Below are 56,235 nucleotides of genomic sequence, written 5' to 3' on the forward strand. Positions count from 1 at the left end.
GTCGCGAAGTTGAACTACTACCACCAGCAAGCCCAGCAGGCGCAAATGGCGGTGGCTCAGATGGCTCAAGTCGCTGCGGCTCAGGTGCAAACACCTCAACAGCAGACAGCGCAACCGCAGGCGCAACAAGCGCTTCCGCCTTCGGCTAGAAACTGAAAGCAAAGACTACAAAAATAAAAAAGGCTCCTTCTCAGGAGCCTTTTTTATTTATTTGCTACGCGGTAGATCAGGATACGCTCTTCTTTCCAACACGCCTTTAGCGACGTCGCCTGTGACTCGGAAGTAAGGAATATTGGTTTTCACATCTCCCAAACCCAGTTTTTTGAACGGGTTCGCATTATCCAACCAGCTATAATAGCCGGTGTAAAAATCAAACCTTCCGCGCCCTACGATACCACGGCCCTTGTCGCGAATAACAAAGTAGCCGTTGTGTTTCGTTCCATCCGGCAATTGCAAGCCAACAACAGCGGGAACATAGATCACTTCGCCCGGCTTGTAGATAGTTAAATCCGCCGCCAATGTATAAAAGGGATCTAAGCAAGAGCTGTTCACGCCATAACCATAGCGACAACCGTCTTCTTCAATTTCAAAAAAGCGTTCTTGTCCTTCAAAGCGTCCAATGATGTTAAAGGTGTGAGTTTTACCTTTTTGAATTACCGCACAAGAACCTTGCAAAGAACACGCGGCCCAAGTTTTTGCACAGACTTTCAATAAGACTTTTCCGCCGGCTCCGTGCAGATCTCTTTTCGCATCGTCAGCGCATTTATTTTTATCCTCGTTAAGAACAGCAAAGTAATAAACGGTTGGTTTTAAAACACCAGGACCACTAAGAACTGGCTTCGGATCTTCTTTAGGATCCTCTGCGGCTACATCGGGTTTTACCTCGGGTTTGATTTCCGGCTTCGGCGTTTCCTTGCCGCCCGACTCTTTTGGCTTAGCCGGTGTCTCGGGAGAACTGACTGTGGCCGGCCCCACCGGAAGAGTTGTTTTCGGAGCCTGCGATGGAACCTCTTCGGTCATGACCTCTTCCGATTCTTCATTGGCGTAAAGCTCCTGAAGTGGCTTTTCAAATTGTCTTGAGTTCTCGTCCCAAGAACCTACGGGATGCTCGATATTGGCTTCCATATTGCCACAGGCAACCATCCCTAATACCGCGCTAAGAAAAATTAAATGTCTTAAAATTTTCTTTTGCATACTCATAAAGCGACCCCTTACGACCGGTCGCCAGAATACCAAGACTTTCTGCTAACCGAGCAAGAATGTGATCCCGCTGAAAAGATGAAAATTGCGGTGACAAAGATGGGCCCTCTTCTAAAGGTGGGCCAGCCATTGTATAACCTGTTGATGTTTGATAGCTTTCTTGAATGAGTTCAGACAGTTTCCTCTCTATTGATTTTGGTACGAGTAATTCTTTGGTCGGCGCCTTTCACAAAGGGCAAAGATATGAAGCCCTCCAATTAGATCCTAAATCCCAAGATCCCACGATGATGAGAACTCTTCTCTATTTCCCTCATCCAGATCTTTGTTATTACGGCACGGAAGCTATTGAGCAATATATTGAACAGGACATGGAAGGTCGCTTGTTCCGCTCATTCAAGTCTCATCTTCCGAATCAGAGCTATTTAGGGACTGTGCTTAACAATCGCATTCTTACCCTTGAAACTTTGATTGGTGTCTTTCTGCTGGAATTGAAAAAAAGAGCTGAAAAAATATTAGACACTCCGATTGAAAGAGCCGTTATCGGTCGTCCCGCGCGTTATTCTATGGATCCGGTGGCTGATGGCTTTGCCCTGCATCGCATGGAAAAAGCAGCCACCTTCGCTGGTTTTAAAGAAGTGCAATTCGTTCCAGAACCTTTAGCTGCCGCCTTTGATTATCGCCGTCAGTTAAAAAGTGAAAAGATTGTTCTTATCGGAGACTTCGGTGGCGGAACTTCTGACTTTACCTTGATCAAACTTCGTCCCGAAGGTTTTGCTAAAGAAGACGTCTTAGCTATCGATGGCTGCCCCTTAGCAGGGGATGCTTTAGACAGTGTTTTTATGAGCCACCGCTTGAATGAATACTTCGGAGCAAAATCCCGTTACCGCCTTCCAATGGGTAGCAACGTTCTAACTATGCCGCCCGCAGTTTCGCAGCGCTTGAATCATCCCGCGCATATTGTGCATCTCAAAGAGAAGGATACTTACGAGTTCATCCGCGAAGTGAAAAAGTGTTCGCTGACTCAGAAAGATGCAGACGCCGTCGAAAGACTTTTCGTTCTTATCGAAGATCAACAGATATTCCCTTTCTTTGAAAATATCGAAAAGACCAAACGAGCTCTTTCAGGCAACGAGTCCACAGAGTTCTCTTATGACTATCCAGGCTTGGAAATGAAAGAGTCTTTCAGCGTAAAACAATTCATCGATTGGGCTACGGGAACAAAAGAAAAAATCTTTGCCGCTTTAGATGAGTGTTTGAAAAATGCAGGTGTCACATCAGATCAGGTGGATCTCGTATGTCTGACAGGGGGTACGGCGAAAGTCCCATTCATTCAGCAAGAATTAGAAAATCGATTTGGTAAAGAACGTCTGCAAACTCAAGCGCACTTTCACTCGGTGCTATCGGGTTTGACAGAGTCCGCAGGCTTTTGGGCCCACGGACAGAAGGTCACATAGACTATACGTAGTGCACGTACATCTTAAGATAAAAACCCTCAGGGAACTGCATCAGCGTCGGATGATCCGCGGCATGTCCCCCACGCAAAACGCTGCGCACTTCGAACGAATTACGAAGTGAGGCTTTACGAATGGCATCACGGAACTCTTCTTCCTCTAACAACCCAGAACAAGAGCACGAAGCGACAAACCCATTGCGCTTCACCATGCGGAAGGCATGCGTGTTCATCTTCAGATACGCGTGTTTACCAATAGGAATATCTTTTTTAGATTTGATGAAGGCCGGAGGATCTGCGATCACGATGTCATAGTGAGCGCTTGGTAAACTAGTCAGGCCTTCAGATACGTCCATTTCATGAACAACAACTTCAGCGCCTTCGCGTTCCGCATTTTTCTTGGCGAAAGCCAACGCCGTTTTAGAAACATCCACCAAAGAGACTTCCACTTCAAAACCCAAGGATTTTAAACCACGAGTGATTTGCGTCGACCAGTGGCCTACATAACAGCACAAATCTAAAACACGAAGTTTGCGTTTAGGTTCTGTCTTTGCCCAATTCTTAAAAAGGTTCACTGCCAAGTGAATATTGTGTGTCTGATCTAAAAAGAAGCCTGTTTTCTGTCCTTCTTTCAAATCACAGCTCATGGCCACAACACCGTCATCGGCAGCAGCATTCAAAAGAATCTCTACGTCGGTCAAATCAAAGTCAGGAAGATCTTTAATAACGTTAGGCTCTTCAACGTTTAAGCCTTCTAATTTACGAATGCCGACGTCGTTACGAATAACAACCGCCGTTTCATTCCATGAAAAATTAGAAAGACCTTGTTCGTGCGCTTTTTGCACTAAACCTTTGAAGAAATCTTCGGCATTCTTCAAAGCTTCATTCATTCCCGCCGTTACCAACTGAGCCGCAAAGACCTGCGCCTTTTTGCCTTTTTGTTCGATAACGTAATAGTCCAAAACTAACCCTGGAATGTAATCAGATTCACCGAAAGCCAAACGGAAACTTCCACGAAAGCCCGCGGCCTTACGTACTTTCCAAGAATTTAAGATCTTCCCCTGCAGGAATTCGAAACTCGTAGGTTCTTTTTCCTGGCTATTAAAGCTGAGAGCACGAAAAGCGATCAAGGAATGAGGATTGCCGTAACCGCGAGCTAAAAACTGCCCCTTAGAGTCTTGCAACTCGACCGGAGTTCCCGGCAACAAACCTTTTGGACTTGCTGAAAGTTCATTAGAAAACACCCACGGGTGTCCACTGCGAATACGTTTATCTGCTCCAGGGCGGAGTCTCCATACAGTCGTCATCACTCACCTTCAACGGCAAAGACCAAAAGCTCGGTCACTTCTTTCTTAGAAAAATTATCGTCTACCATTACCAGAAGAGAGCGCCGTCCGTCTGCTAATTTCGGTCCCCAAGCCATGGCCTCGAAATTTTCTACACTCTTTCCAGGTCGAGATTTTGTGAGATCCGTTTCAAAATCAATTAATGAGGTTTTAGAGGCCCCCTTGAACTTGCCCGCCTCTAACTGAGGCAGCTTGGAAACATCCGTGGCGGCGGAGAGATCTGCCAAATAAAGCTTCGTGGTCTTTCCAAGAAGGCTCTTGGGAGAAACTCGGACCCCTCTTTCCATAACAATCAGTTTATTTTCGGACAATGCCAGAATTTCAGAAACTCCACGAAAGACCTCGTGGCCATTATCGGTGCTCGCAGGCGCATCCAAGTTATACGCGTACTCGGCTAACACCTTATAGCCCCCAGATTCTTTATCTTCGTACTTAAGAACGCGGATCCAAGCGCCCGTCGAGGCTTTATCAACAAAAGAGCTGTCTTGAAGAAGAGGTGATTCTGTGGCTGCGAAAATAAATTTTCCATCGCCAAAAGAAGTAAGCCCTTCAAAGGCCACATTGTTCTGGGTGCCTTTCTTTTGTTGGCCCGTCAGTTCTGGCAAAAACTTCTCTGGCAGTGGCAGATCACTTTTCCATTGACCGTCTCTGGATACACGGAAAAGTCTTGGCATTTGACGAGGCTTTGCGTTGTTATTGCCTTCAGAAGAAATAACAAGATCGCCGTTCGGTAAAAGCACCAAGCCCTCGGCATCAAGGGCATCTTCCTTGCCTTCGTGTTTCGGCAGATTTTTAATAAACAGCACATCTTTTGGTTTGAGCGTTACAGACTTCTTTTCAATGGAAAGTTCAAACTCGTAAAATCGCGGCTCTCCGAAACGGCCTCGATCATCCGAAACCGCGTAAAGAGAATGTCCTGACCAGGCAATGCCAGAAAGACCACCGATCGTGGTCTTTTTAAATTTTTGCGCATTTTTTATGGAAGTTTCACCGACGTATTCCAAATGCAAAGCCTGCGCTTGGAATCCCAGAAATAAACTGAAGAAAATCCCGCAGGCTTTAAGCATTAACTTCTCCAGCGAAGTTCTGTTTCTTTCACCGGATGATTGAAGTCGCGCTTTTGTTCTAAGTGATCGTGGTATTCCGTTTTCAAAGAATAATACCACTTCGCTTGGGTGTCGGCGTCTTTGATTAACATCAGGCTAGGATCGTATTTCAATCCTTCTTGCTGTTTTGTCACCGCATCCATATCTTGACCCAAGAAAGTTTTTGAGAACTGATTGATCGCCGGTTTCAAAAGCGTCAACCAAGGAATGTCCCAGTAAGCCAGCTGAGTCACGCGCGTATTCTTTTCATCAACCGGAGTTAGCGCTGTGTAAGAATAAAAATTGCGAGGTCCGACTTCGATATGCTCGACGCGAACACAAGGAAGAGTGAAAGTGATCTCTGTCGTCGGAGTTCCACCCAAAATTTTATAGGCCTTCGAGTTTTTAGAAGGCTGATGGCGCACCATTTGGAAACCATAATTCACCGGCGCAAATTTTTTGCGTTTTTCCAACATGGTTTTTTCTGAGCGCCAGAACCAGCTCTTATGCACGTAAGGTCCATGCGCTGGATCCATCAAACCGATCACCGCGTGATCTACGTGACACGGAAAATTAACAACGTAAGTCAGCCTTGGCTTCACATCGTTGCCAAAGGCCTTCATCACGGGAATTTGCGGCGCTTTAGTCATGTCATAATCTTTATCGCCAATGAAAATCCAGATCAGGCCCTGCGCTTCGTGCACAGGATAAGAACGTACTTTGATTTTATTCGGATTCAAATCCTGACCAGGGCACAAAGAAGGAATCTCTGTGCACATACCTGAGCCGTCAAATTTCCAACCGTGATAAGGACACTCGATAGTGTCTTCGACCACGCGACCATAGCTCAAAGGAATGCCACGATGAGGACAGATATCACGAACGGCAGAAACTTTTCCTTTAGAATCGCGGAAAAAGACAATAGGTTCATTCATGATCTTACGAGCTTGAGACTTTCCCACAGCCAATTCACTGCTAGGTAAACCCACGTACCAAACATTCTTTAAAAAACCGGTATACATTTCTTTCCTTTTTTACTTACAGACCTGCGCGCTTTTCCGCCAGAAGACAGGTGTTCTGAAGAAGAGTTGCGATCGTCATTGGACCCACTCCCCCAGGTACAGGAGTCACCGCTTTCACCCATCCATCAAGCTCTTCCGTGCGCACGTCGCCACAAAGCTTTCCGTTCGGGCCATCATGGTGCATTCCCACGTCGATGACAATAGCATCTTTCTTAAAATCTTCACGTCCCAAAAGGCGCGCTTTACCTGCGGCCACGACGACCAGATCAGCTTCTCGGACTACGGTGGATAAATCTTTTGTTTTCGAATGACAAACAGTCACAGTGGCATTGGCCTCTGTCAGAAGCTGAGCCATGGGTTTTCCCACAATATTACTGCGCCCTACAACCACGGCACGCAGTCCTTCCGCAGAAATTCCATAGTGCTTAAGAATCGTCATGACCCCTTCTGGAGTGCAGGGTTTCACGATCGGTTTTCCCGCGAAAAAAAATCCCAAAGACGCATATGTTAAACCGTCTGAATCTTTCTCCGGTGATACCAGTCGAAGTACCTCATCCGAACTCAAATGACCTGGCAGAGGAAATTGCACTAAGATGCCATCAACGGAAGCATCGTTATTAAGGGCCTTGATCTGAGCATTAAGTTCTTTTTGCGTGGTGTGCGCCGGCATCGCAATGATTTGCGAGGTCATGCCAACCGATTCACAAGCTTTCTTCTTATTTCTTACGTAGATATGGCTGGCATCATCATCACCGACAATGACAACCGACAGATGAGGAGCCCGTCCCACTTTTTGTGAAAAACTCGCGACTCGAGGAGACAGCTTTGAACGCACTTCTTTGGCGACTTCTTTACCATTAAGAATGAGCATTCACACCTCCCAATTGCCCCTCCAATGTCCGCTATTTATTAAAGAAATTCAATGGTTTAATAAAATCCTGACAAAGACACCGCGCTCCCAACAACGCCCCCTTGGGGAGGCATTTCCAGGGCCTTCGATAGCTCGTTGTAGGCTCTTTTTCCTTGCTTCGAAGCTGCAAAATAAGGTACAAACCCTTTAAAACATTAGGGGATTTAGAATGGCTGATAAAGTTAAGCTTTCAAAAGATGGTAGCTCCATTGATTTCGTTCAATCTGATAGCTTACCCACGTCGCTAAAGAAATTCCGTCAAAGCCCTGAGATCGAGGGTTTCTACCGTTTCATTTTCGAAAATGATCTGCAAAAAGAAGCTTACGATATTTTAGATCGTATCATCATCCAACGTAAGGCGAAAAAAGCCGACGCGAAAAAAGAAGCCCAAGCCGAAAAAGCAGCGGCAAAAAAAGAAGCTTCTGCTGTTAAAGGCAAAAAGAAGTAAAAAAAAAGTCCGGACCTCCGGACTTTTTTTATTTCCGCCACTCTCTTCTCAAATTTCACGCAATCCCCGTCTGCACCCCGTTTGCTAAATCGCCTCCTTGAGGAGGCATTCATGAATGCAAACAAAGTTTTAAAAAATAAAAAAGGCCAAGGTCTTATAGAGTATCTTATTATCGTTGCCATCGTTGCTGTTGGTAGCATGGCCGTGATCAAAGTCGTTGGCGCCAATGTCGGCGTTCGTTTCGCCAACATCGCCAATGTCTTGGGCGGCAAAGCCGCTGGTACAAACGTGCAAGTTCAAGAAGTCACTGAATCCATGACGAAGAAAAAGGATTTCAGCAACTTCTTTGACGGTGCCACGAACCAATCCAAATCTAAGAACTAAAATGAGAACCGGAAACAGACAGGGGCAAGGTGTTGTTGAAGCCCTTTTATCTTTACCGTTTCTTTTTCTGGCCGGCTCTGCGATCACAGCTCTTCTGTATCGTGGAGTCGTTTTTTATTACATCGATTATCAATTGCATGAAGCCCTGATTTGCACTCAACACGAATCTGAACGCTTCTGTAAAAATGAATTGCATCAGCGGCTGGGAAAAGTTCTTTTTTTAAATTCTCACTACGAAACCGAAATCACTCGCAACCGCAGAACGGTTAAAGGCAAAGTCTTAGTAAATTTATCGCCGGAACTGTCCATCGAGAAAGAGCTAAAGAAATCCTTATGAAAAATGAAAAGGGCTTTGCCGTCATTCTGCTATTGGCTTGCTTGCCTGTTTTGATCAGTGGATTACTTCTTCTGAGCAGCGTCTTCGGTTTTATGCAGAATGATCTAGCGATGAAATACCAATGCCGCGTGCACGGTCAACAGGGACAGAAGCTTGTGGCTCCCAACCTTGAAAAATTGCTGTCGCTGAACAACACAGCTCGCAGACTCAAAGTAGAAGAAGTTGCCGCCTACGCAAAAATAGCGGCCTCGGCTGGAAATCCTCCAGCGTTAGCGGCAGCAAAGGCTCGCTTGGTTAAAATACAGAATCAAAAACGACAGCTCGATCTAAAACAAAAACAACTTATCAACCAAGCCAATATGTCGCTGGCTTCGTCCTTCGCAAAAACGCGGCGAGAACTTGCGAACACCCAAGAAGGCCTCAGCAATATCCTTTTTGTCGCAAATGGTTTTCATCTGTCGGGCCGCCGCCCCACCTTAGCCGTCCGTCCGGACTCCTCGGACATAGCTCCGACCTACAGTCCGGTCGCGGCTTTTGAAGAAAAACAAGCACTGGCGCATGAATGGCAATACACCTTGGCCGTCCGCAAGCCGTTTTCACAGTTCCTAGAAGGACGCTTTCATTTTAAAAAGGCCTGCGCGGTTTCGCTTATTAAGGAGAACTCTGCATGGATACCCAAAATAATAAAGGGCAAATTCTCGTTGAAGTCGGTGTGGTGACGGTCTTTATTTTATTAGTCATCTTTGCCGCGATCACCCAGCTTTCCGAACTTAAATCTTCTTATAGAAAAAATCAGCTCACTCAAGAAAGGGGTTCATATGAGACAAAAGCTTCAACTTCTCGCAAAAAATAATCTGATGATCTTGGCTTTCGTAGTTTTAGGCTTGGTGTCTTACGTCGCCACAAGACCTGCTTCGGAACCTAAAGATACGTTTTTACCCGAACCCAAATCCGTGGACACGTTCATCCCTCGCGGATTTTCTTTAGTGCCGATTGAAGTCGCCAATGCCGACTCCTTAGCTTCATTGATTGGCGATGTCGGTGGCGTTGTCGATCTATATCTAGCCTCGACGGAAAAACAAAAAGGCGGCCTTAAGGTCGGTAGCAAACTCAAGCTTCTACGTGCACCTTTAAATCCTCAGCAGTATGCCGTTTTAATTCGCGACACTGAAAGCTCAAGGCTTCTTAGTTACACCGGCCCCTTTATCGCCGTTGTACAAAATCCAGAAGAAACTGGCGCACAATTAACATCAACAAGTCCCGCAAAAATCCGCGTGGAATATCAAAACTAGGGGATAAAAATGAAGACATTCATTCTTTTAACTTTCTTTATTCCCGCAGTATCTTTTGCGCAAAACATCCTGTTGCAAGCTCCTGCGGGCAGTAAGATAAACTATGAACGCTTCTTAGCAAAGCATCCCGAAGCCCAATCCATGGTGCAGTTTGAACAGAAGACAATTCAAAGCAATCCGTCACAGGAAAATCAGCTATTTGCTTTGAGTGATACATTCAGCGATCGACTGGAGTTCGTGATAAGTTCTCTTAAAGAGATTCAGAAGCAGGCTCCTCTAACACTTTCAAGTCTTCGTTTCGTGCGTGATTTAAGCGAAAAGGCTTTAACGAAAGATATTTCGTCTCAAGACAAAAAAGAACTTCTGCATGCCTACTGCAAGGCAGTGACTTTGTTAAACGAAGGCCCTTCCCATTTTGTCTGTCGCGAAGAATATGTTGCGCTGGAAAAGCTGGCTAAGAAATTTCCGTACCACGAGACTCTTTTGATTGAATCTATGAGCTTTCCGCTCAAAGAAAAGTCGATGGCCAGCCTTTCACCGCAAACTCCTTATCACTGGACGCTGGTTTCGAATTCCCAAACGACGGTTCGCTTTTACGGTACTTACGAACAGCTGTTGAACCAGCATTTTATAACTGAAAACTGGATTGACGGAGACTGCGATAACTTCAGTCACCGCATTGAAGACATGAACGTTCTTCACCGAGGCACTGTCTTTTTCGATGAAAGCTGCACTCCCCGCTTATTTAAAGACGAATCGAAGAAGTCCTGGGTCATGGAAAAGAAAACATGGCTTTATGTCGCCGGCGCCGTTGTCTTGGGTGGGATTGTCTATTCGCTCAAAGACAAAGACATCATCGTGAACACATCACTCAAGTGATAAAAGAGACCCGTTAAAATTAATCTCTTTAACGATGCCTTCTTCAATAATCGAATAACTGTTTGCAAACGTGGCGTCTGGGTGAGAGTGCGCGACAGCCAAATCCCCTGTAAACTTACGGATCTTGGCCTTCACACTTTCATCTAACGCCACTTTATTTCTCCAAAAAGACGGTGGTTCTACCGGACTGTCGCAACCAAATGAGATGGGGATTTGCGCAGCTCTTAAAGCCTCCCAAGGAAACACATATTTATACAAATCACCCAGTTTTTGTTCTAACCAAGCTTTATCGCTCAGCCAATGACAAGGCTGCATGTGACAACGAACATGCAAGGGCTTCATCATTTGAATTGTTTCAGGTCTGAGCATTTGTGCATGTTCAATATTCAGTCGTCCCACAAAACCTTGTGCCGAAATCTTTCGCGCACTTTGCACCATGTGATGAGCGGCTTCGTCACCGATCGTATGCACCGAAAATTCCAAACCGGCTTGCCATGTGCGTTTCATGATTTCTTCGACTTCTTCTAAAGGCCAAAGCGTGCGACCTTGAGGTCCTTCGGCTTTTCCGTTGTAGGGCTTAGACAGATAAGCCGTTTCAGAACCTAACGATCCGTCATAAAAAAGTTTGATCCCTTTCATGCGAAGCAAAGGCGTTTCCGTTTTTTTCGCACGAATACAGAAGTCCAACATGCCTTCAAAGTCTGACATTTCGTGCGTCGTCACATTTTCTTCGATGGCTAATGTCAGTTCATTTTTTTCAGACATTTCTACCAAAAGGTTCCACAGCGATTCAGTGCAAGACATGTCGCGAACATGAGTGAAACCGGCTTTATTGTATGTACGACAGGCCGAAAGAACATGACGACGTTGTTGTTCTTTTGTGAAGCCCGGAAGCTTGTCCCACGCTTGCAGATGATCTTTTTCTAAAAGAAGACCTGATTCAGATTTCATTCCCAAAATCTCTAAAGCGCGAGAATTCACCCACGAACGATGACCATCCATGCGAGGAAAGAACACCGGTCGATCCGGAAAATACTTATCAAGAATGTTTTTGTGGGGAGCCTCGGGCCAGCCCGCTTCGTTCCAACCGAATCCGACAATCCAGTCACTTCGATAATAGGCAGGATTTTTAAGATCAATCAGCGACAGATCCTCGGCCTTTCTCATAAAGCCTAAGTGAAGACCTGCCGAGAATTCGCCGGTCGCTAGAAAGTGAGTATGACTGTCGTAAAGACGCGGGATCTTAAAAAGCATAAGGCCCTCTGTTTTATCAGAGGGCCTCGTTTTTTTTAACTAAATTATTAGAATTAGCGAGCCGAAGGAATTGGAGCCGGGTTGTTTGTCACCCCTCCAGAAGGAATTGTTCCTGGGAAGGTCGAAACACCGCCGGTTGCTGAACCTGGTAGTGGAGTCAGAACACCATTACCGATTCCAGTTCCAATACCCGTTCCGATGCCTGTACCGATTCCGATAGAGCCACCGATGTAACTGCCGCCGCCGTAAGATACTTGCTGGATTCTATACAACAATCCGTAAAGTTCTTGTTGAAGGCTTGCCACAACTTGCTGTCTTTGCATTTGTTGAGACATATATTGTTGCTGTTGTTGGATGTACATTTGGTATTGCTGCATTTGCATTTGCATCATTTGTTGTTGCATTTGCAGACCGCCCAAACCGGTCATACCACCCATCATTGGCATTCCCATCATACCACCGGCCATAGCTCCCATCGGCATACCCATCATGCCGCCAGCCATCGCGCCCATCGGCATACCCATCATGCCGCCAGCCATCGCACCCATTGGCATGCCCATCATACCGCCAAGCATTCCGCCGGCCATGGCACCCATAGGCATTCCCATCATTCCACCCATCGGCATACCCATCATGCCGCCGGCCATAGCTCCCATTGGCATACCCATCATGCCGCCGATCATTCCACCGGCCATCGCACCCATAGGCATTCCCATCATGCCACCCATTGGGTAGCCCATCATTCCACCAGCCATCGCGCCCATCGGCATGCCCATCATAGAGCCCATAGGCATACCCATCATGCCGCCGATCATTCCACCGGCCATCGCACCCATAGGCATTCCCATCATGCCACCCATTGGCATGCCCATCATACCGCCGGCCATCGCGCCCATCGGCATTCCCATCATGGAGCCCATAGGCATACCCATCATTCCGCCGATCACGCCGCCAATCATATTACCCATTGGCATACCCATCATGCCGCCCATCATTGGGTAGCCCATCGCTCCTGGATATGGTCCACCCATACCCCAAGGACCGGCCATACCCCAAGGGCCCATGCCAGGCATATAAATTCCGCCACCAAGACCACCCATGCCCATGCCGGCCATTGCATATGGGTTACCCCACATACCATTGCCATTCATGCCACCGTAAGGTCCCATCATTCCGTAAGCGCCACCATTCATACCCGCACAACCGAAACCACCGGCACCGATACCGCCACCGATTGCTCCGTAAATACCACTACCGCCACCGATCATTTGACCGATACCTTGAGCAAGGAATGGGAAGCCGTAGCCCCATGCAGGATATGGCTGAGTTGGCCAACCGATATTCGAGTTCGCCTCTGCAGCAATTTTGTTAGTTTGATAACCCATGTAAGTCGCTGCCAAACCAAGACCGATGTTACCGATCACAGAACCCCAGTCAGTTTGAGGTTTCTGATAAGCGTAACCGTTTCCTTGCATAATACAGTCTGTACAGATACCGCCTTCAAGTTGCTCACGTTGACGCTCACGTTGTTCGTCTGCGTAGTTTTGTTTTGCATCTTGAATGTCTTCTTTAGAACGATCGATCAAGCTTTCCAAAGCTTCGATTTCGCGTTGAACTTTATTTGATTGAGAATAAGATTTTCTGTAATCCGCAAGACCTTTTGTACAGTCTTGAGCTGTCGCACGACCTTTTTCAGATTGACGTGCACGAGCCATATTACAAACCGCACCCGATACAGAACCGGCTTTATTTGGATCACACAACGCTTTCCATTCATTGATTTGGAAACCACGAATTTGCACAGAACCAGCGATATCACCGTTAGCCACTGGAGTTACCGGAACGCCACCTTGATCACCGGCTGCTTCAGATTCTTCCGGAGCTGCCCCAATGCCTTTGTAAGCTTGGCACGTTCTATTGTTTTCAATGTGCTCGAACATAAACTCAGAGAAGTCTTCAGAAACGACTTGCTCCACATCGCGACGAGAGCGCTCCATGGATTTTTCCAGCCTTTTCTTTTCAGTCTTTTTAGAGCGGAGTTGTGCTTGCGCTTCTTTGATTGCAGCTTGAGCTTCTTTGATTTCATCAAGGTAGCTTGAAGAACCTGCCGCAGCGGAGTAGTTGTAAGGACATGATTGCATGCCACCATACATCCCTGTTCCCCACATTTGAGCTTGAGCACCAACTGCAAAACTCATCACTAGCGTGAATGGAGTTGCAATGCGCATCCAAAATTTCATACACGATCTCCTGAAAAGGATAAAAACTCTTCTACCGTTTCACTCATCGTCAGGGAACAACGCAGACTTGACTCATTTCTGAGCAAAAATGTTGAAAGAGTATGAAACTAGACTCCTGTCTAGGTGAAAAAACAGCTGTGGGACAGCAGAGTTTCTCTCTCTTCCTCGTTATCATCCATGACAACAAACCGGCCTTGTGCAAATTCCTTTGCACTGCTCTTTTTCAAATCCTACACTAGCTTTTATGGTGAAGCACACAATTCTTTGTGTAGATGATGAAATAGATAACGTTGATGCCTTAGAAAGGTTGTTTCGTAAGAAATTTACCGTACTAAAGGCCACCTCAGGTAAAGAGGCTCTGGCTGTTCTCGACGAACATCCAGGACCCGTTTCTTTAATCATCACCGATCAAAGAATGCCAGAAATGACTGGCGTCGAATTTTTAGAAAGAACTTTGGAATCTCATCCTGAGACGATTCGCATTCTTCTTACTGGTTACACAGATCTTGAATCCGTGATCATGGCCGTCAATAAAGGACAGATCTTCCGTTACCTGACCAAGCCTTGGGACCCTGTGGATCTTACGAACACCGTTGAGCACGCTATTGAAAGATTCGCGCTCGGACAAGAGCTTAAACAGAAAAATGCGGAACTTGGAAAAGCTTTGGATGAACTTAAAAGCTTGGATGTTGCCAAATCTAATTTCATGATTCTGATTAATCATGAATTAAAGACACCTTTAACATCCATCCTCAGCTTTTCTTCCCTACTGGCTGAATCCAACTTAAATGATGAAGACAAGTTGATGGTCAACCGAATCACTAAAAGCGCGGAACGTCTGAAAACTTTAGTGGAAGATGTTTTGCTTGTGGTTCGTGCTGAAACAAACCAGCTCAAGATCGACATGCAAAGTATTGCGTTCACTCAGTTTGACGAAAGTCTTTCGAAGGACGTGAATGATCTTTTACAAAGGAAACAGCAGAAGCTGGTTTCTAAACTCGAACCCGTGACGGTAAAAGCAGACGCCCGTTTGATTAAACAGGTGATGCTTCGTTTGATCCATAATGCCGCCAAATTCGGTGAAGAAGGCAGCGAGATTCATATTGAATCCATCCGCAATGGTGCGAACCTAAGGTTCTTGGTTCACAACAAGGGGCCGCACCTTCCAAACTCGGTGGTCGATAAAATCACGAAACCGTTTTATATTGATGAAGATGTTATGCACCACTCGACGGGAACGGGCCTAGGGCTTACGATCTGTCAGTCTATTTTAAAATCACATCAATCCCAGTTGCAGTTTAAGAATACCAATCAAGGCGTGATGGTTTTCTTTGAACTCGCGGTCGGTTGAATCGTCCGGACGCCGTCCCTAAGCTTTTTTAAAAGCAGCTCGGCGTCCGACTTCTAGATTGCTCTGGCCTCGGAGCATGAAAACACTTTTTCTTTCCATCACATTCTTTGTCTCTTTGACTTGGGCCCAGGATAAAAACCTCACTCTTTCTTTGGGCGAATCACGAAGGCTTGCTCTCAACGGTCAATCCACCGTTTGGATTCAAGATCGAGATATCTTAAAAGCTGAAGGTCAAGGTTCAAGCCTTACCATTCGAGGCACTCGCGAAGGTCAAACGACTTTGAAGCTGGGCTCGGTTGTTTATCGCATTCAAGTCCTTCATCCAACGAAAACAGACTCATTTACTGAGCTACAAAATGAACTCAAAAACATTGTGGGACTCTCGGCTGAAATTTCTGAAGGTGATCTCTTGGTGAAAGGTCAGCTTTATCGCCTCCAGGACTGGCAAAGACTTTCTGGTTTTGCACGCGCGCGAGGTTTGACTTATCAAATGCGTGCAAGCTTCTCGGAAGAACTTCAAACAAAAGCCCACTCCCTGTTTCGTGAAATTTTAGAGACTTCAAAGCTGCCGCCACAAACTCTTATTTTTTCCGAGGGTATCGAGGCTCGCATTAGTGCTTCCGAAGACCTTTACAAAAAATACGTCAAATTATTAAATCCGTACGGCGTACGAGTGATTCGCGACGACAGTAGTTTAGAAATTGCCCCCACGGTAAAAGTACAGATCACGGTGGCCGAAATTAAAAGAAGTCATGCCATGAAGTACGGTCTGGAGTGGCCCGCTTCTTATGCCGCTAAATTGATGCCTTCCGGAAAATGGGAGGTCGAAGATGGTCTTCCATTCAATCTCCACGCCTTAGAAGAAAATGGCGACGGAAAAATTTTGGCAAGTCCCAATATTCTTTGCCGAAGTGGAAAAGAAGCAGAATTCCTCGCTGGTGGCGAATTCCCGATTCGTATTCTCAGCTATAAAGCTTCAGAAGTCGTTTGGAAGCGTTACGGTATTTTACTGCGCGTAAAACCCAAAGCGGACTCTTCCGGCCGCATCAGTCTTTCCATTGAAACCGAAGTGACGACTTTAGATAAAGCCAATGGCACCGGTGATATTCCCGGAGTGTTAACGAATCGCGTGTCTAGTCACTTTGATCTAACTCGTCCGCAAACCATTGCGCTTTCAGGACTCTTGAAAAATGAAGAAGGCGAATCTTCGACAGGACTTCCGATGTTGTCGCGACTCCCCGTCATTGGCGCTCTTTTTTCCAGCAAAGATTTTCGCGAGAATCGTTCTGAACTGGTGATCTTTGTTCGACCGACCATTCTTAAAGAGGGCGACAGTGGCGTTGGTCAAGAGCACCTTCAAGCTCGTGGAGAAGATTTATGATGATCGCAGCAAAAACCGTTTACGACAAAATTCAAGAAGATATTCAGCAAATTCCTTTGAATGAATTTTTGCTTTCCCCGGAAGAAGCCAGCTCTTTGCGTTCAAAGAAGGTGGAGCAAATCGTGGAAAAGCATCTGACTTCCCACGAACAAGATGTCTGCACGCGTGTTTTAAACGAAATCAATACTTGGGGGCCCCTTTCGGATCTTTTAGAAGACCAAAGTATCACAGAGATTATGGTGAACGGTCCTCAATCTATCTGGATTGAGCGTGAAGGAAAACTTTTTCGTCACCCGGATTCGTTCTTTTCGGATTTAAGCTTTCGCAACTGCTTGGACCGTTTGTGTCACGAAGCCAATGCACATATTACCAAGGAATTTCCTACGGCTGACGGGGCTTTTAGGGATTTTCGTTTGAGCATGATCGGAAGTGATATCACTCAGTCTTCCGTTCATCTGACTTTGCGACGCCATCCGAAAAATCCTTGGACATTTTTGAAGCTTGCCGACATCGGCTGGTGTCGCCCCGAAGACCTGCGAATCTTTCGGGAGCTGATCGATAAGAAAAAGAATTTTTTAGTCGTGGGTTCTACCGGCTCGGGTAAGACGTCCGTTTTGAATTCATTCTTAAATTTACTTCCGGAAAATGAACGCGTCGTGATTATCGAAGACACTTCTGAAATCCCTTTGCCGAATAAAGCCAGTATGAAACTTTTGACTCGTGAAGATCCGCAAAATGTTTTACCCGCGATTGATCAAACTCAACTTGTGAAGCGCGCCTTGCGACTTCGTCCGGATCGAATTGCTATGGGAGAAGTCCGTGGTGCTGAAGCCAAAGACTTTTTAATGGCGCTGGCGACCGGACACGCGGGAAGCTTTGGAACTTTGCATGCTCAAGACGCGGCTCAAGCCTTGATTCGTCTGGAGATGCTAATCCAAATGGGTGCGCCGCAATGGAATCTTTCGGCCATTCGACGCTTGATTCAAATGTCTTTGGATTACGTGATCGTTGTCGGTCGTGAAGCTTCGGGACAGCGCCGATTCAAAGGAGCTTATCGCCTTTGCTCTTTAGAGGATAACGGATTCCTTTTAGAACCGTTCGACTTGTGAGTTCGATGATTCTGGTTGCAGCTCTGGCTGCAACTCGTCGTCGCGCACAATTTCGTACGTCACTGCGGATTTAAATTCTTTTTTGCGGAACAAGTAATAAATAAATCCCGTCATCACACCAACAAGAAAACCAATCAGATGCGCACGATAGCTGACGTTGGGCTCAAAAGCTGTGGAAGGCATGAAAACACCTAAAGCGACCCCCATCGCTCGTAAACTTCTTTGCAACCATGTGCGCTGTTCATCTAACATCAGATAAAGAACGAGCCACATACCGCCCATCCAGTATACAACTCCAGAAACACCGATAAGATTGATATCAGGCGCGTAAGTCAGAATTGTCAGAGCGTTCGTCACTCCGCCTAGTAAAAAAGCTAAAATCGGAAACACCCAAAGGCCAAAGTAGCCCGAAAGAAAATATCCGAAGATAAAAAATAGAATGGAGTTCGAGGCCAAGTGTCCTAAATCAGCGTGAGCAAATAAAGTTGTCCACAGCCGCCAATATTGATGTTGTGAAAAAACAGAGAACTGCGAAGCACTCATCCAAGTGGAGGAATTGTAGAAGTTTTGCCAATAGAAAACACTGCCAATGATAAGTAAGAGAACGGACCAGGATGCTGCAAACCACGCGCGACCTGAGGGCTTACGTGTAAGCCAAGTGGAACGTATCACTGTCCAAGTACGTGCTGCCGGCTGCATAGAGCCTCCCGTTTCGTTACTTTGAGTTCGAAACGGGAGATGTCAAGATTTAGGCGATTTTATTGTCTGAGATCTCTTTTAATGGAGCTGGCGCTGGCTGTGGGCGCAATTCCTTTTCTACAAAGAAAAGACCTTCGTTGTCTGTTGTCTTCGTCAACGCTTCTTCCGATTTCGTCATATCCCCTTCACGAGCGACTGATTTCGGGTTCTGGAAGAACTTTTGATTTAGATCTTCAATAACTTTCAACTTCTTCACTTCACCAGGATTTTTATAAACGGGAGAGGCCTCGGGCTCAGGAAGTTGACCGGTCATTTTCATCTCTTCCATCTGCTTGCTCAGCGAGATGCGATCTCCAAGAGAGTTTTTACCCATGGGTCTTCCAAGTGCCAAAGCCCCGGGTCTTGCAGGCTGCGCGACAGAGACGTCGGCAACACGCGTTCGTGGACTTGCTGGAAGAATTCCACTGATTTTTTCCATACCACACCTCCGTGTGTGTTGAATTTTGAAGGCCATCCTTGGTCTTCAAGTTATGTATCGGAATAAAACGTTCAAACTTGAGACAGACGGAGGAAAACTGGAACTAAGTCCAGGGAATGAAATGCCAAGGACTTGCAGGATGACCTAAGAGCTTCTGACAGATCTCTTTCACTTGCGGATCATCACTGCCCGACCAGAAAGTACGACCGATCAGAAAGCTTTGAGAAAACTCCATCCAGGATTCGAAATGACCTTCGACTATAGGAGCGAGTTTTAAAATTTCGGCCCAAGCTTCGTTATCATCTAAATAACCCGTAACGAAACAAAGACGAACCAAGTGAACATAGCGGGCGGCATCCCATCCTAGAATACCAGCCTCTTTTAAATATTTATTTGTACGTTGGATCCAGGAAGCAAGCTTCGTGTAATCCTCTTTGCTCATTTGCACTTCCTGCCCGACTTCGAGATCAAAGCAGAAGATCTGTTTGAATTTCTCTAAAGAGACAGCATCAATACTGCCGTCTGACGGAAGAGACGATCTTAAGACATTAAATTTTGTGCGGTGACCTTGTTGTCGGATATTTTCTAAGTTTTTCAAAGCCGAGGCCTTGTCTGTCACACCCCAAAATTCTTCAAGAATGCCGATGCAGTCCCCTTTGATCTCGGGACCGTAATTCATATCCAGACGAAAAAAGTACTCGCCAATTTCATCTAAAACTTGATCGCGGATTTCTGGGGCTAATTCTTTACCATCAATGAGATCAGACCCGACAACTTGAAACACCTCATCAAGAACTTGATTTTCTTCAACAAAGACTGCGCCCAAGCACATCATTCTTTTTTCTAAGGTGGTTTCTGGAAGTATACGGCGCATGGGGTCCTCTGTTTTCGTTTAGAATAACGGTCCCATATGATAGGGTGGAAATCAAGGCTCCCTCGAAGACGACATAGGTTGCCTTTGCTCGGACAGTCCTCGCTGACGCTGTTCCTTCGGAACATGCTGCTGCGGAACTCGCGACGGCAACCTATGTCGTCTTAGAGGGGTCCTTGCTTCTACACCGTAACGCGGTAGGATTTTGGGCTTCGCCAAGGGCTCGTTGTTTCGCACTTGGGTGGGGTTTTTTTGGTCTTCGGCGGGTTGTGGGCGCGTTGATTTGGAATATTTTTGGGCGTTTTTGGGAGAGTTGGGTTTCTATGCTTAAGAAAATTTTGATGGGTTTAGCGGCGCTCTTTTTTATTTTGGTCGGTGGGCTTGTTTTGATTATGGGGTATGTGTTTAACAATCCTGAGTCGGTTTTTACGGCTTTTCAGTCGGTGACTGATAAGTTTATGCAGGGGCAGAAGTATGAGGAGCCCGGAGAGTTTTTTCTTCAGGGGATTTCTGAAGTTTCTTTGAATGCTCGTCGTGTGGATATGGTTGTGCGTACGCATTCGGGACCTACTCTGAAAGTACTTTTGCATGGGAAGGTTCCTCGTTTTGAGCCGGGGCCTTTTATTGTTCAGATGGCAGAGAAAGATATTTTGCGTGTGGATTTTCAAGAGCCTTTGGCTAGTAACTGGATTCAGATGAATGTGAATGGCGAAGAGTTCACGCAAGAGTCGGATTCAAAATTGACGGCGGATGTTTATTTGCCTCAGTCGTATAAAGGCAAAATTCTTATTAAAACCGAAGAAGGCAACGTGACTTTGCGTCTGCCTGAAGATCTTTTCTATGAAACGGATTTACAGTCGGTTTCTGGCAAAGTGACTAATAACTTAAAACAAAAACCCACTTCCGAGATTCTTCCTTCAGAAGTGGGTCATATTAAAATTCAAACTCAGTCTGGTGCTATTGTCGTTGAAAACGACAATTAGACCTTCTTCATTTCTTCTAAGTTTTTCTCTGCTAGCGGGCTTAAACGAACGCCGACTTCAGTTAACTGATCGCGGCTGACTTCGCTTGGGCAGTCCGCCATTAAGTCTGAAGCTTTCGCTGTTTTTGGGAATGCGATTACTTCACGGATAGCATCAGTTCCGCACAATAACATCACCAGACGGTCCATACCCCAGGCGATACCACCGTGTGGAGGAGCTCCGTATTTCAAAGCGTCTAACAAGAAACCAAACTTCGCCTCTTGTTGTTCTTTATTCATACCTAGAAGACGGAACATCGCCTGTTGCAATTCTGTGCGGTAAATACGGATACTTCCGCCACCCATTTCATAGCCATTACAAACAAGGTCATATGCTTTTGCTAGCATTTTACCGTACGAAGACTCATCCCCGTCGATCAAGGCTTGCATGTATTCGTCCTTCGGTGATGTGAACGGATGGTGCCTTGAAACCCAACGTTTTTCATCTGGAGAATATTCAAAAGCTGGGAAGTCGATCACCCATAGGAAATGATCCTTGGAAGTGTCGATCAAGTTCAATTCTTTACCCAAGTGCAAACGAAGCGTTGATAGAGCTGCGCAAGCTGTGTCGAAATCATCGGCTACGATCAAAGCACAGTCGCCGTGATTTGCGCCGACTGTTTTAAACATCTCGGCCAACTTCTCAGGGCTGAAGAATTTGGAAACTGGAGACGCGTAAGATCCATCCGCTTCTGTTTTAATCCATACCAAGCCTTTTGCTCCCGCGCGTTTTGCCATGTCCGTTAGCTTGTCGAACTGACCGCGAGAGTATGACGCTCCTTTTGGCACGGCAATACCGCGCACGATACCACCACGAGCGATAACTTCGTCGAAAACTTTGAAGCCGGAACCCGTTACAACTTTTTGAAGATCTTTGATCTCCATACCAAAGCGAGTGTCTGGTTTATCGATGCCATAACGGTCCATCGCCTCTTGATAAGACATGCGAGGGATATCACCGACATCCACACCTTTAACTTCTTTCCAGATTGTGCGCAGAAGTTTTTCATTCATTTGCATGATGTCTTCTTGATCGATGAAAGACATTTCCATGTCGATCTGAGAAAACTCTGGCTGACGGTCCGCGCGCAAGTCTTCGTCACGGAAGCAGCGAGCGATTTGGAAATAGCGGTCATAACCCGACACCATCAAAAGCTGTTTTAAGATTTGTGGTGACTGAGGAAGCGCATAGAAAGTTCCTTGATTCACGCGTGAAGGAACTAGATAGTCACGCGCGCCTTCCGGAGTTGATTTAAATAAAATCGGAGTTTCGATTTCAACGAAACCTTGTTCTGAAAGAAAGCGGCGTACTAATTGCGCCACTTTGTGACGAACCATCAGGTGATTCGTCAAGCGCGGTGAACGCAAATCCAGGTAACGATGTTTAAGACGCAAGGTCTCGTTCACGTTAGGATCATCGACTTGAAACGGAGGGACTGCGGATTCATTTAAGATCTCACAGCGAGTGGCCTCGATTTCGATCTCCCCTGTTTTGATTTTTTTATTTTTCATGCCTTCAGGACGCGCACGAACGACACCCTCAAGCGCCAATACGAATTCACCACGCAGGTTTTTTGCAGAAGATGTTTCTGCTTTATTTGGATCAAGAACAACCTGCACGATTCCTTCACGGTCACGAAGGTCGATGAAAACCAAACTTCCGTGATCTCGGCGGACATCCACCCAGCCCATGAGGACGACTTTTTGTCCAATTTGGGATGTACCTAGACTTCCGCAGTAATTTGTTCGCTTAAGCTCTTTTACAAACTTCATAGATGTACCTTTTTGTGAAGGAAGGATTTAGTGACGATGCACTGGGGCTTAGATTTGCACATTGTGCCAATACAGTCAAAAAGCATCTTTTTATCCTTCCTAAAAGTAAGCCTTATCTCCGGAGGCCAGTGTAAGAGCTTTGTCTTTGCCAAATGGACCCGATATACTTTCAAAATCGAAGGACCGTAACTCAAGAGAGGAACTTTTTTATGCCTAAATTTACGATCGACCACCAAAGCAGCCACTCGGTTGAGGAAGCTTACTCTAAAATCAAAGAATTCCTTTCGAACGACCAGGATATTCGACGCTTTGACCCAAAACTTCAGTGTTCTTTTGATGACGGCTCTAAGAGTGCCGCATTGAAAGGTTCGCAGTTCAAAGCTGACATGTCGCTTACATCGTCTGGCGCGGGCAGTAAAGTCTCTGTCACGGTGGATCTGCCGTTGATGCTCACTCCGTTCAAAGGTAAAGTGCAGGAAACTCTGCAAAGGAAACTGGCTAAGTACCTTGGCTAACCTCTATGGCGAAAACAAAGGCTCGAACTCCAAAAAAGGACGCGGAAAAGAAACCGAAGATTGCAAAAAAAGCATCTTCTGGAAAAGCCGCGCCTGAAAAAAAGGTCGAGACGAAAAGTGTTGTCGCCGAAATCGTTGAAGATTCTTCACAAGACGAATTTCAACCCTCAACAGAGGCTGAAAAAGCTTATACCGTTGAAACCCCCGATGAAGATTTTGATATCGAAGAGCCGCAAGAGTCCAAAGCGGTCACTGTCGGCTCTTCCAAATCCATCACTTCATCCGATCCTTTGGTAATGTATCTGAATGAAATTCGTCGATACAAAGTTTTGACCAAAGAAGAAGAACTGGCTTTAGCGAAAAAATATTTCGAAGGAAAAGATCCCGCCGCCGCTGAAGCCCTGGTGAAAGCCAATCTACGTTTCGTTGTCAAAGTGGCGGCCGAGTATTCAAAATTCGGCGCTAAGATGATCGACCTTATCCAAGAAGGTAACGTTGGCTTGATGCACGCGGTACGCGACTTCAATCCCTATAAAGGGGCACGTCTTATCACCTATGCTGTCTGGTGGATTCGTGGTTATATTCAAGAGTTTTTAATGCGTCAGTATTCCATGGTGCGTATCGGGACGACTCAAAACCAGCGCAAACTTTTCTATCAGCTGCAAAAAGAAAAAGAAGCTCTTGATGCCATGGGTATTGAGCCTAACACAGCCTTGATCAGTTCTCGCCTGGGAATTCCTGAAGACGAAGTGCGCGACATGGCCATGCGTATGTCGGGCCGGGACGTTAGCTTAGATCGTCCGGTGGATGAAGACTCAGGAACAAGCCTCGGTGATCTTCAAAAAAATATGAATGATCAACCTCTGGACGAGATGCTGGCTAAAGAAGAGCAGCTCAGTATCTTAAAGAAAAAGATCGAAGAGATTCGCCCCGAGCTTTCGGACCGCGAAAAAATTATTCTGGATGAGCGCATCTTGAATGACGATCCTTTGACGTTGCAGGAAATCGGCGAAAAGTACAAAATCACTCGCGAGGCCGTTCGCCAAATGGAAGCGCGCCTTTTGAAAAAAATTAAAGCCAAAATGGAAGAGGACATAAAAGAATGACCTACACAGGACAATGCCACTGCGGAAACGTGAAGTTCGAAGTTGAGATGACTATTGAAACTCTGGTTGCCTGCAACTGCTCCATCTGCAAACGCAAAGGTCACCTTTTGGCTTTCGCTCCTGAGTCTCACTTCAAACTTCTTTCTGGTGAAGCATCATTGAAAGACTACCAATTCGGCAAAAAATCCATTCACCACTACTTCTGCTCAAACTGCGGCGTAGGATGTTTCGGTGCCGGCACATCTCCTGACGGCACAAAATCGCGCGCGATCAATGTGCGCTGCCTCGATGGCGTCGACTTCACAAAATTCCCAGTGCACAACTACGATGGCGCCAGCCTCTAAAGGCTGCAAGATAAGTCACACTATCCCAAAATAAAAAAAGGACGCTGCGAGCGTCCTTTTTTTATTTCAATATGTGTGAATTAATTAAGCGATCTCAAGCTCGCCGGCACCGATAGTTGCTGCCAGTTTAGCACGTAGACGAGCCACGGCTTGAGCGTGAAGTTGCGATACGCGTGATTCAGTCACACGCAGAACTTGACCGATCTCTTTTAAGTTCAAGTCTTCGTAGTAATACAAAGAAAGCACAAGACGCTGTCTTTCAGGAAGCTCTTCGATAGCTTGCGCGACAACTTCTTTGATGTTTTTAACATTCAATTGATTGAAAGGACTGTTCGTGCGTGAACCTTCCAAAATATCCATGATGGATTTTTTGTCGGTATTGCTGAATGTTGTCGCCTGATCAATCGGAAGAAGACTGACCGGACGAACTTGGTTCACTAGATCGTGGAATTCATCGATAGAAACATTGAGGGCTTTAGCAACTTCTTCATCTGTTGGTGTACGGCCCAAGTCCGCTTCCAACTGAACCATTGTTTTATCAAGAAGTTTGGCTTTATCACGGATCGAACGCGGAACCCAGTCTTGGGCGCGAAGTTCATCCAGAATCGCTCCACGAATACGGAATTCAGCGTAAGTTTTAAATTTATTATCACGTGTAGAATCGTATTTTTCGATGGCGTCCATCAAACCGATAACACCAGCAGAAATCAAATCATCCAATTCGATATTAGAGGGAAGACGAACGGCGATTTTTTGCGCGATGAACTTAATTAGCGGCGCGTATTCTCTGATAAGATCATCTTTTTGATTCGCAGCGAGCTTGCGTGGCTCTTCTTTGTACTTTTTCAACAATGCCGCATTTTTCCCCATATTTTTCCCTCTTAAAAACTATGTTAGCAAACAGGTTCGTGGCCCGAAAGTCCAAATCTGTTTTTCTCTTCTATGCAAACCCTACGACCTGATCCCAGAACATTTGCATGCCCCCGGTGCTTTCTACTTGCTTTGAAGATTTCTCGATCTGACTACACACTTGACGAATTGCTTTGGATGATTCCGCACCCACATCGTGTCTCACTATGAGACGCTGTTGTTGCACGGCTTTTTTCAAAACCACATCATTCGGAACTGAACCCCAATAGTCCAGACCAATGTAGAGGAAGCGATTCACAACATCGTTGAAGCGCTGATAAAGGCCCAAGCCTTCTTGCTCATCACGCACTTGATTGCAGATGATAGAGAAGTGATTCACTTTGTATTGCTTGTTTAAAACTTTGATCAATGCATACGCATCCGCAAAGCTGGAAGGATCCGGAGTGATCACTACGGAAACCGTTTGGGCTGCGGAGTTCAGGAACAAAACGTTTTCAGCAATGCCCGGAGCCGTGTCGATAAGAAGATAATCAAAACCCAGAGGCAAACAGCTCACCGCTTCAACCATTGCGCGACGCTCGAAGTGATTCATATGATTGAACTCAACGACACCACTGCCGCCAGGAATAAGAAATACATCTTTAGACACTTCTGTCAGGATGTCTTTCATCTCTTTACGCCCCGCCAGAATGTCATGAATATTACCCGAAGGTTTCACGCCAAAAAAGATATCTACGTTGGCCATGCCCAAGTCACCATCCAGGATCAAAACCTTTTTGCCTTTTTGGGACAGGGTTAAAGCCAGATTCGCCACCATCGTTGTTTTGCCTACTCCACCTTTACCGGAAGTAATGCTGATAGTGCGTGTTTTATGCATATTGAATGAGTTCACGTTTCTCATATAGCTTCTGAATCCTGTTGTTTGAATTTCGTGATTTTAAAGATCAAATCCAAAAGACGCTCTTTAGTTGCGAATTCAAAGTCTTCCGGCACACGAGGTCCGATACCGAAGGAATGAAGTGGGATATCAAAGCGCTTCATAAAGTTGTAAATGGAGCCATGCTGAGTTGACTCATCCAAAGAAGTGAAGATCACGTCTTTGTAGTTCATACCCGCATAACGGCGTCCCAGTTCGGTCGCATCGGCGTCTTTCACATTCGTGGAAAGAACCAGGTGGATATTTGGATTTAATGCGGAAGGCGGCAGAAGAGATTTCAACATTTGAATCTCATCTGGATTCTTCAAGCTCATACCTGTGTAATCAACCAGAACACAGTCCACATTCGGAAGATAGCGCATCAAGCTTGTCCAATCATTCTGTGAACGAATCACTGAAAACGGAACATTCAGAATTTGCGCATATATCTTCATTTGATCAGCAGCGCCGACTTTAAAAGTGTCCGTCGTGAAAAGAGCAATCTTTTTGCCTTCACGAACCACCATCTGACTTGCCATCTTAATCAAAGCCGAAGTTTTACCAGCACCTGCAGGCCCCACGAAACAGTGAATTTTCCCTGCTGTCGGATTGCTAACAGTTCTGGTGTTATCAAGAACGTGACGAGCCACCCAAGCTTCCACCAAAGCTTTGTTTTTTAGTTTCAAAGCAGGAAGACTTTCTTGCGCCGAAGTTAAAATTTCTGCGGCGATTTCTCTAGCCATTCCAGCAGAGGTCAATTTTTCAAAAACAAAACTCAAATCGTAGTTGATACCGTAGTCAGCGCCAGGGTGAGTGCCGACGAAGCTTTGAGGCATTTGCTGGAACTGAGTGATAACTTGTTTAAGACTTGCGATTTCATTTTTAAGAGCCGCAATCTCTGGAGATTCAGTTTGTGCCGGAATAGCCACCCGTGCCACAGGAGCCGGAGCTGCCGGTTGTTGTGGAGCTTTCTTCGTCGCATTTCCTCTTGTCGAGAAAATTTCATCTTGCTCCTGGAAAGCATTCAAGGCGCGTTGAGCCGCGGAACGAACACGTTCTTCCGCCATCATTCTTTGGCGTTGCTCGGCTTCATCCTCGATGTCGATGTAACGACGTTGAGTGATCGGAGCGGCAGGTTGACTCTTTTGCACATGCTTTTCCACCATTTTGTGGATGAGCTCTTTCTGCTGACGAGCCGGGCTTTTTAAGAATTTTTCGCGATCTTGTTCACGCAGGCGAGACTCTGCAAATTTCTTTTTTTGCAAAGTTTCTTCAGAAACGGCCGCCGTGATTTCAACGGAACCTTCCCCGACCAAGCCAAAGCTTTTGTTGTTATCGCGGGCAGAAAGAATGATGGCATCAGGTCCCAACTGGGTCTTCACCATCTCTAAGGCTTCTTTCATCGTTCTAGCTTCAAATTTCTTAACCTGCATGGCTCATCTCCACGAGTGCAACCGATTGAACATCCGCATCTGACGTCAACTCATTGTGCGAAAGCACCACAAGCTGAGGAATGAAGCGAGATGTAAGCTTATATAAATGACGACGCGAAGTCGGGCTTGTCAGAAGAATCGGCTGACTTGCCACTTCCGGATGGTTTTCTACGGTGCGCGCGATTTCATTGATCAAGCGATGCGCCGTATTTGGATCCATCACCAACTGAACCCCTTGCTCTGTTTGCAGCAACGAGTTCGCGATCAATTCCTCAATAATAGGATGCAACGTCATGACTGGAATGTTGCCTTGATCTGTTGTGTATTTTGCCGTGATACCACGAGCAAGATTTCTACGAACTTGTTCTGTTAAAACTTCGATATCTTTATTGCGAGGAGCCTCATCCGCCAAAGTCTCAAAGATCGTTAGAAGGTCACGGATGGACACTTGCTCTTTTAACAAGTTTTGCAATACGCGAACCACAGATCCCAAAGACAACATGTCGGGGATAAGTTCTTCGACGACTTTAGGATGAGATTTTTTGAAGTTCTCAATTAAAGTAGAAGCTTCCTGACGACCTAACAATTCATGCGCATGAGCACGAACAATTTCCGTTAAGTGAGTTGCCATGACAGTTGGCAAATCCACCACTGTGTAACCAGCGATCTCTGCATCTTCCTTGCGAGCCGGTGAAATCCAAAGAGCATCTAGACCGAAGGCAGGCTCTTTTGTCGCGATACCGTCAATGCGTTCTGCCACATTTCCTGGATCCATCGCCAACAAGGATTCGGGACGAAGAAGTCCGCCACCGACTTTATTTCCTTTAATCAAGACACGGTATTCACCCGGCGCCAATTGCAAGTTGTCGCGGATGTGAATACTTGGAACCACGATCCCCAGATCCAAAGCAAATTGCTTACGGATACTGACGATACGTTCAAGCAAATCACCACTAGAATCTGATTCCACAATATTGATAAGACCATAACCCACTTCGAGTTCGACCATATCCAATGGAAGCATTGTTTCGATGTTTTCTTTTTTCGGCGCAGTCAAAGCAGCATCTGACTGTTTCTTTTCAGCTTCTGCTTTTTCCAAGCGAGCTTTCTTGATAACCCAAGAAGTACCGCAAAGAAGACCACCCATCACGAGGAATGGAACCGTTGGAAGACCTGGGATAAGACCCAATAGAATCAACACACCGCCGGCGATCATCACCGCGCGAGGTTTAACAAAAAGTTGTCCCGTGACTTCTTCACCGACGTCTTTGTCAGAATTTGAAGTACGAGTCACGATGATACCGGCTGCCGTTGAGATCACGATCGCAGGGATCTGACACAGAAGACCGTCACCGATCGTCAACATCGTGTAGTATTTAGCGGCTGTACCGATATCCAAACCTTTTTGAATAACACCGATACCCAAACCACCCAAAATATTAATGATAGTGATAATAATACCGGCAATGGCGTCACCACGTACGAACTTCGAGGCACCGTCCATCGCACCGTAAAAATCCGCTTCCCCTTCGATTTGCTTACGACGTTTACGAGCTTCCGCTTCTGTGATGTGACCTGAGTTCAACTCAGCATCGATCGACATTTGCTTACCTGGCATCGCATCTAAAGTGAAACGAGCTGCCACTTCCGCCACGCGCTCAGAACCTTTAGTGATAACCATGAAGTTGATGACCATCAAGATGATGAACATCACAAAACCGATGACATAGTTTCCGCCGACAACGAAGTTGGCAAAAGACGCGATCACGGAACCCGCGGCTTTTTCCCCTTCATGTCCGTGAGTCAGGATCAAACGCGTGGTCGCCACGTTCAAAGACAAACGGAATAAAGTCGTCATCAACAGAAGTGATGGGAAAGATGTGAAATCCAAAGCGCGGTCAGTGTAAATAGCCACCAACAGGATCAAAACACTGATCGCTAATGAGAAAGTCAAAGACATGTCCAACATGAACGGTGGAAGTGGGATGATCATCACCGCCAAAATAGCCAAAAGACCGAACGCAATGAAGAGATCGGTATTCTTGGTAATTTTATCAAACCGCTTTAAGAACTGAAACAGTTGATCCATTATCTTTTCTTCCTACGCAAACGATAAACATATGAAAGCACTTCGGCGACCGCGACAAAGAGCTCTCGAGGTATAACTTGTCCAATTTTAAGTGTTTTAAAGATCGTGCGCGCCAGTGGTTTGTTTTCCACGATCGGAATGTTGTTTTCGCGCGCGACTTCTTTGATTTTTTCCGCCACGTGGTCAGCACCCATAGCCACGATTTGCGGAGCCGGAAGATTGTCCGTGTACTTAAGAACAACCGCAATATGTGTGGGATTTGTAATAACGACGTCGGCTTTAGGAATTTCCGCCATCATACGCTTGCTCGCCATTTCACGTTGAATACGACGAATGCGTGATTTGATCATGGGATCACCCTCACGCTGCTTGTGCTCTTCTTTGACTTCCTGTTTCGTCATCATCATTTTCTTTTCAAGGTCCCAGCGTTGATAGAAATAATCTGCCAGTGCAATCACCAGCATCACTCCACCAACCCCGCCCAAAAGTTTTACGACGATGCTACCTAGGTACATCAAGATCTGCTCAACAGAGAATGTCAGCATGTAAGGGATTTGACGAACTTCACCACGAAGAAGGAAATAAAGAACCAAGCCGACCGCGCCCATTTTTAGAATGGACTTAACAGCTTCTACGACCGCGCGAAGACTGAAAACGCGCTTGAAGCCCTCTACAGGATTCACTTTTTCAAAGTTTGGAGAAAGAGCATCTTCGACACGCAAGAAACCAACTTGTGCCAAAGAAGAAACCGCACCGATTAAGCCCGCAATACCGGCAACAGGCGCGATCAAGATCAAAGCTTTTTCACCGTTAAAGCGGAAAGCTTCCGTGAACTTGCCTTCACGCACTAGCACAACCATGTCTTGACCGAATGAGTATTGGAAAAGTTCGTAGAAGTTCTTGAAGAAAAAGCGACCCAAAACATACACGCCACCAGCCGCAGCAAGCAATAATGCCGCTGACGCCAGCTCTTTTGTATGGGCGACGTTCCCTTTTTTGCGAAACTCTTCCCGTCTCGCCTGCGTCGCCTTTTCGGTCTTTTCGCCGTTTTCCGCAGCCATCTCGTTCCTTCCTAGAACTTAAAAGCTTGTTACTATAAGTGTTTCATCACCGCGAACAATTTGCTAGCAGTGATATCAACTACACTTTGCATTTCCATCGTCATCAAAGGCAGGCACAAAAACACCACTGCCATACCGATCATGATTGTTACGGGCATGCTTGTTACCAAGACGTTGATCTGGGGGACTGCTCTTCCTAAGATCCCCATCGCTACGTTTACTAACAAGATGGTCACCATCACCGGTGCACACATCTTGATTGCCATAAGCATGACGTCTTGGCCGTAAGCAGCCATTTCGGCGAAAGGCCCCACATTCAGAGAAAGCGAGCTGACCGGAATCAGATCGTAGCTTTGCGCGATCGCGCTAATAAGCATGTGGTGACCGTTAATAGCTAAAAATACCAATGTTCCTAAAGTTGAATAGAATTGATCAATAACGTTCCCGTTACTGCCCAACATAGGGTTGTACATCTGAGATGCACTTAAACCCACGGACATGGAAACCAAGTCCCCTGTCATTGTGACTACGAAGAAGAACAGGCGGGTTAAAAATCCGATGCTTAATCCGACGATCAGTTCGCGGATAGCTAAGCCGATGATTTCATTGGAAACTAATGCGTAATCGACGTTTCCAACCTTCACCAAAGGGAATAAAAGAACGCTGAGAACGATAGAAAGAAGAACTTTAATCGGAACCGTGATTGTCGGAGAGCCAAAGACCGCTGAAGAAATAACAAAGGCGATCATGCGCAGGAAAACCAACGCAAAAAGCAGAATCTGTGCCTCTGTCATCGTGCTCCAGTTGATCATCTATTCCCTTACCATCACAGCGATGTTTTCAAAAAGATTGACGGTGTATGTGCTCATCACATCCATCATCCACGGACCGGCTAAGACAAAGACCAAAGCCACCACGATCATTTTGGGAATGAAGGTCAAAGTCGCTTCGTTGATCTGAGTCAAGGCTTGGAAAATACTCACGGCCAAACCTACCACCAGCGTGCTGATCAAAAGCGGAGCGGCCAGCATCGCCGTTGTTCTTAAAGCATCTTGTCCAAGTCTAATTACTAATTCGTCTGTCATCTTTCACCTCTATCCGAAACTCTTAACCATCGAACCGATGAGAAGACCCCATCCATCCACAAGGACAAAGAGCATGATTTTAAAGGGTAATGAAATTACTACCGGAGGAAGCATCATCATACCCATCGCCATCAAAACGCTGGACGCCACGATGTCGATAACAAGGAATGGAAGGAAGATGATAAAGCCGATTTGAAAGGCTGTTTTAAGTTCAGAGACGACAAACGCTGGCACCAAAACCATCGTCGGAACATCCGCACGTGTCTTAGGCGCATCGATTTTAGAGAGCTTGATAAACAAAGCTAAATCCGAATCGCGCGTTTGATGGAACATAAACTTACGCAGAGGAGCAAGCGTATTTTCAATCGCCGCATCCTGAGAGATTTTTCCTGCTAAGTAAGGTTGAATTCCGTTTTGATTCATTTCATTAAAAGCAGGTTGCATCACAAAGAATGTTAGGAACAAAGCCAAACCCACCAACAATTGGTTTGGCGGCATTTGTTGCACACCCATTGCCTGTCTTAAGAAAGAAAGAACGATGATGATACGAGTAAAACCCGTCATCATAATTAAGATCGCCGGCGCTAAAGTCAGCACCGTCATGATCAAGATCAATTTAACCGCGTTCACGACCTCATTCGGGTTGTCAGTTGTTTTGAAACCCAAATTCACTGTCGGAAGTGTGACTTGTGCAAATGCGGAGGAAGTGAATAAAAGAACAAGGGGCAAAAGTACAAGACTGCAAAGAGTCCAATTCATTTTTCTCACTGAAGAGACCTCATTCCTTTAAGGCGTTTAGAAACGATATCTTTGATGCCGCTGATCGCAAACTCATCGTCCGTTTCAATAGAAGCTGCTGCTTTTTTACGAGGAGCTGAAGCTTCTTCCTGAGAATCTTCATCGAAAGAAGCTTTTGAACCCAGAACCTTACCGAAACTTTGCGGAGTTTCTTCAGGCACTTCTTCGTCAAGCAAGGACAAAGATTTGATCATAGAGATGTTATGATCTGTCACACCGATCAAGATCGACTCACCGGCTACACGCACAATCGCCAGGCTTTTCTTAGGACCTAGGAAATGCTGTTGCAAAACTTTGATCTGAGTTTGGTGTTTCTTAGCTTTAGGAACAGAGTATTTACGAAGGAAAATAAAAGCGCCTGTTCCGACCAAGCCCAAGATAGAAAGAGTGAAAAGGATGCGGAAGAAACCGCCGCCTTCCGATGCTGCTTTCTTATTTTTATCCAAGTTCAATGGAATCTCGGATTCTTTACGATTGTCGATTTTTCCATCTTCATGCGCCACGACACCAGCTTCCGCCGGAGCAGAAATTTCTGTTTGTTCAGAAGACGTGGCTGCTGAATCTGCCGCTTGAGCAGAAACTGAAAATACAAAAAGTAAAGAAAGCAACAAACGCATCTAAAACCTCTACCTTATTTAAGTTGTTCCACGCGCTCAGCTGGAGAAATGATATCCGTCAAACGCACACCGAACTTTTCGTTGACGACCACGGCTTCACCGCGTGCGATCAACTTGTCGTTCACGTAAACTTCCATCGGCTCACCCGCCAATTTATTCAATTCGATAACGCTACCTTGAGTCAGATTCAAAAGCTCACTCACCGGCATCTTTGTACGACCCAATTCCACAGAAACTTTCAATGGAATGTCTAAGATCAAGTTCAAGTTGCGATCGCTTTGGCCTGTTGGAGCTGCAGAAGTTTTTTTCGCTCCGCCATCTGCCATACCGGCTGCTTCCGCCACCAACTGATCTGCTAAGTTGTCCAATGTATCGTCACTCATTTTATCCCCCTACTACTTTGTCACCGGTCGAGTCACTTGGACTGCCACAGTTCCGTGATGGATTCCGTAATAACCTTTAAACTTTTTTACACCTTCGACCGTCACGTCGAACTCTCCCGAAGCGTCCTGATCCAATGGAATCACGTCGCCGACTTTCAAGTTCATCATGTCGCGAAGTTTGATTTCTGTTTCACCCAGGTTCACTTTGATTTCCATATCCGTTTCAAGAAGCTGTTCTTGAATGATCGAAGTCCAAAGCTTTTTATCTGTTTGATCTGATTCAACCTGGAAGCCTGTTGAGAGCTTTTGTTTGATCGGTTCGATGGTCGCGTAAGGAATTACGATAGAGATCGTCCCTGTCGCATTTTCAAGTTCGACGTCGAATGTCGAAGCGATAACCACGTCTGTCGGAGGCACGATACCTACGAACTGTGGATTCACTTCCGTACGAACAAAAGAACAACCGATTTTTTCAATAGATGCCCACGCGGCTTCAAGATCGTTGATTGCAAGACCTACGACTTTTTGCACGATCGAAAGTTCAATCGGCGTAAAATCTTTACCGTCAATTTTCGTGTACGGACGATCCGCACCACCGAAGAAACTGTCGACCAAAGCGTAAGCCAATTTACTTTCAATCACGAACAAAGCCGAACCGCGCAAGTTACCAAAACGTAGAACGCTCATGCATGTCGGCATTGGAAGCGTATTAATAAACTCACCGAATTTTAAAAACTCAGTGGAAGTTAAAGTGATGGAGGCGATTTTACGAAGTGCTGAAGACAAAGAAACGCGGAAAGCACGCATGAATTTTTCGTAAATAACTTCCAACTGAGGAAGACGACCACGAATAATACGGTCTTGGCTGGTAAGATCGTAAGAAACAATCTTACGCTCATCCACTTTACCGACATTCTGCGCTTCCGGCTTGGACGTATCCGACGACGCGACATCTCCGTCAGAGACCGCGGCTAACAGAGCATCCACTTCACTTTGTGAAAGAACCTGATTCATAGTCCTGCCTTAGTTGTAGATAAATTCAGTGAAGAACACGTTTGAAATCTTTCCTTGCACTAGGAAAGAGTTGATCGTGTCTTTAATTTCGTTTCTTAATCCGTCTTTACCTTCACGACTTGCAACGTCTTCATAAGTCTTTGAAGAAAGAATGATAATAATGATGTCGCGGATCTGCGCCTTGCGCTTTTCGATTTCATCAAGAACGTGGTCACCTTTGACCTCAAGTTCCATGTTTACTTTCGCGACCTTACGGCCTTTTGATCCTGCTAAATTGACGATGAATGTTTCTAAAGGCACAACCTTCCCCACGATTTCTTTTTCTTCCGTGGCTTCTTTATGTTGTGCTTCGGCTTCACCTTTAATGACTTGTTCAATCTTAGGTTCTGCTGCTTCTTTTTTCTTACCTTGATAAAGCATAAAACCCACGCCAGCGACCACCAACATATTGATAACCGCTAGGGCAATAAGTAGAATAGGCTTTTGTCCAGATCCCCCGCTCGGAGCTGACATTTCCGCTGCTGCCGCTTTTTCTTCAGCCATTCATCCTCCATGATGAAAGACCACAGAGTGGTCCTGACAGAAAACAAAGCAACTCGGATGCCAACGCAACCATGGTCGAGGTCTAGGAGATCGCAACCAACATATTTGATCTAAGGCAAATTTTGCCGCCCAGGAAAATGTTACCGAGAAGAAATTCTCTGACAGTAGTCAAAGTTTTGGCGCGAAGATTTGACTGTTTGGCTGAGCCACGGTCTCCTGTTTAAAGAAAACTCAACCAGGAGGTCGTTATGAATAAGGACATTTTCCAAGGAAAAATCAAAGAGATTTCTGGCGAAATTCGCAAAAAATGGGGCGAGCTCACAGACGACGAGATCCAAAGAACTAAAGGCAACTCTGAAGCGCTGAGTGGTCTAGTTCAACAAAAAATGGGTTTAACGAAAGAAGAAGCCTCTAAACAAGTGAACGACCTTATGTCGTCCATGGAAGAGAGATACCGCGAAGGCGCGGATAAGGTAAATCAAGGCATTGATAAAATGAAAAACAAGCTCTCGCACTAGAGGGAGCCACCCGTAGGAGGCGGCTTCAAAAAGCGCCTCCTTCATCTAACAAATGCATCAAACTCCATTCAAATTACCGGTATTTCTGGCTCCCAAAAGACTATGTCTTAGACGTCCGTAAAAACCTTTCAAAGCCCTCCGAACTTCCCTTTATTTTGACTAGAGGTTTTGCTATCACTACCTCCTCACAAGGAGCTTTCGTGAAAACACTTTTCATTACTCTTGCCGCTTTATTGGGAACTCAACTGGCTTCTGCCGAAACGGCGCAAATTTACAAAACATTTGATGGTTCTATCGTACGCTGCCAAGGCAATCAGAAAACCAACGGCTCTTTAGGTAGCAAGGCTATTCAGGTTGAGTTGATCAATGCTACAAACTCACAAAAAGACCTCGATGCATCTTTAAAAGTTTCAGTTGTTCGCTGTGAAGACTCTCGCTGGGTGATGGACGCGAATCCTTCTCGTGAAAACTATATTGCGGATAACAATGTCGCGGTTGAGTTGACGTATTCAAATTACGAAGCCTTGGTCGTTGATAAAAACTATCAGGTGGTTTCAGTTCTTAATTTAGCTGACGTTGAAAATTTGAGTGCGCAAACACAATCTTTAAGCGTGAATAAAACAGCTGAAAACCCTCAAGACTTCGAAGTGATTGTACGTGCCACTGTCGAAGTTCGCGCTTCAAATGGTTACTACCAAAAAGAAATCAGAAGCTTTGGCTCTTACCGCCTTCGCCTTCAAAAGTAATATGATATTTCAGGCGACAGCGATCCGTTGTCGCCTTTCTTGAGAGTCAACACTTCCTCGTTAATTCAACTGTTCCCCTTCTTCGCATATTTTAAAATCTCAATATGGCCGCAAGTAAGATCTATGACGTCATCATTGTCGGTGCCGGCGCCGCAGGTTTGACCTGTGCTCGTCACCTTTCAGGCGCTGGCAAAAAAGTCTGTGTTCTAGAGGCCCGTGATCGTGTGGGCGGTCGCATTTATTCTTTACCTCACGACATAGAACCCATTGAACTGGGTGCTGAGTTTCTGCATGGGGTACATCCTATTCTCAACGACCTTATCCAAGAGCAGAATGGCTCATTCGTCACGGCACCAGAAAAGCATTTATTCTTAAAAGGCCGCTCGATGATCCCATTAAAAAATTTCGACAAAGAGTTCGGAAAGATCATCAACAAACTGAATGCCAATCCAAAGAATGATCGCAGCGTTGCGGATTTTTTAAAGACGCTTAAGAATGTTCCCGATGAATATCGCCAATCTTTCATCGCCTATGTTGAAGGATTCCAAGGAGCCGATATTGAGCTCATTGGAGAAAAGTCTTTAGCCCTTGCAGAGCAAGAGGACGAAGGCGAAATCGGTGGTGACGGTGCCTTTCGGCCTTTGCAAAGATACGCGAGCTATTTTGAAAACATGCTTGGTCAAAAAATAAATGCCCTAGTTCATCTTCAGCATATCGTCAAAAAAATAGAATGGTCGCAAAAGCACGTCATCGTCACCACGAATACAAAAGAAAAACAGGGCGTTCGATTCCAAGCGAGACATGTGGTGGTCACGGTTCCTTTAGCGGTTTTGCAAAACAATCAGCCCCTATCGCGCATCGAGTTTGCGCCGGCCCTGACGGAAATTACAGAGGCCTTGCAGGGTTACCACATGGGTCATGTACAAAGAATTATTTTTGAATTCAAAGAGCGGTTTTGGGAGAAACTGTCAAAGGAACCGGTCGTCTTTATGCGAGCAGGTCCCGATCACTACTTTCCAACCTGGTGGACAAAGAAGCCTATTCACAACAATATCCTCATTGCCTGGCAAGGCGGCCCAAAAGCTTGGGAGATGGCAACTTGGACATCGCAAGAGCGAGCCTTTAAAGCTCTTTCTACTCTTTCAAAGATGACACGGAAATCTCAAAACTATTTGATTGAAAATCTAGAAACCTATTACACCTACAATTGGAGCCGCGACCCGTTCAGCTTAGGAGCCTACAGCTACACCGGTGTTGAAAGAAAAAAATCTCGTCACCGTATTACAGAACCCATTCAAGGAAAAATTTGGCTTGCCGGTGAGGCCTTTGCGAAAAAATCCTCTCAAGGAACTGTTCATGGAGCCATGGAGACGGGAAGACAAGTCGCCGCCTCCATTTTAAAAAAAATCTGAAAATTTATTCTTCGCCTGTCATGTAGATTCTTAGAACCTGACATGTTGAATTTGTTTCTGCCGTCACGACTTCATAAGTCAGACTTCCACAGGCATCTAAATCGCCCGGCGTGCAGTGCAAAAGATCGGCTTCGTAAACGGAAATCAATCTGTTCCCTTGAAACTCCGAAGAAAGTAAATGCAATTCAGGGGGTTGAATCTCAGACTCTTCACGATCCAGTTGGGCTTGCTGAACGGCTGCTTTAGCCACTTTACGTTTGCAAGCGTCCGCAGCAAAAACTTGAGAGCTTGTCAGCGCAATGAGAATGAAAGTTACAAAAGTTTTCATACTATGTCCTCGCTTTGATGGCCCTTTATAATTGAGAATCTTCAAAACTTAAATGGGCATAGTAAGCTTTTTATTATGCGCAAAATGAATTGCGCTACCTAGTTGATCAATGTGTATGTGATTGCAGGTGCTTTTGGCAGATGTTTTGAATTTCTTTTACGATCGCGGGGTTGCCTGCAACGATCGAGTTCTTATAAGGATTGTATTCATCCCCTTTATACGTCTGAATAATGCCGCCAGCTTCTTCCACTAACAAGATGCCCGCAGCCGCATCCCAAGGCTGGATATTTCGCTCCCAATAGCCGTCAAAAACTCCCCGAGCCACTTGAGTGAGATCGTAAGCCGCAGCACCGGGGCGACGAACGCCACGGCATTTGCGAACAATCTCATCAAAGATTTTCAACTGCTCTGCGATGACATGTTCGTGTTCAGCAACAAAGCCAGTCGCAAGCAAAGCTTTCTTAAATTCCTGATTCTTAGAAATGCGAAGTCTTCGGCCATTAACAAAAGCACCCTGGCCGCGAATCGCCGTGTAGGTTTCATTCAGCATGGGAACATCAATCACCGCGAGTTGAATTTTTCCATCCATCTCCAAGGCAAGACTGATGCAAAAAATCGGAAAGCGATGAATGTAGTTTGTTGTGCCATCCAACGGATCGACAATCCAACGGCCTTCCGGTCCGGCAGGCTTCACCTCGACCTTCGCCCCGGGCGCGCTTTTCGCGGCGAAGCTTTCTTCGCCCAAGAACTCAATTGTCGGAAAATTTTTCTTAAGATGCTCTGCGATGACTCTTTCTGATTCTTTGTCGGCTTCACTGACTAGACCGGCTTGGAACTTCTCTTCGATATGTTCTAAGTTACCGAAATAATTGAGAAGCACTTCGCGCCCCAAGCTGACAGCCTTGATTGCTGTACTTAAGACCTGCTTCCAATCCATTGATTTTGCGCCATTTTCCACGGTTTTCCCTTTGAACATTTCTTCTGATTATTGACCAGTTCCGAGACTTAAAGCTAACATGATTGAAGGGCCAAAGGAAGGGCCTTAAACTTTAGAGATGCTTTGTAAAAATCAGAGCATATTAACTCAAGTGAGTTTAAACATGAGGATTGAAAAAATGAGTTCTAAAACAGACGCGGTTGTGAAGCTTTCGATAGTATTTTTTGTTTCATTGTTGTTCTTCTCTGTAGGAACATTCGTTGGCAAAAAGTACAGTGACAACCAACATCAATTGGCGGCTCTTGAACCGCAAAAAAACAATGCTCACGGCGAACGTGAAGTAGCGTCTGTTAACAACGGTCATGGCGAAACTAAATCTGGGCAGATGACGGATGAAGAGATCGCAAAGCTTGCAGAAGAATTCGTGGCTGACGAAGTGGCTCCAGTTCCAGCGGCTCCTCATGGTGAAGAAGGCCACGGCGCTTCTCACGATGAAAAAACTGTCGGTCACGATGCTCACGGCGAAGTTGCTGAAACAAAAACTCAGACAGAACCAAAAGCTGAAACAGCGAAGCCTGCAAATCCTAAAGGTGACAAGCATTCTCCAGTAACTAAAACGGAAGAGCCTTCTTCAGCGGCTAAAAACATCGCTTCTGGAAAAGCTCCAACAACTCACGACGCGACGGAAAAAGCCGCAACAGTGACTAAAGAAGAGCGTCTTCCTTCTTCACTTCCAAAAGATGTAGCGCAATACACTGTTGGAAAATTCACGGTGCAAGTAGCTTCTTACACAGACGAAGCCGAAGCTCAAAAATTGGCTTCAGATCTTAAAGGCAAAGGTTACAGCGCGTTCTACGTACCTGCTAATATCAAAGGCAAACAATACTACCGCGTCAGCGTGGGTCAGTTTGCGACTCAAAAAGAAGCTCAGTCTTACCGCACTGAACTTCTTACGAAAAGCAGAGTAGGTTCGGCGATCGTTCAACGAATCACTGAATAACAGATACACGAATCGTTTTTTTCAAATCCTGATGAACCCCGTGAGAAATCACGGGGTTTTTCTTTATCCCGTACACCCTCAAGGCAAAGTCCCACGCTGTTTCGCCTTTCATATCTTTCACCGACGCTGTCTGGTCCCGTTGCAAAAAGGTGTGAGTGACGACATCCGCAACCCATGTTTTTACATTGGCAAAGGGAGCGGCAATCACGGCGATTCCCGAGGGCCCTAACACCAAGGTGCGATGAGCTTCAGGCGTGATGTTGCCAAACACCATCGACATCACCATATCCTTTGTCGACTGCATAATACCAATATTCCAATCAGACAATTTTGCGAATACAGGTCCCATCAACGGAGCTATAAACCCATCGTCGACGGATGCCATCAGTCCAATTTTCGCAAATTGCGCAAGATAGTCTTGAGTCAGTAAAGGAGTAAACTTCTTCCAAAAGTTTTTTCCGAAATGCAATCCCGGGCTGTCAGCAATAATTGTTTTACGTGTACCGACCCCTAGGTAAGGTCGCATCGTTTCCGTGTGCAGAAGAGCCCCAATCGCTCCGGCGGACCATCCCCACACTGTCAATTCGGAAAGGTTTTTAAAGTCGATGATCCGCTGTTGATCTAAATAAGCGAAAGCCGCTGCGACATTCGTGGCACCCGTGTGATAGAGAGTCGCTCCGGTCTTATAGTGAGCCTCGTGAGTTCCGGCAAAAACGTCGCCCGTGCAATAAGGAAAGAAGAGGGCCGAATGCTCTTGCCACGGATTGCTGGGCTTTTCTTGCGCCATCACAGTGGTTTGGGGATCTCCCGGCAAGGGAGCAAGACGAGTTAATGGGCTTGAGCCGTAGCAAGTACCTTCCGACCAACAGGCTCCCCCACCCATGAATTCGATCAGCAGCCTGTCATCGTCTTTGCGATCAAGATAGACGCTATAGACTTCCCCATTTCCACAATGGGTGCCCGGAATGTCTATCTTCTGCCATGTTCTTGCTTCGGTAATAACACTGAATAATGTAATTAAGGCGAATAAAGAATATGTTTTCATGTCCTCATTTTTCGCGAGAACACGGAACGTGGAAACAACTTTGTTAACATTAGACTATGGTTAGAGAGCGAAGCGCACACCCAAGCGGATCACGACACTCCACACAGGATTTGGGTCGAAGTCCGATGCGATAAGGGCGCGACCCTCAACACCGGCAACAAAACCAAAGTTCTGAAGTCGATAAGCTCCTTCGCCACCGACAGAGAGTCCCGACATCATCTTGATGTTTTCTTTATCAGTGCGGCTGTCACCCATCAAAGTTGTCTTCACTTCTTCTTGATAGCCACCTAAACCAACGCCACCATACAAGGCGCCAGACAATTCGTTTTGCACTTTATTAACTAGATGGTAGCGACCCCACACCAAAAGTTCTTGATGAGTGCGCTCGATACTTGAAGTCGCGTTTCCAGAATCTTCAGAGTAACGCGCATATTCAGCCAGAAAACTGAGACGTTTTTTTTGATAACCAAAAGAGAAATTTAAAGGCTTCACATCTTCGATCTCTTGCGAGTTTGCCCGCTCATAGCGCATCTCGGGATTGATCAGATTGACGGTCAGATAAGAGGGAGCTTCCGGAGTCACCTTCGGCATTCTTGCACGTGATTCCTGCGCCCAGCTCACAGAAGAAGAAATTACCAACGCGAGGAAAACAAGAGCTCTCATTGCAAGCTGCTTTCTGTGACTGAAGGCGTTTCAACCGGAGCAACTTCCACTTTAGGCACCAATTTGAATTCAGACTCGGCCATCTTTTCGCAAGTCAGCGCTTCTTCCGTCGTTGCGACTGAGGAAGAAATGACTTCAGCTAAGAACTGACACTCTTCTTCACGGTAACTCTCATTCAGGGCAAACATCGACTTCAAAAATTTGTCAGCCGTATAATAATTCAAATCCAGCTTATCGAAGTCGTCTTTCATTTTCGGCAGAACTTTCACAATCAACTTTGCGATGTCTTTACGTGCTTGAAGATCTTCGATCCCACGCGCTTTAGAGTAAATGTCCGTATAACGTTTAAGAACGCGAGAGAACTGCGTTCCCAATGAATACGCATAACCCGTAACGTAGTCAGAGAAACGCGCCTTATCAGCAGCCCCGGAATAAAAGATATTTAAAGACCTTTTGATATTTTCCACTGACGGCAATGAGTTCACGGATTTCTCGTCGCGTACCTTTAAAGAACGTGTCGCTTTTTCAGAAGGCAAAGACTGCGCGATAAAATCAGGGTCGCCGGTGTACATCCAGCCCCAGTAATCAGCAAGACCTTCATTCAAACCGCGAATGATCGCCAGGTGATAGTACATGTGCATTTGGGCTTCGCTCATTTCTTCGCCCGTACTGATAGGCAGAAGACGACGGTGACGAACAGAAAGATCTTCTACGATCGCACGCTCTAAGAAGTTTTCACGATCATGAATTTGCGCGCGTTCGTCACCCATCACAAGTTTATAAAACAAAGAATGAAAGTGTTCGTGAGCCAAGATCCCACCGTTGATAGGAATTGGAAGACCTTCTGAAGAATAAGGAACTAAAAGCATGGAGTCCGTATTGCCATCATAGAAAGCGTTGTTCGTCAGACCGCCACGAACCTTCACAGCGACACCGACATCGCGAGGCCACTTGTTCACTCCACCAGCTCCTAACTCTTCATCCAAAAGCGCCAGTCTTTGCGTGTGCGCATAGATTGTAACTAATTGCTGAGTCATTTCATTGGCAGGAATGAAAGCTCCATCCGAATTTTTAATGAAACGACCTTGAGGAGCGGAACCTTGTAATTGTTTATTGGCGATGCGAGGGCTTAAGAAGAAACGCACAAACTTACCGGCCACGGTTTGCAGATCCGTGATGCCCTTCAATTCGAATATATCCAGAGAGTAGGAGCCTTTCGAGTTGCTCATAGGAGCTAAAACTCGGACGCTGCCCGTTTCCGTAGCAGAATCTGTTTGCGGCGCACAGGCTGCCAACACAGATACTGAAATTGCTGCTATGATCCGACTGAAAACGTTCTTCACAAAGTCCTCTCTAAGCACTATAAACGGAAGGTCCCTAAAGCCCATTGACCAAACGCGTTATAGTTATAGTTAAAATGGGCAAAAAACTCAATGAAAACTTAGGGATAGACAAACTTTGTCAGTCCCACTAAAGGTTCGACAGTGAAAGGGCTCTGGAAGGGGCCCCTCTTGTGACGAGGAAAAGCCATGGATGTACTTGATTTTGTTACGAAAGATTTAAACCCTCCGCAAAAAGACGCTGTCGAAACCCTTGAGGGGCCTTTATTGATTTTAGCGGGTGCCGGCTCGGGAAAGACCCGCGTTCTTACCCATCGCATGGCCAATATCATCGGCCAAGGGGTTGCCGCCCCCGATGAGATCCTTTGTGTGACCTTCACCAATAAGGCCGCCAAAGAGATGGAGCATCGTATTTACAAGATCCTTTCTGAGATGGGTGCACATGTTCGCGCTCAACTTTGGATCAACACCTTCCACAGTTTCTGCGTGCGCGTGCTTCGTCAACATATCACTTTGCTCGACTACAAACCTTTCTTCGGCATCTATGATTCATCCGATACGTTAAGCCAAATCAAAAAGGTTATGACGGTGCTGAATATCAACGACAAGATGTATCCGGCGAAAAACTTCCAAAGCCGTATCAGCAGCGCGAAGATGATGGGACTTTCGCCAGAAGCTTTCGAAAAAAATGCGAAGCGCTTGATGGATGCAAAAACGGTTGAGGTCTATAAGGCCTACGAAGTCGAAATGAAAAAAGCGAACAGCTTAGATTTCGATGACTTGTTAATGAAGACCTACGAGCTTTTCCGCATGTACCCTGATGTTTTAAAAATGTATCAGGAAAAATTCCGTTACATTATGGTGGATGAGTATCAAGACACCAATCACATTCAATATCTTTTGGTGCAGATGTTGGCGAAGGCTCATCGTAATCTTTGCGTTGTGGGTGATGAGGATCAGTCGATCTATAGCTGGCGTGGTGCTGATATTAAAAATATTCTGGATTTTGAAAAAGACTTCCCGGAAGCCAAAGTCGTCAAGCTTGAAGAAAACTATCGCTCTTCGGCTAACATTGTGAATGCCGCGACTTCGGTGATTAAAAACAATTCGCAAAGAAAAGATAAAACTCTTTTCACTTCGAACAATGCCGGTGACTTGATTCATGTTCGTGAAGAAAAAAATGAATACGATGAAGCGAAGTTTGTCGCAAAAACCATTCAGACGATGATGAATGAGGGCGAAGGCTCTTACAATGACTACGCTGTCTTCTATCGTACGAATGCGCAGTCTCGTGTTCTTGAAGAACAAATGCGCACTTTGGCCATCCCTTACCGCCTGGTGGGCGGCGTGCGCTTCTATGAGCGCATGGAGATCAAAGACATTCTTTCGTACATGAAGCTTGCGATCAATCCCGCCGACGATATTGCTCTAAAACGTATCATCAATGTTCCCGCACGTGGAATAGGTAAGACGACGATTGAAAAACTGGAAGAGTACGCTGCTCAACACGGAACCAGCATGTATCTTGCCGCGGGCAAAGCCTGCGATGATCGCATCTTCAATGCGGGAACAACAGGAAAGATCCGTCGCTTCTTGGAATTGATGGATGAATTGCAAGCCAATGCTTTGAATTTCAAGATTGTCGATTTCTATCACATCGTTTTGGATCGCACAGAGTATTTGCTGAACTTGAAAAAAGACGAATCTCCAGAAGCGCAAGCTCGTATCGAAAACTTAGAAGAACTCGACAATGCCATCGCCCAGTTCGCGAAAGAGCGTGGTGACGAAGGAACTTTGACAAGCTTCTTAGAAGAGATGGCTCTAGTCAGCGATGTGGACTCTTTAGATCAAGAGCAAAACTCGGTCACTTTGATGACTTTGCATATTTCCAAAGGTTTGGAATATCCTTACGTCTTTGTTGTGGGGATGGAAGAAAATCTTTTCCCAAGTGGCCGAAGCCTGGATAGCGATGGTGAAGAAGACGTTGAAGAAGAACGCCGCTTGGCTTACGTGGGCATGACTCGCGCTCGCCAGAAATTATGGCTGACTTACGCCAAAATGCGTCGCGTGTGGGGACAGGAGCAAATGAATCCTCCATCTCGCTTCATTAAAGAAATTCCGAAAGAGTACGTGGACTTCAAAGCGGCTATTGCCGAAGGACCTCGCTTTGTTTCACGCTATGGCTCTAGCTCTTACGATGCGGATGGAGCCTTCGACAGCCCTCGCTGGGGATCGTTGGCATCGGATCGCAACAAAGCACGCCCACAAAGTTTTGATGATAGCCAAGCCTTTCCGGACTATGAAAATGAAGGCTCGCAAGGCGGTCAGTTCACCAAAGGCATGCGTGTTCGTCATCCTACCTTCGGCGCCGGCACTGTCTATGCGACCGAAGGAACGGGCGAAAACTTTAAAGTCAGCGTGATGTTCACAGATAATACGGTGAAGAAATTCGTCGTGAAATATGCCCGTTTAGAGCGCATCTAGAATATTGATATTGAGCATAATTTGTATTTTTGTGTTGCCAAAATCATGGTTCCTGACAAATCTAGTTTGGCTACCTGAGGAGGTACTACTGTGAAAAAGTTTTTTGTTGTAGCATGTTTATTTGTTTCATCTGTTTCTTTTGCTCAAAGACCAGCTCCAGCTCGTTCTGTAGCGTCTAACGGCGAAAACACTGCAAGCATCAGCTTGGGTATGAGCAGCTCTGCGCTTAACATTGGCGGCAGATTAGAATTCAGCCAAGAACAAGGTGCCTTCGGTGGTTACGCATTCTTGCAAACTGAAAAGAAAGATGCGGGAATTCCGCAAATCCTTTCTTTCGGTGGTCACTCTTTGATCAAGCTAGTTGATGCATCTAATGTAAATGCATACATGGCTCCAGGTGTTGGTATCTCTATGATCAAAATGGATGGCGCTGATGACAAAACTGTTTTCGGTCCTTCTTTCCGTTTCGGTGGTCAAATCAAATTGCCTCGCGGCGCGGGCGCTCTAGGTATCGAGCGCATGGAAATCTGGAACTGGTTTGATGATGAAGCTGCAGGTTCTGCTGCTATCACTTCAGCAGTTTACTCTTTCAACTTCTAATTTTGAATTTTAGAATTGAATAAAAAAAGCCCGGCTTTCGCTGGGCTTTTTTTTATTCACAAGGTCCTTCGTATTTATCATTCTGAATCAAATGACCGCGGGTTTCTCGGAACGAGGATTGAACCTGTACCGCCTCCCCTTCTAAAAGATCTCCATCTCCGGAGCCACCGCCTTGATCGATGACTTGCACGTAGTGCGTGAGTTCATGAACTAAAGAATCTACCGGCGTTCGAGGATGTTTATAGGACGCGCGTTTATTCATAAGATAAATCGTGTTGGTATTGCCATCGTAAACGTTTAAGAAAAAATCAGGGCGAATTCCCCACCATTTTTCCATGGCGTCTTGAAAGACAACGAGGTCCGTCTGGCTTTCAATTTTAAGATTTACAGTGCCTGTTTTAGTGCTCTTCATTCGATTGCGAACAACTTTAAGCAAGCACTCTTTGTTGTCCTGAAGTTTGTCGGCATCCCAGTATTCAGTATTTTGAGCGAAGCTTGTGCTTCCGATAAGAAGAATCATTAACAGCGAAATTACAGATTTCAACATAGGCACCTCATTGAATACCAAAGACTCTTGGTAGCAGGTTGCAAAGGGTTGGCCATGAAACTGGCGCTTGTTTGTCGTTTTAATGGGTGTTCAGCACAAGAATCAATAGCCAAGTCCGCTTAGCGCGGGTCTATGTCAAAAATATCGACAGACTTTATTTGGAGCCCGAGCAAAGTCTTGGTGAAAATCAACGGGCGTTGCCCCTGCTCGTTCGGAACTGTAATCTTGAAGTATGAAAACACTTAAGCACGTCCTACTTGCAGTTCTAGTTCTTTTACCATCTCTTTCTTTTTCTGCACCCGCAGGTTTTTTTCTGACCAATACGAAAGAGATCACCGAAGACATGGTGAGCTTTCACTACATGTCTAGCGACGGAACCTTTGATCTAAAATGTGCGCATGTTTTTGATAAACCTGATGCCCATGATTGGGACGTTTGGTGCGGCAAAGGAACCAAGTGGTTGCGCCAATTCCGAGTGCACTTCTTAGTAAGACAATATCAGGGAAGAGATTCGCAGAAATCGGCTTTTGAAGTTTTGTATTGGGTGATTGATCGTGATCAAAAGACGCCGAAGTTTTCTTCAACATCGTCTTGGATTCAGTTTAACAATCCGTCAAAACTAGAAATTATGAGATTCAGCCAAGGTGTTGAAAACGACTACGCTTACTTGACTGTTGAACTTAAGCCATAAAAAAAAGGGATGACCGCTTTCACGGCCATCCCCAACGGAGAAATCAATTAACCAATCAGTTTCAATGCCAATTGGTTGGCTTGGTTTGCTTGCGACAACACGGAAGTTCCCGCCTGCAATAAAATATTATTTCGAACCATTTCACTGGAAGCCGCCGCGATATCGGTATCACGAATACGGCTGTTTGCTGCTGCCAAGTTTTCTTGAGTAACACCCAAGTTGTCTACGGTTGATGTCAGACGATTTTGTAAAGCTCCCAGATAAGCGCGTGTGCCGCTGACATTTGTTTGCGCATCATCAAGACGTGCCAACGCTTCTTGTGCGCCTTCTTTCGAAGAAAAATCAATTCCATCTAATCCCAGAGCATCGATCGTCGCCGCGTGTTTGCCGGCATCAAAGGAAATGCGATCGGCAAAATCATCATTGCCGATACCCACTTGAAAATCGAACTTAGGAGCAGAGCCATCAAGAAGCTTCGTCGTTCCCCATGTCGTTGACTTCGCAATACGCTGCATTTCGTCTTTAAGCTGAGTAACTTCTTTGTTAAGCATACCGCGCTCAGTTTCGCCCACCGTATCGGAAGCCGCTTGGATTCCTAATTCACGTAAGCGCACTATGATGTTGCCGATTTCGTTCAAGCCACCCTCTGCTGTTTGAATCAGGGAAATACCATCGTTCGCATTTCGTTGGGCTTGAGATGCAGAGCGAATCTGCGCTTTTAATCTTTCGGAGATAGCTAAGCCAGCGGCATCATCAGCTGCCTTGTTGATACGACTGCCTGAAGATAACTTCGCCATAGAATCATTGATAGCTCGTTGCGAACCTACCAAGTTTCTTTGTGCATTCAGTGCAGCGATATTTGTCGTAATTCTCATTCCCATAAGTTCCTTCAAAGTGGCGTGATAAATTTTTCGGTAATCACGATGGGAACTTCACAAGACTATGGGATAAATTTAGGAAGACATAGCAAACACGAGATTGTTGTAAAGGACGAGTCCTGCGCAAGATTGAATCACTTTCGTGTTTCGAGGTGAGATTTTCCCCCGAGAAGCCTCAGGGGAAAATGCATCAATGTTTATCTCGGCTGAACAACATCACATGTTGGGAAAGTGAAACTTTTAAAGAAAGAAGTTCCCGCTTCACCACGAGTCACGTGAACCTGTGTAGAAATTGTTCTTGGCACAGTCACGTCACGAGTTCCCCACTCTGTGCAAACTGGTGTTTGCTCGCCAGAACCTTCAAAGCGTAAACACTCTGGAGCTTCGTAAGTGCGAGGTGCTGTTTTGTGAACTGTTTCATAACGAGCACAAACCCAGTCTGTGATCGGACCGCCACCTTCACCTTCAGGAATGTTTCTTTTTACCGGAACAAGCTCGGCACACTCTCTTGTTGCGCTGATGGCTCTGATCTCATAGTCCGTCATGCAGGCATTTGACAAAGAGATGCCATGCAAATTGTAGCCATGTTCAACGACAGCATCGCGATCCGCGAAGATCTGACTCCAGGAACTTCCAGCATGAACGGCGAACGCACTTGAAGAAATAACCAATGTTAGTAGAGAAACAAATACTGATTTCATAAAATACCTTTTTTCTGTTGTTTTAGTGTTTTTCAAAGTTGCGCAACAGCCATGGAATGTTCCGCAAAATTTCCGGTAACGTAGCGGAACACTCCGCGAACAGTCTAAATACAAAAATGTAATTGTGGTTCAGCAGGTAAAAAGAAAGTGTGTGGTCTGAACGTACCCAGAAAAGAAGTGTCGAATTAAAGATTTTCAAATCCGAAATTTGCGAGACACTGAAGACGCTCCTATACCGGAAATTTGGAGGAGTTCGATGCTTCACGAGAACGTACGACAAATCGCTGTGGCCTTTGAGCTTGCGGGCATTGGCACCATTATTATTGGTGCCATTTATTCTACTGGAAAATATTTAAAACACTATTTTAATAAAGATCCGGAAGGATATCGCAAGTATCGCAGCGGTATGGGAAACGCCATTCTATTGGGACTGGAATTATTGGTTGCCGGAGACATTATCGGAACCGTCGCCGTTGAGCCCACTTATCAAAATTTAGGAGTGTTGGGCCTTATCGTTTTGATTCGAACTTTTTTAAGTTGGTCTTTGAGCGTAGAGATTCATGGGCGTTGGCCTTGGCAGGAAAACAACAAAGACCTTAAAGAATAATTTTAAAAAAGAAAATCCGACTCAAAAGTTTAGAGAGACTTTGAATTCTTAAGCGCAAGCCATTCTTCTTCATACAAAGAGACATCTGGCTTTTTTATTTTTTCTGGAGCGGGGCTGACGTATTCCGCCTTCACTCCGTCCCAACCGATGTAGTGACGAGTCAACCCTTCTTGCCCGACCTCGAAGTTCGGCACAAGATACGTTTTTCCTCCACCGTTCGGAATATCTAAAGAAAGATTCGGCATCGCGAGTCCGGAAAGATGACCCCACAACTCTTTTTGAATCTCTAATGAGTCTTCAACAGATGTCCGCAAGTGATCGGTACCAATCGAAGGATCGCATTGGAACATGTAATAAGGCTTCACACGTAAATAAAGCAAACGACGATTTAAAGCTTGGACAATTGCAGGATGATTGTTGATGCCGTTAAGTAAAACCATTTGATTCATCACCGGAACGCCGTTATCGACGAATCTTTCCAAAGCTTCAACAGCTTCCGCTGTGAGTTCTCGCGGATGATTGAAATGAGACATTAAAAAGACGGGCTTGTGTTTCTTTAAAATCCTCACCAAGTCATCTGTCACACGCATAGGACATACCACAGGCATACGGGAACCAATGCGAATGATTTCGATGTGCTCAATATTTCTTAGGTCCGTCAGTACACGGTCAAGTTGCGCATCACTGACAGTTAAAGGATCTCCGCCAGAAAGAATAACTTCGCGAAGGCCCGTGTGTTTGCGGATGTAGTTGAGCGCTTGCTCGTATTCGTCGTTTTTAATAAACGCTTGTTCTTGTCCGGTGAAATGTTTACGCGTGCAAAAGCGACAATAAACACTGCAGATATCCGTGATCAAAAATAAGGCGCGATCCGAATAGCGATGAATCACGCGAGGCGCGGGATTATTTCTTTTCTCTCCCAAAGGATCGAGCATCTGCTGCAAGCCTTCTTCGATTTCATATTTTTGCGGCATTAAGATCTGACGGATCGAATCGCCAGGCTCCCCCGCAAGGCTTGCGTAGTAAGGCGTTGTGCGAATATTAAAAAGTTCTTTACCACCTTGAAAAGCCAGACGCTCTTCTTCGGAAAGCGTGAAGTGTTTTTCAAAATCGCTTTGCGTTTTCAAGCTATGGCGAAGCTGCCAGGTCCAATTATTCCAATCAGACTGGGAAACATGCTCTGGCTTAGGGCTTCGAGGGAAATGAAACTTCATCGTCGTGGTTATGAATGAAACTGAGTTAATAGGCAAGACGTCTTATAAAAGTGACGTGAATGGGCGCTTTCAGGGTGTTTTTCAAAGTTGGCGGTCGTCAGCTCTAAATCACTGATTTCAGGTGTTTTTTTAGCCTTCTCAGGGTGGGACACCAGAAGTTTTACAGAGAGCCACTTGCGATTCCCTATTCTCAACATGAGAACCCTTTGAAATTTTCATCACTTACCCCCTCTGGCACCAAGCCCTCAAGTTGGCGCGGCCCTCGCTTTACATCAGGTTAGGAAAAAGGGTCTGGAAGACCCATATATAGGAGGACTTATGAAAACTTTCACTTACCCAACACACAAATGGGTCTTAACGGCGACACTGCTCGCTGTGCTAGGTTTAAATGTATCTTTCAACACTCATACTGCGGGAGTGGCGTCTGCTGACTTCGCCTCTACAGAAGGTGAAGGCATCACGCCATCAAAAATCTACACCGCCGACGGTGTGGTCCCAGTAAAATACATTGATAACGGTGAAGACAAAGTCCTCGCGTTAGTTCCAAAGAAAATGACAGAAGGTAAAGCCTGCGACTCTTGCGGCTACGAATCCTATCCATTAAGTGTAAAAAACAAAGAAGACATCGACAGCTTGAATGTCGCATTGATGAAAGCCATCGGCGCCCGCTTGACGACTCAGGAAAAACCGAAGGCGGAGGCGACGCAGGAAGTGGAAGCGTCGGGCGATGCCAAGATCAATCCATTCGCATCTCTGGAAAAATGTGACGACAAGAAAAGCAACTCTGACGTTCTTTCTTGCCGTACTACTAAATATATCCGCATTCTTAAATCAAACGCGAAATCGATCAATAAAGAAGACGCTTATGATTACTACAAAGAAAATATCGAATCTTTGATCTTGAGCGAAATCGCTGAATCTCGTCGCATCGTAAACGGCCAAAGAAGAGCATCCGTAATGCCAGGCCAATGGAGCTTCTTCAGCGAATCTGATTCCGCGATGAAAGATCCTGCGGCAATGCGTGATGAAGCACTTAAACTTGTACGCGAATTGATCAGCGGCGTTCCAGGCAAATTCGAAGATGTAAGAAGAAGATTGATTTCTGCCGAGTCAGAGATGATCCGCGCCGAAGCTCTTGAACTACAACAAACATATGTTCAAGCTAGAGACACTAAAGATCCATATCTTGGAAACTATTTGTTCAACGAAGGTAACTACCGTAGAGCAGACCTTGAATCATTGCTGAATAATGTCCTAAGCCAAACACAAATGGGTCTTGAAGGTTTGAAATCTTCTGAGACAAGTGCGACTTTGAAGAACCAGTATATGACTGAAATCAACTCGTACATCCAAAAAATCTACAACGGTATGAATACTGATGTTTACAACTTCATGGGAGCTGGAATCGGCGGAGGCACTACTGTACTTCCAGGTGTAAGCTTAGATTCTCGCCTACAAAACCCAGGGCGCATGGGAACAACGACGACAATAGTTCCAGGTGTTTCAACAAGAACAGGAGCAAACCTAACAGTTTCCCCTGGAATCGTAGTTCAACCACAAGTTACGACTGTCCCTGGAACTACTCTACCGAACTTCCTGCCGCAAACTAACAACGGCGTAAGCTTCGGCACAGTATCGCCAATCTCTCCGCAATCACTGCAACAAAGACTCGACATCCGCGGCAGATTCTAAGAATACAGCAAAAGAAAAAACTAACAGTTCCTCCAACGGGCTCACGACGGGCCCGTTTCCTATTTTAACTAACGACGTGACGCAAACGCTTACTTCCACCGTGGAAGTAAAATTTCATTCGAAGAGTCACCCCGACGATTTCAAAAATCAAATCAACGTAAAAACCGGCGAAGCCCAGAAAAAACACCAGCTCCCATTTCGGGATTTTTTTTTATTGTCTAGAGATGGAGTCGCCTCAGCAAGATTTGCAAGGGAAGTGGTTTGATGCTTCTCCGAAGGAAGGCCTTCGCCGGCGCACGATGCGCGAACCGCCTGAAAGGCGGCGGCGACGAACCACGATGGTGTGCCGACCGCAGCGAGAAGCTTCAAACCACTTCCCTTGCAAATCCCCCGCTCGAAGCCAATTCCAAGCCCCAGAAAAAAAATCCCGAGGGACTTTCGTCCCTCGGGCCCTGCTCACCACCAAACAAGATGTAATCATTTAGTCATCAAGCTGTCGTACAAGTTGCAATCAAGTTGTTATCAAAAGCTGATGGCGGCTTTAGATGCAAATCCAAATGTAAAACTATTCTCTAAACCGTCGTTGCCATTTTTAAAGGCGTCACCCGGGAAGAGAAGACCGACTTGATTCACCCACTGAATTCTTTCAGATGGTCTGTAAATCACTTCGATATCCCATTCTAGGCCCAGATCTTTTGAAGAATCAACAGAGTTTTTTACGACATTAGAAATTTGTGCCCACACGAGTGTGTTGCGAACATCCACTTTTTCATTCCATGCGTAGTTCACTGAAGGTGCAACGTAGATGGTGTTGCTCACAAGTTCATCATCCGCAGAGTTTCCAACATTCGCAGAATTTCCCGCCGTTGCATCCGCTTGAGAAACATCTGTGCGGTACGCATTCGTGTTCAAGAAATCTTTTCTGCCTAAACGGTGATTGAAAAGAAGCATTGCCGGCCCGTAGTTGCGGTTGAAAGCGTAACCGCTGAACTCTGTTGATGACGGGTCATCTCCAGTCGCCATACCTAACATCAATTTGTAATCCCATTTGGATTCATTCTTCTGGCTGTAAACTTCAGCTGCGATACCGAAACCATTCACGCTGACGTCTTCTGTGCCTTTTGTCACTCCAGACTCACCACTTTGGAAACCAGCTTCTAATTTGAACCCGAAAGCATCAAAGCCACGACCCAAAACGAAGTTCGTTCTTTGGATGTTCATATCTGAGTTCATGCTGTCGCCGCCCATTGCAGCTACTTGTCCGTCCGTGTAAGCCAAAACTTCTTTTACGCCTTTAACGTTTTCTTGATAAACGCCAAGCAAAGATTTGTTCTCTTCACTTTCATATTGAAGTTGGAAACCCAATGTAGAGATCGTTCCACCCTGACCGTAACCGCTGGATTGTTTGCGGCTTAATTGCGGCATGAAGAACCAGTCACCTACTACGATTTTGTAAGCAATCATATCGCGAGTGTCGTACCAGTGATCAAAAGGACCTTTACCCGCGTTGTAAGTCATACCCAAACCGAATTCGAAGGGAGCACGACCGACGATCAAAGCGCCGTATTCTTGGTTCACATTCAAGTAAAGTTGGCTGACTTTCAAATCAACAGAACCTTCGTTCGTCGAAGTCGCAGTGCCTTGTGTGTTTTGATTCAATCCCCAGATTTCACCTACTTGCGAGTTCGGATATTGAGAACTGTTCAAAACATCGAAGCGAGAAATGATGTTTACGCCATCAGCCGCGATGATTTTTGGGCTCAAGTAAAGATAGTTCAAACCATAGGCTTTTCTTTCAGAAGGTGAACCCAAAGATGGTTTATCCACTTCAGTCCATTCTGCGCGGTAGCCCCCGCTCCAATCCAAACTCATGGCGTTGGCCGTTGTGGACAAAAGCGCCACCGAAAGACCCAATGCTTTCAAAAGATTCTTATTCATTTTCATTCCTTTTATTTTGCGACCACGCCAAGGACATCCCCCTCGCGAAGGATGATGAGGTCTTCGTTTTGAATTTTGATTTTATTGCCAGCGTACTCAGAGAAGATCACTTTATCACCGACAACAACGTCCATCGGTTTCAAATGACCTTTTTTGCTCATGTGACCGCGACCGACAGCAACAACCTGACCTTGTAGATTGCCAGAAGTATCTGCCACTGTATCCGGAATGTACAAACCACCTGGAGTCATTTTCTCTGCTCCAGAAAGTTGCACGATCAAGCGATCATCCAATGGAGTTACGAAATTGCTGAGATCCAAATTTTTCGTTGGGGCTTTTTCTTTGACCAAGTGAGAAGCTTTCGGCGCAGAAGCGACTTTCGCAGGAGCTTTAGCCGTTTTCTTAACAGCAGAAGGTTTCGCTGCTTTTTTGGGAGCGGCCTTCTTAGGGGCTGCCTTTTTCACTACGGCCTTTTTTGCCGGAGCTTTTTTCGCCGCCGTTTTTTTTGCGGGGGCCTTCTTAGCCGGAGCAGATTTTTTAGTTACTTTTTTAGGAGTTTTTTTAGAAGCGGTCTTTTTAACGACCTTTTTAACATTGGCTTTTTTAGCAGAAGCTTTCTTCTTAGCCACAACCAATCCTTTCGTTCAAACAAGCTTAGGAAAATTTAAATTTCGCTCATTTGCTTCAGAGAGAGTTTTGCACTACTCTTAACATATATGTTGCGACCACGATTAAAGACCATTTTAATTGCTTTTACAATCCTTGTGACGCTTGTAATCATCTCTGGCCTTGGCGTTGGCGTCTATGCCTACGTCACACTGGAAAAAGAACTGACGGAAAAGTTGGAGTCGAAAAAGTTCATCGTTCCGACAGAGTTCTATGCAGCTCCACCAACTTTTTACGCTCACAGCTTGATACAGATTTCCGAAGTTGAAAAACAGCTTTTGCGCCAGAATTATCGCCGTCGCGACTATGATCAACGCATTCTTCCCGGAGATTATTTCATAGCCAATCGAGAGCAGTGTGCGGCCCGTTTGCAAGTGGGTTTGAATGAAAATCAAGAGGCCTGCATCGGTTGGGTGACATTGGATACGGCTACCGCTGACGTGGACAGCTCTTTACAAATTCTGGTCGTACAAAAAGATCGTTTGATCTCGCAAATTTTTAAAGGGGCTCCGTTTGTCGAGATGACCGAAGCCCACGCCGAAGCTCCATTACTTGCTCAATACATTGGCAATGAACCTTTGATGCAAAAGACAGTGACATTAGGAGAAGTTCCTCCGATGTGTCTGAATGCGATCATGGCCATTGAAGATGCTCAATTTTTGGAGCATGGCGGAGTCAGCATTAAAGGTATCTTCCGTGCGCTGGTAAAAAATATTGCGGCGGGACGAAGAGCTCAAGGTGGTAGCACCATCACTCAACAACTTGTAAAGAACTACTTTTTAACAAGTGAAAGAACTCTGAAAAGAAAATTTCAAGAGTTCGTGATGTCCATCCTGTTAGAATCGCGTTTTTCAAAAGATCAGATCCTTGAAACCTATCTGAACGTCATTTACATGGGACAAAATGGAGCGTTTCAAGTTCGCG

General features: G+C 45.6%; 59 protein-coding genes and 1 pseudogene (2 of these 60 running past the window's edge). 25 read left to right on the forward strand and 35 right to left on the reverse strand.

Annotated features, from left to right (window positions below):
* Positions 1–156: the final stretch of a hypothetical protein gene (locus tag AZI87_RS03880; protein ID WP_253696416.1), read on the forward strand. It extends 789 nt beyond the left edge of the window; the window shows 156 of its 945 coding nt (coding positions 790–945); the start codon falls outside the window, past its left edge; it ends in the stop codon at positions 154–156.
* A 51-nt stretch (positions 157–207) separates the two neighbouring features.
* Here the strand turns inward: AZI87_RS03880 and AZI87_RS03885 are convergent, their stop codons facing one another.
* On the reverse strand, positions 208–1,200 hold the full coding sequence (locus tag AZI87_RS03885; RefSeq protein WP_155722491.1) for a 3D domain-containing protein: 993 nt from the start codon (positions 1,198–1,200) through the stop codon (positions 208–210).
* Between the two features lie 164 nt (positions 1,201–1,364).
* On the opposite strand from AZI87_RS03885, the gene AZI87_RS03895 reads away from it, so the two are divergent.
* Entirely contained in the window at positions 1,365–2,654 is a 1,290-nt protein-coding gene (locus tag AZI87_RS03895) for an Hsp70 family protein (protein WP_063205099.1), read from the forward strand.
* Between the two features lies 1 nt (position 2,655).
* On the opposite strand, the gene AZI87_RS03900 is transcribed toward AZI87_RS03895, so the two are convergent.
* The 4 genes from AZI87_RS03900 to folD are packed head-to-tail and all read right to left on the reverse strand — an operon-like array spanning position 2,656 to position 6,974.
* Positions 2,656–3,957, reverse strand: coding sequence for a class I SAM-dependent rRNA methyltransferase (locus AZI87_RS03900; protein ID WP_063205100.1), 1,302 nt, complete (start codon positions 3,955–3,957; stop codon positions 2,656–2,658).
* Positions 3,957–5,063, reverse strand: coding sequence for an esterase-like activity of phytase family protein (locus tag AZI87_RS03905; RefSeq protein WP_063205101.1), 1,107 nt, complete (start codon positions 5,061–5,063; stop codon positions 3,957–3,959). The genes AZI87_RS03900 and AZI87_RS03905 overlap by 1 nt, the downstream gene beginning before the upstream one ends.
* Complete coding sequence (locus AZI87_RS03910) at positions 5,063–6,103, reverse strand: aromatic ring-hydroxylating oxygenase subunit alpha (protein WP_063205102.1); 1,041 nt, start codon at positions 6,101–6,103, stop codon at positions 5,063–5,065. Before AZI87_RS03910 ends, AZI87_RS03905 begins: the two co-directional genes overlap by 1 nt.
* 16 nt (positions 6,104–6,119) lie before the next feature.
* Positions 6,120–6,974, reverse strand: a complete 855-nt coding sequence (folD, locus tag AZI87_RS03915; protein WP_063205103.1) for a bifunctional methylenetetrahydrofolate dehydrogenase/methenyltetrahydrofolate cyclohydrolase FolD — start codon at positions 6,972–6,974, stop codon at positions 6,120–6,122.
* Positions 6,975–7,182: 208 nt separating this feature from the next.
* On the opposite strand from folD, the gene AZI87_RS03920 reads away from it, so the two are divergent.
* The 6 genes from AZI87_RS03920 (at position 7,183) to AZI87_RS03945 (ending at position 10,353) form a co-directional block, all read left to right on the forward strand.
* Positions 7,183–7,461, forward strand: coding sequence for a hypothetical protein (locus AZI87_RS03920; RefSeq protein WP_063205104.1), 279 nt, complete (start codon positions 7,183–7,185; stop codon positions 7,459–7,461).
* A 111-nt stretch (positions 7,462–7,572) separates the two neighbouring features.
* Complete coding sequence (locus AZI87_RS03925; RefSeq protein ID WP_063205105.1) at positions 7,573–7,845, forward strand: Flp family type IVb pilin; 273 nt, start codon at positions 7,573–7,575, stop codon at positions 7,843–7,845.
* A 1-nt stretch (position 7,846) separates the two neighbouring features.
* Entirely contained in the window at positions 7,847–8,182 is a 336-nt protein-coding gene (locus tag AZI87_RS03930; RefSeq protein WP_063205106.1) for a hypothetical protein, read from the forward strand.
* Entirely contained in the window at positions 8,179–8,901 is a 723-nt protein-coding gene (locus tag AZI87_RS03935; protein WP_063205107.1) for a hypothetical protein, read from the forward strand. Before AZI87_RS03930 ends, AZI87_RS03935 begins: the two co-directional genes overlap by 4 nt.
* Before the next feature lie 99 nt (positions 8,902–9,000).
* Positions 9,001–9,474 (forward strand): hypothetical protein, encoded by a 474-nt coding sequence (locus AZI87_RS03940; protein WP_063205108.1) that lies wholly within the window; start codon positions 9,001–9,003, stop codon positions 9,472–9,474.
* Positions 9,475–9,483: 9 nt separating this feature from the next.
* Positions 9,484–10,353 (forward strand): hypothetical protein, encoded by an 870-nt coding sequence (locus tag AZI87_RS03945; protein WP_063205109.1) that lies wholly within the window; start codon positions 9,484–9,486, stop codon positions 10,351–10,353.
* Here AZI87_RS03945 and AZI87_RS03950 read toward each other — a convergent pair.
* The gene (locus AZI87_RS03950) at positions 10,342–11,607 is read right to left on the reverse strand and encodes an amidohydrolase (protein WP_063205110.1); all 1,266 of its coding nucleotides are present in this window, start codon (positions 11,605–11,607) and stop codon (positions 10,342–10,344) included. The genes AZI87_RS03945 and AZI87_RS03950 overlap by 12 nt on opposite strands.
* A gap of 53 nt (positions 11,608–11,660) precedes the next feature.
* Positions 11,661–13,847: a hypothetical protein gene (locus tag AZI87_RS03955; RefSeq protein ID WP_063205111.1), complete on the reverse strand. Its 2,187-nt coding sequence runs from the start codon at positions 13,845–13,847 to the stop codon at positions 11,661–11,663.
* Positions 13,848–14,091: 244 nt separating this feature from the next.
* Here AZI87_RS03955 and AZI87_RS03960 point away from each other — a divergent pair, with 244 nt between their 5' ends.
* The 3 genes from AZI87_RS03960 (at position 14,092) to AZI87_RS03970 (ending at position 17,688) form a co-directional block, all read left to right on the forward strand.
* Positions 14,092–15,198: a hybrid sensor histidine kinase/response regulator gene (locus AZI87_RS03960; RefSeq protein WP_063206560.1), complete on the forward strand. Its 1,107-nt coding sequence runs from the start codon at positions 14,092–14,094 to the stop codon at positions 15,196–15,198.
* Between the two features lie 76 nt (positions 15,199–15,274).
* Positions 15,275–16,579: a type II and III secretion system protein gene (locus AZI87_RS03965; protein ID WP_063205112.1), complete on the forward strand. Its 1,305-nt coding sequence runs from the start codon at positions 15,275–15,277 to the stop codon at positions 16,577–16,579.
* Positions 16,576–17,688: a CpaF family protein gene (locus AZI87_RS03970; RefSeq protein ID WP_063205113.1), complete on the forward strand. Its 1,113-nt coding sequence runs from the start codon at positions 16,576–16,578 to the stop codon at positions 17,686–17,688. The genes AZI87_RS03965 and AZI87_RS03970 overlap by 4 nt, the downstream gene beginning before the upstream one ends.
* Here AZI87_RS03970 and AZI87_RS03975 read toward each other — a convergent pair.
* The 3 genes from AZI87_RS03975 to AZI87_RS03985 all read right to left on the reverse strand — a co-directional run bounded on the left by AZI87_RS03975 (position 17,668) and on the right by AZI87_RS03985 (position 19,739).
* The gene (locus AZI87_RS03975) at positions 17,668–18,387 is read right to left on the reverse strand and encodes a rhomboid family intramembrane serine protease (protein ID WP_063205114.1); all 720 of its coding nucleotides are present in this window, start codon (positions 18,385–18,387) and stop codon (positions 17,668–17,670) included. The genes AZI87_RS03970 and AZI87_RS03975 overlap by 21 nt on opposite strands.
* Before the next feature lie 49 nt (positions 18,388–18,436).
* Positions 18,437–18,865, reverse strand: coding sequence for a hypothetical protein (locus tag AZI87_RS03980; protein WP_063205115.1), 429 nt, complete (start codon positions 18,863–18,865; stop codon positions 18,437–18,439).
* A gap of 103 nt (positions 18,866–18,968) precedes the next feature.
* Entirely contained in the window at positions 18,969–19,739 is a 771-nt protein-coding gene (locus AZI87_RS03985) for a DUF1266 domain-containing protein (RefSeq protein WP_063205116.1), read from the reverse strand.
* Between the two features lie 320 nt (positions 19,740–20,059).
* On the opposite strand from AZI87_RS03985, the gene AZI87_RS03990 reads away from it, so the two are divergent.
* Positions 20,060–20,719: a hypothetical protein gene (locus AZI87_RS03990; protein ID WP_063205117.1), complete on the forward strand. Its 660-nt coding sequence runs from the start codon at positions 20,060–20,062 to the stop codon at positions 20,717–20,719.
* On the opposite strand, the gene aspS is transcribed toward AZI87_RS03990, so the two are convergent.
* Positions 20,716–22,530 carry an aspartate--tRNA ligase gene (aspS, locus tag AZI87_RS03995; protein WP_063205118.1) on the reverse strand — a complete coding sequence of 605 codons (1,815 nt, stop codon included), beginning with the start codon at positions 22,528–22,530 and terminating at the stop codon, positions 20,716–20,718. The two genes, AZI87_RS03990 and aspS, sit on opposite strands and share 4 nt — an antisense overlap.
* Positions 22,531–22,739: 209 nt before the next feature.
* Between aspS and AZI87_RS04000 the strand changes: the two genes are divergently transcribed.
* Genes AZI87_RS04000 through AZI87_RS04010 form a run of 3 tightly spaced genes read left to right on the forward strand, consistent with a single transcriptional unit; the run spans position 22,740 to position 24,495 of the window.
* A complete protein-coding gene (locus tag AZI87_RS04000) occupies positions 22,740–23,045 on the forward strand; it encodes a polyhydroxyalkanoic acid system family protein (RefSeq protein ID WP_063205119.1) in 306 nt (101 codons plus the stop codon).
* A 5-nt stretch (positions 23,046–23,050) separates the two neighbouring features.
* A complete protein-coding gene (locus AZI87_RS04005; protein WP_063205120.1) occupies positions 23,051–24,151 on the forward strand; it encodes a sigma-70 family RNA polymerase sigma factor in 1,101 nt (366 codons plus the stop codon).
* Complete coding sequence (locus tag AZI87_RS04010; protein WP_063205121.1) at positions 24,148–24,495, forward strand: GFA family protein; 348 nt, start codon at positions 24,148–24,150, stop codon at positions 24,493–24,495. Before AZI87_RS04005 ends, AZI87_RS04010 begins: the two co-directional genes overlap by 4 nt.
* Before the next feature lie 84 nt (positions 24,496–24,579).
* Here AZI87_RS04010 and AZI87_RS04015 read toward each other — a convergent pair whose 3' ends face one another.
* The 12 genes and pseudogenes from AZI87_RS04015 to AZI87_RS04070 form a co-directional block, all read right to left on the reverse strand.
* Positions 24,580–25,365: a FliA/WhiG family RNA polymerase sigma factor gene (locus tag AZI87_RS04015; protein WP_041870846.1), complete on the reverse strand. Its 786-nt coding sequence runs from the start codon at positions 25,363–25,365 to the stop codon at positions 24,580–24,582.
* 70 nt (positions 25,366–25,435) lie between these two features.
* Positions 25,436–26,266, reverse strand: a complete 831-nt coding sequence (locus AZI87_RS04020) for a MinD/ParA family protein (RefSeq protein ID WP_063205122.1) — start codon at positions 26,264–26,266, stop codon at positions 25,436–25,438.
* The gene (gene flhF / locus AZI87_RS04025) at positions 26,263–27,714 is read right to left on the reverse strand and encodes a flagellar biosynthesis protein FlhF (protein WP_063205123.1); all 1,452 of its coding nucleotides are present in this window, start codon (positions 27,712–27,714) and stop codon (positions 26,263–26,265) included. Before flhF ends, AZI87_RS04020 begins: the two co-directional genes overlap by 4 nt.
* Positions 27,704–29,803: a flagellar biosynthesis protein FlhA gene (flhA, locus tag AZI87_RS04030; RefSeq protein WP_063205124.1), complete on the reverse strand. Its 2,100-nt coding sequence runs from the start codon at positions 29,801–29,803 to the stop codon at positions 27,704–27,706. The genes flhF and flhA overlap by 11 nt, the downstream gene beginning before the upstream one ends.
* The gene (flhB, locus tag AZI87_RS04035) at positions 29,803–30,864 is read right to left on the reverse strand and encodes a flagellar biosynthesis protein FlhB (RefSeq protein ID WP_063205125.1); all 1,062 of its coding nucleotides are present in this window, start codon (positions 30,862–30,864) and stop codon (positions 29,803–29,805) included. Before flhB ends, flhA begins: the two co-directional genes overlap by 1 nt.
* Positions 30,865–30,896: 32 nt before the next feature.
* Positions 30,897–31,676, reverse strand: a complete 780-nt coding sequence (gene fliR, locus AZI87_RS04040; RefSeq protein WP_063205126.1) for a flagellar biosynthetic protein FliR — start codon at positions 31,674–31,676, stop codon at positions 30,897–30,899.
* A complete protein-coding gene (gene fliQ / locus AZI87_RS04045; protein ID WP_041870835.1) occupies positions 31,677–31,949 on the reverse strand; it encodes a flagellar biosynthesis protein FliQ in 273 nt (90 codons plus the stop codon). It abuts the gene before it with no gap.
* 9 nt (positions 31,950–31,958) lie between these two features.
* Positions 31,959–32,708, reverse strand: a complete 750-nt coding sequence (gene fliP / locus AZI87_RS04050; protein WP_063206561.1) for a flagellar type III secretion system pore protein FliP — start codon at positions 32,706–32,708, stop codon at positions 31,959–31,961.
* A 5-nt stretch (positions 32,709–32,713) separates the two neighbouring features.
* The gene (locus tag AZI87_RS04055) at positions 32,714–33,364 is read right to left on the reverse strand and encodes a FliO/MopB family protein (RefSeq protein WP_063205127.1); all 651 of its coding nucleotides are present in this window, start codon (positions 33,362–33,364) and stop codon (positions 32,714–32,716) included.
* 14 nt (positions 33,365–33,378) lie between these two features.
* Positions 33,379–33,630: pseudogene (fliN, locus tag AZI87_RS04060) on the reverse strand (flagellar motor switch protein FliN); the annotation flags it as partial.
* Positions 33,631–33,759: 129 nt separating this feature from the next.
* Positions 33,760–34,761, reverse strand: a complete 1,002-nt coding sequence (gene fliM, locus AZI87_RS04065; RefSeq protein WP_063205129.1) for a flagellar motor switch protein FliM — start codon at positions 34,759–34,761, stop codon at positions 33,760–33,762.
* A 9-nt stretch (positions 34,762–34,770) separates the two neighbouring features.
* The gene (locus AZI87_RS04070) at positions 34,771–35,304 is read right to left on the reverse strand and encodes a flagellar basal body-associated FliL family protein (RefSeq protein ID WP_063205130.1); all 534 of its coding nucleotides are present in this window, start codon (positions 35,302–35,304) and stop codon (positions 34,771–34,773) included.
* Positions 35,305–35,552: 248 nt separating this feature from the next.
* On the opposite strand from AZI87_RS04070, the gene AZI87_RS04075 reads away from it, so the two are divergent.
* The 3 genes from AZI87_RS04075 to AZI87_RS04085 all read left to right on the forward strand — a co-directional run bounded on the left by AZI87_RS04075 (position 35,553) and on the right by AZI87_RS04085 (position 37,980).
* Positions 35,553–35,822, forward strand: a complete 270-nt coding sequence (locus tag AZI87_RS04075; RefSeq protein WP_063205131.1) for a CsbD family protein — start codon at positions 35,553–35,555, stop codon at positions 35,820–35,822.
* A 200-nt stretch (positions 35,823–36,022) separates the two neighbouring features.
* Positions 36,023–36,568 (forward strand): hypothetical protein, encoded by a 546-nt coding sequence (locus tag AZI87_RS04080; protein WP_063205132.1) that lies wholly within the window; start codon positions 36,023–36,025, stop codon positions 36,566–36,568.
* A 104-nt stretch (positions 36,569–36,672) separates the two neighbouring features.
* A complete protein-coding gene (locus AZI87_RS04085; protein ID WP_063205133.1) occupies positions 36,673–37,980 on the forward strand; it encodes a flavin monoamine oxidase family protein in 1,308 nt (435 codons plus the stop codon).
* Between the two features lie 4 nt (positions 37,981–37,984).
* Here AZI87_RS04085 and AZI87_RS04090 read toward each other — a convergent pair whose 3' ends face one another.
* Both AZI87_RS04090 and AZI87_RS04095 read right to left on the reverse strand, forming a co-directional pair.
* Positions 37,985–38,308, reverse strand: a complete 324-nt coding sequence (locus AZI87_RS04090) for a hypothetical protein (RefSeq protein ID WP_063205134.1) — start codon at positions 38,306–38,308, stop codon at positions 37,985–37,987.
* 106 nt (positions 38,309–38,414) lie between these two features.
* The gene (locus AZI87_RS04095; RefSeq protein ID WP_253696417.1) at positions 38,415–39,284 is read right to left on the reverse strand and encodes an inositol monophosphatase family protein; all 870 of its coding nucleotides are present in this window, start codon (positions 39,282–39,284) and stop codon (positions 38,415–38,417) included.
* A gap of 139 nt (positions 39,285–39,423) precedes the next feature.
* Here AZI87_RS04095 and AZI87_RS04100 point away from each other — a divergent pair, with 139 nt between their 5' ends.
* Entirely contained in the window at positions 39,424–40,245 is an 822-nt protein-coding gene (locus tag AZI87_RS04100; RefSeq protein ID WP_253696418.1) for an SPOR domain-containing protein, read from the forward strand.
* On the opposite strand, the gene AZI87_RS04105 is transcribed toward AZI87_RS04100, so the two are convergent.
* The 3 genes from AZI87_RS04105 to AZI87_RS04115 are packed head-to-tail and all read right to left on the reverse strand — an operon-like array spanning position 40,235 to position 43,296.
* Positions 40,235–41,290, reverse strand: a complete 1,056-nt coding sequence (locus AZI87_RS04105; RefSeq protein WP_063205135.1) for a pectin acetylesterase-family hydrolase — start codon at positions 41,288–41,290, stop codon at positions 40,235–40,237. The two genes, AZI87_RS04100 and AZI87_RS04105, sit on opposite strands and share 11 nt — an antisense overlap.
* Positions 41,291–41,350: 60 nt before the next feature.
* Entirely contained in the window at positions 41,351–41,953 is a 603-nt protein-coding gene (locus AZI87_RS04110; RefSeq protein WP_063205136.1) for a hypothetical protein, read from the reverse strand.
* Positions 41,950–43,296 carry a hypothetical protein gene (locus AZI87_RS04115; protein WP_063205137.1) on the reverse strand — a complete coding sequence of 449 codons (1,347 nt, stop codon included), beginning with the start codon at positions 43,294–43,296 and terminating at the stop codon, positions 41,950–41,952. The genes AZI87_RS04110 and AZI87_RS04115 overlap by 4 nt, the downstream gene beginning before the upstream one ends.
* A 186-nt stretch (positions 43,297–43,482) precedes the next feature.
* Between AZI87_RS04115 and AZI87_RS04120 the strand changes: the two genes are divergently transcribed.
* Both AZI87_RS04120 and AZI87_RS04125 read left to right on the forward strand, forming a co-directional pair.
* Positions 43,483–45,777, forward strand: a complete 2,295-nt coding sequence (locus AZI87_RS04120; RefSeq protein ID WP_063205138.1) for an ATP-dependent helicase — start codon at positions 43,483–43,485, stop codon at positions 45,775–45,777.
* A gap of 90 nt (positions 45,778–45,867) precedes the next feature.
* The gene (locus AZI87_RS04125; protein WP_063205139.1) at positions 45,868–46,377 is read left to right on the forward strand and encodes a hypothetical protein; all 510 of its coding nucleotides are present in this window, start codon (positions 45,868–45,870) and stop codon (positions 46,375–46,377) included.
* Between the two features lie 52 nt (positions 46,378–46,429).
* On the opposite strand, the gene AZI87_RS04130 is transcribed toward AZI87_RS04125, so the two are convergent.
* Positions 46,430–46,924, reverse strand: coding sequence for a hypothetical protein (locus tag AZI87_RS04130; protein ID WP_063205140.1), 495 nt, complete (start codon positions 46,922–46,924; stop codon positions 46,430–46,432).
* 232 nt (positions 46,925–47,156) lie between these two features.
* Between AZI87_RS04130 and AZI87_RS04135 the strand changes: the two genes are divergently transcribed.
* Positions 47,157–47,615, forward strand: a complete 459-nt coding sequence (locus AZI87_RS04135) for a hypothetical protein (RefSeq protein ID WP_063205141.1) — start codon at positions 47,157–47,159, stop codon at positions 47,613–47,615.
* A gap of 47 nt (positions 47,616–47,662) precedes the next feature.
* Here the strand turns inward: AZI87_RS04135 and AZI87_RS04140 are convergent, their stop codons facing one another.
* On the reverse strand, positions 47,663–48,496 hold the full coding sequence (locus AZI87_RS04140; RefSeq protein ID WP_063205142.1) for a flagellin: 834 nt from the start codon (positions 48,494–48,496) through the stop codon (positions 47,663–47,665).
* Positions 48,497–48,690: 194 nt separating this feature from the next.
* Positions 48,691–49,194: a hypothetical protein gene (locus AZI87_RS04145; protein WP_063205143.1), complete on the reverse strand. Its 504-nt coding sequence runs from the start codon at positions 49,192–49,194 to the stop codon at positions 48,691–48,693.
* 256 nt (positions 49,195–49,450) lie between these two features.
* On the opposite strand from AZI87_RS04145, the gene AZI87_RS04150 reads away from it, so the two are divergent.
* Positions 49,451–49,801 carry a DUF1622 domain-containing protein gene (locus tag AZI87_RS04150; RefSeq protein WP_063205144.1) on the forward strand — a complete coding sequence of 117 codons (351 nt, stop codon included), beginning with the start codon at positions 49,451–49,453 and terminating at the stop codon, positions 49,799–49,801.
* A gap of 29 nt (positions 49,802–49,830) precedes the next feature.
* Here AZI87_RS04150 and AZI87_RS04155 read toward each other — a convergent pair whose 3' ends face one another.
* Positions 49,831–51,015: a KamA family radical SAM protein gene (locus AZI87_RS04155; RefSeq protein WP_063206564.1), complete on the reverse strand. Its 1,185-nt coding sequence runs from the start codon at positions 51,013–51,015 to the stop codon at positions 49,831–49,833.
* Between the two features lie 8 nt (positions 51,016–51,023).
* Positions 51,024–51,212, reverse strand: a complete 189-nt coding sequence (locus AZI87_RS18095) for a hypothetical protein (RefSeq protein WP_155722492.1) — start codon at positions 51,210–51,212, stop codon at positions 51,024–51,026.
* A gap of 121 nt (positions 51,213–51,333) precedes the next feature.
* On the opposite strand from AZI87_RS18095, the gene AZI87_RS04160 reads away from it, so the two are divergent.
* On the forward strand, positions 51,334–52,707 hold the full coding sequence (locus AZI87_RS04160; RefSeq protein WP_063205145.1) for a hypothetical protein: 1,374 nt from the start codon (positions 51,334–51,336) through the stop codon (positions 52,705–52,707).
* Between the two features lie 522 nt (positions 52,708–53,229).
* Here AZI87_RS04160 and AZI87_RS04170 read toward each other — a convergent pair.
* Both AZI87_RS04170 and AZI87_RS04175 read right to left on the reverse strand, forming a co-directional pair.
* Positions 53,230–54,645 carry a hypothetical protein gene (locus AZI87_RS04170; RefSeq protein WP_063205147.1) on the reverse strand — a complete coding sequence of 472 codons (1,416 nt, stop codon included), beginning with the start codon at positions 54,643–54,645 and terminating at the stop codon, positions 53,230–53,232.
* Positions 54,646–54,656: 11 nt separating this feature from the next.
* Complete coding sequence (locus AZI87_RS04175; RefSeq protein ID WP_253696419.1) at positions 54,657–55,274, reverse strand: co-chaperone GroES; 618 nt, start codon at positions 55,272–55,274, stop codon at positions 54,657–54,659.
* A 135-nt stretch (positions 55,275–55,409) separates the two neighbouring features.
* Here AZI87_RS04175 and AZI87_RS04180 point away from each other — a divergent pair, with 135 nt between their 5' ends.
* Positions 55,410–56,235: the start of a transglycosylase domain-containing protein gene (locus tag AZI87_RS04180; protein ID WP_253696421.1), read on the forward strand. Its footprint extends 1,439 nt past the window's final position; 826 of the gene's 2,265 nt are visible here — the first part of the coding sequence; its start codon is at positions 55,410–55,412; the stop codon falls past the right edge of the window.

The organism is Bdellovibrio bacteriovorus, from assembly GCF_001592745.1.
GTDB classification, from domain to species: Bacteria; Bdellovibrionota; Bdellovibrionia; order Bdellovibrionales; family Bdellovibrionaceae; genus Bdellovibrio; species Bdellovibrio bacteriovorus_B.

Excerpts from the sequence above, each read along its gene's own strand:
- AZI87_RS03885 (WP_155722491.1), bottom strand. The coding sequence starts at position 1,200 with ATGAGTATGCAAAAGAAAATTTTAAGACATTTAATTTTTCTTAGCGCG.
- AZI87_RS03895 (WP_063205099.1), top strand. The coding sequence starts at position 1,365 with ATGAGTTCAGACAGTTTCCTCTCTATTGATTTTGGTACGAGTAATTCT.
- AZI87_RS03900 (WP_063205100.1), bottom strand. The coding sequence starts at position 3,957 with ATGACGACTGTATGGAGACTCCGCCCTGGAGCAGATAAACGTATTCGC.
- AZI87_RS03905 (WP_063205101.1), bottom strand. The coding sequence starts at position 5,063 with ATGCTTAAAGCCTGCGGGATTTTCTTCAGTTTATTTCTGGGATTCCAA.
- AZI87_RS03910 (WP_063205102.1), bottom strand. The coding sequence starts at position 6,103 with ATGTATACCGGTTTTTTAAAGAATGTTTGGTACGTGGGTTTACCTAGC.
- folD (WP_063205103.1), bottom strand. The coding sequence starts at position 6,974 with ATGCTCATTCTTAATGGTAAAGAAGTCGCCAAAGAAGTGCGTTCAAAG.
- AZI87_RS03920 (WP_063205104.1), top strand. The coding sequence starts at position 7,183 with ATGGCTGATAAAGTTAAGCTTTCAAAAGATGGTAGCTCCATTGATTTC.
- AZI87_RS03925 (WP_063205105.1), top strand. The coding sequence starts at position 7,573 with ATGAATGCAAACAAAGTTTTAAAAAATAAAAAAGGCCAAGGTCTTATA.
- AZI87_RS03930 (WP_063205106.1), top strand. The coding sequence starts at position 7,847 with ATGAGAACCGGAAACAGACAGGGGCAAGGTGTTGTTGAAGCCCTTTTA.
- AZI87_RS03935 (WP_063205107.1), top strand. The coding sequence starts at position 8,179 with ATGAAAAATGAAAAGGGCTTTGCCGTCATTCTGCTATTGGCTTGCTTG.
- AZI87_RS03940 (WP_063205108.1), top strand. The coding sequence starts at position 9,001 with ATGAGACAAAAGCTTCAACTTCTCGCAAAAAATAATCTGATGATCTTG.
- AZI87_RS03945 (WP_063205109.1), top strand. The coding sequence starts at position 9,484 with ATGAAGACATTCATTCTTTTAACTTTCTTTATTCCCGCAGTATCTTTT.
- AZI87_RS03950 (WP_063205110.1), bottom strand. The coding sequence starts at position 11,607 with ATGCTTTTTAAGATCCCGCGTCTTTACGACAGTCATACTCACTTTCTA.
- AZI87_RS03955 (WP_063205111.1), bottom strand. The coding sequence starts at position 13,847 with ATGAAATTTTGGATGCGCATTGCAACTCCATTCACGCTAGTGATGAGT.
- AZI87_RS03960 (WP_063206560.1), top strand. The coding sequence starts at position 14,092 with ATGGTGAAGCACACAATTCTTTGTGTAGATGATGAAATAGATAACGTT.
- AZI87_RS03965 (WP_063205112.1), top strand. The coding sequence starts at position 15,275 with ATGAAAACACTTTTTCTTTCCATCACATTCTTTGTCTCTTTGACTTGG.
- AZI87_RS03970 (WP_063205113.1), top strand. The coding sequence starts at position 16,576 with ATGATGATCGCAGCAAAAACCGTTTACGACAAAATTCAAGAAGATATT.
- AZI87_RS03975 (WP_063205114.1), bottom strand. The coding sequence starts at position 18,387 with ATGCAGCCGGCAGCACGTACTTGGACAGTGATACGTTCCACTTGGCTT.
- AZI87_RS03980 (WP_063205115.1), bottom strand. The coding sequence starts at position 18,865 with ATGGAAAAAATCAGTGGAATTCTTCCAGCAAGTCCACGAACGCGTGTT.
- AZI87_RS03985 (WP_063205116.1), bottom strand. The coding sequence starts at position 19,739 with ATGCGCCGTATACTTCCAGAAACCACCTTAGAAAAAAGAATGATGTGC.
- AZI87_RS03990 (WP_063205117.1), top strand. The coding sequence starts at position 20,060 with ATGCTTAAGAAAATTTTGATGGGTTTAGCGGCGCTCTTTTTTATTTTG.
- aspS (WP_063205118.1), bottom strand. The coding sequence starts at position 22,530 with ATGAAGTTTGTAAAAGAGCTTAAGCGAACAAATTACTGCGGAAGTCTA.
- AZI87_RS04000 (WP_063205119.1), top strand. The coding sequence starts at position 22,740 with ATGCCTAAATTTACGATCGACCACCAAAGCAGCCACTCGGTTGAGGAA.
- AZI87_RS04005 (WP_063205120.1), top strand. The coding sequence starts at position 23,051 with ATGGCGAAAACAAAGGCTCGAACTCCAAAAAAGGACGCGGAAAAGAAA.
- AZI87_RS04010 (WP_063205121.1), top strand. The coding sequence starts at position 24,148 with ATGACCTACACAGGACAATGCCACTGCGGAAACGTGAAGTTCGAAGTT.
- AZI87_RS04015 (WP_041870846.1), bottom strand. The coding sequence starts at position 25,365 with ATGGGGAAAAATGCGGCATTGTTGAAAAAGTACAAAGAAGAGCCACGC.
- AZI87_RS04020 (WP_063205122.1), bottom strand. The coding sequence starts at position 26,266 with ATGAGAAACGTGAACTCATTCAATATGCATAAAACACGCACTATCAGC.
- flhF (WP_063205123.1), bottom strand. The coding sequence starts at position 27,714 with ATGCAGGTTAAGAAATTTGAAGCTAGAACGATGAAAGAAGCCTTAGAG.
- flhA (WP_063205124.1), bottom strand. The coding sequence starts at position 29,803 with ATGGATCAACTGTTTCAGTTCTTAAAGCGGTTTGATAAAATTACCAAG.
- flhB (WP_063205125.1), bottom strand. The coding sequence starts at position 30,864 with ATGGCTGCGGAAAACGGCGAAAAGACCGAAAAGGCGACGCAGGCGAGA.
- fliR (WP_063205126.1), bottom strand. The coding sequence starts at position 31,676 with ATGATCAACTGGAGCACGATGACAGAGGCACAGATTCTGCTTTTTGCG.
- fliQ (WP_041870835.1), bottom strand. The coding sequence starts at position 31,949 with ATGACAGACGAATTAGTAATTAGACTTGGACAAGATGCTTTAAGAACA.
- fliP (WP_063206561.1), bottom strand. The coding sequence starts at position 32,708 with ATGAATTGGACTCTTTGCAGTCTTGTACTTTTGCCCCTTGTTCTTTTA.
- AZI87_RS04055 (WP_063205127.1), bottom strand. The coding sequence starts at position 33,364 with ATGCGTTTGTTGCTTTCTTTACTTTTTGTATTTTCAGTTTCTGCTCAA.
- fliM (WP_063205129.1), bottom strand. The coding sequence starts at position 34,761 with ATGAATCAGGTTCTTTCACAAAGTGAAGTGGATGCTCTGTTAGCCGCG.
- AZI87_RS04070 (WP_063205130.1), bottom strand. The coding sequence starts at position 35,304 with ATGGCTGAAGAAAAAGCGGCAGCAGCGGAAATGTCAGCTCCGAGCGGG.
- AZI87_RS04075 (WP_063205131.1), top strand. The coding sequence starts at position 35,553 with ATGAATAAGGACATTTTCCAAGGAAAAATCAAAGAGATTTCTGGCGAA.
- AZI87_RS04085 (WP_063205133.1), top strand. The coding sequence starts at position 36,673 with ATGGCCGCAAGTAAGATCTATGACGTCATCATTGTCGGTGCCGGCGCC.
- AZI87_RS04090 (WP_063205134.1), bottom strand. The coding sequence starts at position 38,308 with ATGAAAACTTTTGTAACTTTCATTCTCATTGCGCTGACAAGCTCTCAA.
- AZI87_RS04095 (WP_253696417.1), bottom strand. The coding sequence starts at position 39,284 with ATGTTCAAAGGGAAAACCGTGGAAAATGGCGCAAAATCAATGGATTGG.
- AZI87_RS04100 (WP_253696418.1), top strand. The coding sequence starts at position 39,424 with ATGAGTTCTAAAACAGACGCGGTTGTGAAGCTTTCGATAGTATTTTTT.
- AZI87_RS04105 (WP_063205135.1), bottom strand. The coding sequence starts at position 41,290 with ATGAAAACATATTCTTTATTCGCCTTAATTACATTATTCAGTGTTATT.
- AZI87_RS04110 (WP_063205136.1), bottom strand. The coding sequence starts at position 41,953 with ATGAGAGCTCTTGTTTTCCTCGCGTTGGTAATTTCTTCTTCTGTGAGC.
- AZI87_RS04120 (WP_063205138.1), top strand. The coding sequence starts at position 43,483 with ATGGATGTACTTGATTTTGTTACGAAAGATTTAAACCCTCCGCAAAAA.
- AZI87_RS04130 (WP_063205140.1), bottom strand. The coding sequence starts at position 46,924 with ATGTTGAAATCTGTAATTTCGCTGTTAATGATTCTTCTTATCGGAAGC.
- AZI87_RS04135 (WP_063205141.1), top strand. The coding sequence starts at position 47,157 with ATGAAAACACTTAAGCACGTCCTACTTGCAGTTCTAGTTCTTTTACCA.
- AZI87_RS04140 (WP_063205142.1), bottom strand. The coding sequence starts at position 48,496 with ATGGGAATGAGAATTACGACAAATATCGCTGCACTGAATGCACAAAGA.
- AZI87_RS04145 (WP_063205143.1), bottom strand. The coding sequence starts at position 49,194 with ATGAAATCAGTATTTGTTTCTCTACTAACATTGGTTATTTCTTCAAGT.
- AZI87_RS04150 (WP_063205144.1), top strand. The coding sequence starts at position 49,451 with ATGCTTCACGAGAACGTACGACAAATCGCTGTGGCCTTTGAGCTTGCG.
- AZI87_RS04155 (WP_063206564.1), bottom strand. The coding sequence starts at position 51,015 with ATGAAGTTTCATTTCCCTCGAAGCCCTAAGCCAGAGCATGTTTCCCAG.
- AZI87_RS18095 (WP_155722492.1), bottom strand. The coding sequence starts at position 51,212 with ATGTTGAGAATAGGGAATCGCAAGTGGCTCTCTGTAAAACTTCTGGTG.
- AZI87_RS04160 (WP_063205145.1), top strand. The coding sequence starts at position 51,334 with ATGAAAACTTTCACTTACCCAACACACAAATGGGTCTTAACGGCGACA.
- AZI87_RS04170 (WP_063205147.1), bottom strand. The coding sequence starts at position 54,645 with ATGAATAAGAATCTTTTGAAAGCATTGGGTCTTTCGGTGGCGCTTTTG.